This window comes from Paraburkholderia sediminicola (genome assembly GCF_046027825.1).
GTDB classification, from domain to species: domain Bacteria; phylum Pseudomonadota; class Gammaproteobacteria; order Burkholderiales; family Burkholderiaceae; genus Paraburkholderia; species Paraburkholderia sediminicola_D.
Map to the genome: position 1 here is coordinate 1 of NZ_JAQQDU010000024.1, position 57,671 is coordinate 57,671.

Annotated in this window: 43 protein-coding genes and 1 pseudogene (1 of these 44 running past the window's edge); 25 read left to right on the forward strand and 19 right to left on the reverse strand. The window is 62.7% G+C overall.

Features of this window, described 5'->3' with window-relative positions; translation table 11 throughout:
• Positions 1-70: 70 nt before the first annotated feature.
• A complete protein-coding gene (locus PQQ96_RS15370; RefSeq protein WP_408293135.1) occupies positions 71-1,282 on the reverse strand; it encodes an MFS transporter in 1,212 nt (403 codons plus the stop codon).
• A gap of 389 nt (positions 1,283-1,671) precedes the next feature.
• Here PQQ96_RS15370 and xdhA point away from each other — a divergent pair, with 389 nt between their 5' ends.
• From xdhA to xdhC, 3 genes are all read left to right on the forward strand, one after another.
• Entirely contained in the window at positions 1,672-3,201 is a 1,530-nt protein-coding gene (gene xdhA / locus PQQ96_RS15375) for a xanthine dehydrogenase small subunit (protein WP_408293138.1), read from the forward strand.
• Between the two features lie 27 nt (positions 3,202-3,228).
• Positions 3,229-5,595, forward strand: a complete 2,367-nt coding sequence (xdhB, locus tag PQQ96_RS15380) for a xanthine dehydrogenase molybdopterin binding subunit (protein ID WP_408293140.1) — start codon at positions 3,229-3,231, stop codon at positions 5,593-5,595.
• A 176-nt stretch (positions 5,596-5,771) separates the two neighbouring features.
• Positions 5,772-6,338: a xanthine dehydrogenase accessory protein XdhC gene (xdhC, locus tag PQQ96_RS15385; RefSeq protein WP_408293143.1), complete on the forward strand. Its 567-nt coding sequence runs from the start codon at positions 5,772-5,774 to the stop codon at positions 6,336-6,338.
• A 177-nt stretch (positions 6,339-6,515) separates the two neighbouring features.
• Here the strand turns inward: xdhC and PQQ96_RS15390 are convergent, their stop codons facing one another.
• The 3 genes from PQQ96_RS15390 to PQQ96_RS15400 form a co-directional block, all read right to left on the reverse strand.
• Entirely contained in the window at positions 6,516-7,499 is a 984-nt protein-coding gene (locus PQQ96_RS15390; RefSeq protein ID WP_201080323.1) for a LysR substrate-binding domain-containing protein, read from the reverse strand.
• A 234-nt stretch (positions 7,500-7,733) separates the two neighbouring features.
• A complete protein-coding gene (locus tag PQQ96_RS15395; protein ID WP_408293147.1) occupies positions 7,734-8,378 on the reverse strand; it encodes a 2-hydroxychromene-2-carboxylate isomerase in 645 nt (214 codons plus the stop codon).
• Positions 8,379-8,472: 94 nt separating this feature from the next.
• Complete coding sequence (locus PQQ96_RS15400; RefSeq protein ID WP_408293150.1) at positions 8,473-9,906, reverse strand: TAXI family TRAP transporter solute-binding subunit; 1,434 nt, start codon at positions 9,904-9,906, stop codon at positions 8,473-8,475.
• A gap of 682 nt (positions 9,907-10,588) precedes the next feature.
• Between PQQ96_RS15400 and PQQ96_RS15405 the strand changes: the two genes are divergently transcribed.
• Positions 10,589-10,942 (forward strand): BON domain-containing protein, encoded by a 354-nt coding sequence (locus tag PQQ96_RS15405; RefSeq protein WP_408293153.1) that lies wholly within the window; start codon positions 10,589-10,591, stop codon positions 10,940-10,942.
• 327 nt (positions 10,943-11,269) lie between these two features.
• Positions 11,270-11,518, forward strand: coding sequence for a hypothetical protein (locus PQQ96_RS15410; RefSeq protein ID WP_408293156.1), 249 nt, complete (start codon positions 11,270-11,272; stop codon positions 11,516-11,518).
• Between the two features lie 100 nt (positions 11,519-11,618).
• Here the strand turns inward: PQQ96_RS15410 and PQQ96_RS15415 are convergent, their stop codons facing one another.
• Both PQQ96_RS15415 and PQQ96_RS15420 read right to left on the reverse strand, forming a co-directional pair.
• A complete protein-coding gene (locus tag PQQ96_RS15415; protein ID WP_074285303.1) occupies positions 11,619-12,407 on the reverse strand; it encodes a sulfite exporter TauE/SafE family protein in 789 nt (262 codons plus the stop codon).
• 164 nt (positions 12,408-12,571) lie between these two features.
• Positions 12,572-13,498, reverse strand: coding sequence for a LysR substrate-binding domain-containing protein (locus tag PQQ96_RS15420; RefSeq protein ID WP_408293159.1), 927 nt, complete (start codon positions 13,496-13,498; stop codon positions 12,572-12,574).
• 63 nt (positions 13,499-13,561) lie between these two features.
• On the opposite strand from PQQ96_RS15420, the gene PQQ96_RS15425 reads away from it, so the two are divergent.
• A complete protein-coding gene (locus tag PQQ96_RS15425; RefSeq protein WP_408293162.1) occupies positions 13,562-14,464 on the forward strand; it encodes a DMT family transporter in 903 nt (300 codons plus the stop codon).
• Between the two features lie 50 nt (positions 14,465-14,514).
• Here PQQ96_RS15425 and PQQ96_RS15430 read toward each other — a convergent pair whose 3' ends face one another.
• Positions 14,515-15,162: a LysE family translocator gene (locus PQQ96_RS15430; RefSeq protein WP_408293165.1), complete on the reverse strand. Its 648-nt coding sequence runs from the start codon at positions 15,160-15,162 to the stop codon at positions 14,515-14,517.
• A gap of 191 nt (positions 15,163-15,353) precedes the next feature.
• Between PQQ96_RS15430 and PQQ96_RS15435 the strand changes: the two genes are divergently transcribed.
• From PQQ96_RS15435 to PQQ96_RS15450, 4 genes are all read left to right on the forward strand, one after another.
• Complete coding sequence (locus PQQ96_RS15435; protein ID WP_408293168.1) at positions 15,354-16,247, forward strand: LysR family transcriptional regulator; 894 nt, start codon at positions 15,354-15,356, stop codon at positions 16,245-16,247.
• A 198-nt stretch (positions 16,248-16,445) separates the two neighbouring features.
• A complete protein-coding gene (locus PQQ96_RS15440; protein ID WP_408293171.1) occupies positions 16,446-17,423 on the forward strand; it encodes a hydroxymethylglutaryl-CoA lyase in 978 nt (325 codons plus the stop codon).
• Positions 17,420-18,688 carry a CaiB/BaiF CoA transferase family protein gene (locus tag PQQ96_RS15445; protein ID WP_408293174.1) on the forward strand — a complete coding sequence of 423 codons (1,269 nt, stop codon included), beginning with the start codon at positions 17,420-17,422 and terminating at the stop codon, positions 18,686-18,688. The genes PQQ96_RS15440 and PQQ96_RS15445 overlap by 4 nt, the downstream gene beginning before the upstream one ends.
• Positions 18,689-18,970: 282 nt before the next feature.
• Positions 18,971-20,455 carry an MFS transporter gene (locus PQQ96_RS15450; RefSeq protein WP_408293177.1) on the forward strand — a complete coding sequence of 495 codons (1,485 nt, stop codon included), beginning with the start codon at positions 18,971-18,973 and terminating at the stop codon, positions 20,453-20,455.
• Between the two features lie 400 nt (positions 20,456-20,855).
• Here PQQ96_RS15450 and tnpC read toward each other — a convergent pair.
• Together tnpC and PQQ96_RS15460 are read right to left on the reverse strand one after the other, a co-directional pair.
• A pseudogene (gene tnpC, locus PQQ96_RS15455) lies at positions 20,856-22,274 on the reverse strand (IS66 family transposase).
• Between the two features lie 294 nt (positions 22,275-22,568).
• A complete protein-coding gene (locus PQQ96_RS15460; RefSeq protein ID WP_408293180.1) occupies positions 22,569-23,552 on the reverse strand; it encodes a helix-turn-helix domain-containing protein in 984 nt (327 codons plus the stop codon).
• A gap of 327 nt (positions 23,553-23,879) precedes the next feature.
• Between PQQ96_RS15460 and PQQ96_RS15465 the strand changes: the two genes are divergently transcribed.
• Both PQQ96_RS15465 and PQQ96_RS15470 read left to right on the forward strand, forming a co-directional pair.
• Entirely contained in the window at positions 23,880-24,656 is a 777-nt protein-coding gene (locus PQQ96_RS15465) for an SDR family NAD(P)-dependent oxidoreductase (protein WP_408293184.1), read from the forward strand.
• A 76-nt stretch (positions 24,657-24,732) separates the two neighbouring features.
• Positions 24,733-26,271 carry an amino acid permease gene (locus PQQ96_RS15470; RefSeq protein ID WP_408293187.1) on the forward strand — a complete coding sequence of 513 codons (1,539 nt, stop codon included), beginning with the start codon at positions 24,733-24,735 and terminating at the stop codon, positions 26,269-26,271.
• A 101-nt stretch (positions 26,272-26,372) separates the two neighbouring features.
• Here PQQ96_RS15470 and PQQ96_RS15475 read toward each other — a convergent pair whose 3' ends face one another.
• Positions 26,373-28,328: a hypothetical protein gene (locus PQQ96_RS15475; protein WP_408293190.1), complete on the reverse strand. Its 1,956-nt coding sequence runs from the start codon at positions 28,326-28,328 to the stop codon at positions 26,373-26,375.
• 851 nt (positions 28,329-29,179) lie between these two features.
• Between PQQ96_RS15475 and PQQ96_RS15480 the strand changes: the two genes are divergently transcribed.
• Complete coding sequence (locus tag PQQ96_RS15480; RefSeq protein ID WP_408293193.1) at positions 29,180-30,265, forward strand: glycosyltransferase family 4 protein; 1,086 nt, start codon at positions 29,180-29,182, stop codon at positions 30,263-30,265.
• A gap of 25 nt (positions 30,266-30,290) precedes the next feature.
• Here the strand turns inward: PQQ96_RS15480 and PQQ96_RS15485 are convergent, their stop codons facing one another.
• The 5 genes from PQQ96_RS15485 to PQQ96_RS15505 all read right to left on the reverse strand — a co-directional run bounded on the left by PQQ96_RS15485 (position 30,291) and on the right by PQQ96_RS15505 (position 36,626).
• Positions 30,291-32,672: a ricin-type beta-trefoil lectin domain protein gene (locus PQQ96_RS15485; protein WP_408293196.1), complete on the reverse strand. Its 2,382-nt coding sequence runs from the start codon at positions 32,670-32,672 to the stop codon at positions 30,291-30,293.
• A gap of 167 nt (positions 32,673-32,839) precedes the next feature.
• Entirely contained in the window at positions 32,840-33,292 is a 453-nt protein-coding gene (locus tag PQQ96_RS15490; RefSeq protein WP_408293199.1) for a GDP-mannose mannosyl hydrolase, read from the reverse strand.
• Between the two features lie 52 nt (positions 33,293-33,344).
• A complete protein-coding gene (locus tag PQQ96_RS15495; protein WP_408293202.1) occupies positions 33,345-33,494 on the reverse strand; it encodes a hypothetical protein in 150 nt (49 codons plus the stop codon).
• 178 nt (positions 33,495-33,672) lie between these two features.
• The gene (locus PQQ96_RS15500; protein ID WP_408293205.1) at positions 33,673-35,970 is read right to left on the reverse strand and encodes a hypothetical protein; all 2,298 of its coding nucleotides are present in this window, start codon (positions 35,968-35,970) and stop codon (positions 33,673-33,675) included.
• Between the two features lie 452 nt (positions 35,971-36,422).
• Positions 36,423-36,626: a hypothetical protein gene (locus tag PQQ96_RS15505; protein WP_408293208.1), complete on the reverse strand. Its 204-nt coding sequence runs from the start codon at positions 36,624-36,626 to the stop codon at positions 36,423-36,425.
• 143 nt (positions 36,627-36,769) lie between these two features.
• Here PQQ96_RS15505 and PQQ96_RS15510 point away from each other — a divergent pair, with 143 nt between their 5' ends.
• The 9 genes from PQQ96_RS15510 to PQQ96_RS15550 all read left to right on the forward strand — a co-directional run bounded on the left by PQQ96_RS15510 (position 36,770) and on the right by PQQ96_RS15550 (position 49,207).
• Positions 36,770-37,756 (forward strand): helix-turn-helix domain-containing protein, encoded by a 987-nt coding sequence (locus tag PQQ96_RS15510; RefSeq protein WP_408293319.1) that lies wholly within the window; start codon positions 36,770-36,772, stop codon positions 37,754-37,756.
• 104 nt (positions 37,757-37,860) lie between these two features.
• Positions 37,861-39,450, forward strand: a complete 1,590-nt coding sequence (locus tag PQQ96_RS15515) for a sugar phosphate nucleotidyltransferase (RefSeq protein ID WP_408293211.1) — start codon at positions 37,861-37,863, stop codon at positions 39,448-39,450.
• A 57-nt stretch (positions 39,451-39,507) separates the two neighbouring features.
• Complete coding sequence (locus tag PQQ96_RS15520) at positions 39,508-40,893, forward strand: undecaprenyl-phosphate glucose phosphotransferase (protein ID WP_408293214.1); 1,386 nt, start codon at positions 39,508-39,510, stop codon at positions 40,891-40,893.
• A gap of 64 nt (positions 40,894-40,957) precedes the next feature.
• On the forward strand, positions 40,958-42,097 hold the full coding sequence (locus tag PQQ96_RS15525) for a polysaccharide biosynthesis/export family protein (protein WP_408293217.1): 1,140 nt from the start codon (positions 40,958-40,960) through the stop codon (positions 42,095-42,097).
• 49 nt (positions 42,098-42,146) lie between these two features.
• Positions 42,147-44,381: a polysaccharide biosynthesis tyrosine autokinase gene (locus PQQ96_RS15530; RefSeq protein WP_408293220.1), complete on the forward strand. Its 2,235-nt coding sequence runs from the start codon at positions 42,147-42,149 to the stop codon at positions 44,379-44,381.
• 90 nt (positions 44,382-44,471) lie between these two features.
• Positions 44,472-45,590, forward strand: a complete 1,119-nt coding sequence (gene gmd, locus PQQ96_RS15535) for a GDP-mannose 4,6-dehydratase (RefSeq protein ID WP_408293222.1) — start codon at positions 44,472-44,474, stop codon at positions 45,588-45,590.
• A 5-nt stretch (positions 45,591-45,595) separates the two neighbouring features.
• The gene (locus tag PQQ96_RS15540; RefSeq protein ID WP_408293225.1) at positions 45,596-46,552 is read left to right on the forward strand and encodes a GDP-L-fucose synthase family protein; all 957 of its coding nucleotides are present in this window, start codon (positions 45,596-45,598) and stop codon (positions 46,550-46,552) included.
• Positions 46,553-46,671: 119 nt separating this feature from the next.
• Positions 46,672-47,814: a glycosyltransferase family 4 protein gene (locus PQQ96_RS15545; RefSeq protein ID WP_408293228.1), complete on the forward strand. Its 1,143-nt coding sequence runs from the start codon at positions 46,672-46,674 to the stop codon at positions 47,812-47,814.
• 55 nt (positions 47,815-47,869) lie between these two features.
• On the forward strand, positions 47,870-49,207 hold the full coding sequence (locus PQQ96_RS15550; RefSeq protein ID WP_408293230.1) for a glycosyltransferase WbuB: 1,338 nt from the start codon (positions 47,870-47,872) through the stop codon (positions 49,205-49,207).
• A 31-nt stretch (positions 49,208-49,238) separates the two neighbouring features.
• Here PQQ96_RS15550 and PQQ96_RS15555 read toward each other — a convergent pair whose 3' ends face one another.
• On the reverse strand, positions 49,239-49,754 hold the full coding sequence (locus PQQ96_RS15555; RefSeq protein WP_408293233.1) for a hypothetical protein: 516 nt from the start codon (positions 49,752-49,754) through the stop codon (positions 49,239-49,241).
• A 176-nt stretch (positions 49,755-49,930) separates the two neighbouring features.
• Here PQQ96_RS15555 and PQQ96_RS15560 point away from each other — a divergent pair, with 176 nt between their 5' ends.
• Together PQQ96_RS15560 and PQQ96_RS15565 are read left to right on the forward strand one after the other, a co-directional pair.
• Positions 49,931-50,551 carry an LbetaH domain-containing protein gene (locus PQQ96_RS15560; protein WP_408293321.1) on the forward strand — a complete coding sequence of 207 codons (621 nt, stop codon included), beginning with the start codon at positions 49,931-49,933 and terminating at the stop codon, positions 50,549-50,551.
• A 232-nt stretch (positions 50,552-50,783) separates the two neighbouring features.
• Complete coding sequence (locus PQQ96_RS15565; protein ID WP_408293236.1) at positions 50,784-52,526, forward strand: FAD-dependent oxidoreductase; 1,743 nt, start codon at positions 50,784-50,786, stop codon at positions 52,524-52,526.
• A gap of 34 nt (positions 52,527-52,560) precedes the next feature.
• Here PQQ96_RS15565 and PQQ96_RS15570 read toward each other — a convergent pair whose 3' ends face one another.
• Together PQQ96_RS15570 and PQQ96_RS15575 are read right to left on the reverse strand one after the other, a co-directional pair.
• Entirely contained in the window at positions 52,561-53,775 is a 1,215-nt protein-coding gene (locus tag PQQ96_RS15570; protein WP_408293239.1) for a glycosyltransferase, read from the reverse strand.
• The gene (locus tag PQQ96_RS15575; RefSeq protein WP_408293242.1) at positions 53,772-55,277 is read right to left on the reverse strand and encodes an O-antigen ligase family protein; all 1,506 of its coding nucleotides are present in this window, start codon (positions 55,275-55,277) and stop codon (positions 53,772-53,774) included. Before PQQ96_RS15575 ends, PQQ96_RS15570 begins: the two co-directional genes overlap by 4 nt.
• 281 nt (positions 55,278-55,558) lie before the next feature.
• Here PQQ96_RS15575 and PQQ96_RS15580 point away from each other — a divergent pair, with 281 nt between their 5' ends.
• Positions 55,559-56,707, forward strand: a complete 1,149-nt coding sequence (locus tag PQQ96_RS15580; RefSeq protein WP_408293245.1) for an acyltransferase family protein — start codon at positions 55,559-55,561, stop codon at positions 56,705-56,707.
• Positions 56,708-56,818: 111 nt separating this feature from the next.
• On the opposite strand, the gene PQQ96_RS15585 is transcribed toward PQQ96_RS15580, so the two are convergent.
• On the reverse strand, positions 56,819-57,671 hold the 3' portion of the coding sequence (locus PQQ96_RS15585) for a glycosyltransferase (protein ID WP_408293247.1). 338 nt of this gene lie beyond the right edge of the window; the window shows 853 of its 1,191 coding nt (coding positions 339-1,191); its start codon lies beyond the right edge, outside the window; it ends in the stop codon at positions 56,819-56,821.

Sequence of the window (57,671 nt, forward strand, 5' to 3'; positions counted from 1 at the left end):
AACCACTAAGAAAACAAGGAAAGGCCAACACCGTAAGCGCACAGAAAAAAGCGCCGCGCAGGCCAAAAACTCAGGTCGCCGCAGGCGCATTAGGCACTCGCGAATTCCGCAAATACATCATCGTCGACAGCACGACCGCCATCGCAGATGCCACCGCTGCAAACAGAAACACCTGCGCATAGCCGAACTCCCCAGCGATATACCCGGCCAACGGCCCAGTAATCCCCAGCGAGAGATCAAGAAACACAGAATAAGCCGACAAAGCCGCGCCCCGGCTAGCAGGCGGCACAAGCCCAACCGCTTCAACACCAAGAGCCGGGAACACCAAAGCAAACCCAAACCCGGTCAACGCCGCCCCGGCAAGGGCAATATGCGGATCAGGCGCCAGCCACAACATCAACAACCCTGCGCATTCAAACGAAAACGAAGCAATCGCGACCCGGAACCCACCGTAGGCCTTGATCGTATTGGCGAACAACAGGCGCGCGCCAATGAACAGCGTGCCGAAAACAGTCAACGACAAAGCCGCATTAGGCCAATGCCGTGCGGCATAAAACAGGGTGATGAACGTTGCAATCGACCCGAACCCGGCCGAGCCCAGCGCCAACCCAATCCCATGCGGCAGCACCCGCGTCATCACGCTCCGGTACGACATCCGCTCGCCGTGTACGATCGGCACCGGCGCAATGGGCCGCGCCAGATAAAAGCCGAGCGCCGCCAGCAGAATCACCAGAATGCCCAGCGCGGCGAACCCGATTGTGTGCGCAATCGCCACACCGAGCGGCGCGCCGACCGCGAGCGCGCCATACGTTGCGATACCGTTCCACGAAATCACCCGGGCATTGTTGCTCGTGCCCACCCGGCCAATGCCCCACAAAATTGCGCCGGTGCCGCACAGGCTTTCACCGAAGCCGAGCACGAGACGGCTGCACACCAGCAATCCCAGGCTCAACACCGGCCAGCGACCGCACAACACCGCGAGCAGCAACAAAACCCCGCTCGCGCCGCAACCCAGCAAGCCGATCGACACCGTCCGCTTCGGCCCCAGCGTGTCGGCCGAGCGGCCGGCGAGCGGGCGCGATGCCAGCGTCGCCAGGTACTGCACGCTGATCGCCGCGCCGGCCAGGATCGCGCTGTAACCCAGGTCGTCGTGGACGTAGCCAGGCAGCACCGCGAGCGGAATTCCGATCGTCAAATAGCAAAGAAACGTGAAAAAGACGACCGGAATGATCTGCATGGTCGTCGCAAATTCGCTGCGAGGTGTCGCTGAGTCGGTGGACATGGGGAAAACGAGACTTGAAAACGCCGGAAAGGCGTGATTTTCCCATGGAACCGATTCCCTTGCAGGAGTCGCTTAATAATTCAGGCGGTTGAATAAGGGTGCCGGATCCCTATAGTGGTCCGTTTTCACCCTGGGCGAGCGGTCTTTTCATGCGAAGCGGATGAATGAGCCACCACCGTTTGTGGCTGTAATGCCACATTTTTGATAAAAATACGGTAAAACAGCCATATGGACATAAGCCAACTGACCCTCAAACCCATCTCTATATCGTTTCGCGAATATGTCCCGCATGCGATCCCTGCTATGGGTTGTATTTATTGATGATGATAGTTTTCGAACCATCATCGCAGCACGTCCCAACGGACACAGAACATTGAGAGTAACGAGACATGACTGAGCCGATTCGCTTCTACCACCGCAACGCGATCCGTGAGATCAAGGATGCGCCCGTCACCCGCACCGTCCTGCAGTATTTGCGTGAGGATGTGCATTGCACCGGCACCAAGGAAGGCTGCGCCGAGGGCGACTGTGGCGCGTGCACGGTCGTGATCGGCGAGCGCAACGAGGCGGGCGGCGTCGACTTCAAGGCGGTCAACGCCTGCATCCAGTTCGTGCCGACGTTGGACGGCAAAGCGCTCTACACCGTCGAAGATCTGCGTCAGCCGGACGGCTCGCTGCATCCGGTGCAGGAAGCGATGGTCGAGTGCCACGGCTCGCAATGCGGTTTCTGTACGCCGGGCTTCGTGATGTCGATGTGGTCGCTGTACGAAAAGCACGGCCACGAACACAGCTGCGCGAACAGGACCGTGCCGTCGCGCGACGATATCAGCAACGCACTGACCGGCAACCTGTGCCGCTGCACCGGCTATCGTCCGATCGTCGACGCCGCCGTGCGCATGTTCGAAGCCCCCGCGCCGAAAGCGCCGGTCAATATCGAAGCCCTGTCGAAAACACTTGCCACGCTCGAGCGCAAGGACACGTTCCACTATCAGCACGCCGGCCAGCAATTCGCCGCGCCGCGCACGGTTGAGGCGCTTGCCAGGATCAAGGAAGCTGAACCGGCCACCCGTATTCTCGCCGGCAGCACGGACATTGGCCTGTGGGTCACCAAGATGATGCGCGAGCTCGGCAACATCGTCTACGTCGGACAGATCGCCGAATTGCAGAAGCTCGAAACCAACGACGAATGGATCGAGATCGGCGCGGGTGTGAGCGTCGAAAAGGCCTACACGGAAATCGTCAAGCAGTACCCGGAACTGTTCGAGATGCAGCAACGCTTCGCCTCGCTGCCGATTCGTAATGCTGGCACGCTCGGCGGCAATATCGCCAACGGCTCGCCGATCGGCGACTCGATGCCTGGCCTGATCGCTCTCGGCGCGCATGTGATTGTGCGCGGCGGCGACATCGAGCGCGAAATGCCGCTCGAGGACCTGTACCTCGCGTACCAGAAGAAGGACATGGCGGAGCACGAGTTCGTCGTCGGCCTGAAAGTGCCGTCGCGCACCGGCGTACGCAAGAACCTGCAGTTCCGCAGCTACAAGCTGTCGAAGCGTTTCGACTCGGACATCTCGGCCGTGTGCGCCGCGTTCTCCTTCATCGCCGACGGCAACGTGATCCGTGAGCCGCGCATCGCGTTCGGCGGCATGGCTGCCACGTCGAAGCGCGCGACGCACGCTGAAGCCGTGTTGCGCGACGCCGAATGGCACGAAGCGACCGCACAGGCCGCGATGCTCGCGCTCGGCAACGACTACGCGCCGCTTAGCGACATGCGCGCCACCAGCAACTATCGCCTCGAAGCGGCGAAGAACACGTTGTACCGCTTCTGGCTCGAAACGCGTCCGAACAATCCGCTGCCGAAGAGCGCGCTGGATGTTCGTGCAGTTGCCGCTGCCTGCGCCCCGGCCGGCGCGAGCGCCTAAGACGCCAAGAATACGGAGAACACCAGAATGAATCAGCACGCCGAACCGTTCCTCAAAGACCTTCAGGATCTCGACGACTTTACCCAGGTCCACATTTCGCGTCCGCACGAGTCCGCGCATCTGCACGTGAGCGGCCGGGCCACTTACACCGACGATATTCCGACGCTCGCCGGCACGTTGCACGCCGCGCTTGGCCTGTCGCCGAAAGCGCACGCGAAGATTGTGTCGATGTCGCTCGACAAAGTGCGCGCCACGCCCGGCGTGGTTGCGATCTTCACCGCGCAAGATATCCCCGGCGTCAACGACGTCGGCCCGATCATCCACGGCGACGACCCGATTCTCGCCGACGGTATCGTGCAATACGTCGGCCAGCCGATGTTCATCGTGGTCGCGACCTCGCATGAAACCGCGCGTCTGGCTGCGCGCCGCGCCGAAGTCGTCTACGAAGAACTGCCTGCGATTCTCACGGCGCAGCAAGCCCGCGCCGCGAATCAACACGTCTTGCCGCCGATGAAACTCGCGCGCGGCGAAGCCGATACGAAGATCGCCCGTGCGGCGCGCCGCGAAGCCGGTGAGATGCTGCTCGGCGGGCAGGAACAGTTCTATCTGGAAGGTCAGATTTCGTACGCGGTGCCGAAGGACGACGACGGCATGCACGTCTACTGTTCGACGCAACACCCGACCGAAATGCAGCACATGGTCGCGCACGCGTTGGGCGTGGCGTCGCACAACGTGCTGATCGAATGCCGCCGGATGGGCGGGGGCTTTGGCGGCAAGGAATCGCAATCGGGTCTGTTCGCATGCTGCGCGGCGCTGGCTGCATGGAAGCTGCTGTGCCCGGTCAAGCTGCGTCCGGACCGCGACGACGACATGATGGTCACCGGCAAGCGCCACGACTTCCATTACACGTATGAAGTGGGCTACGACGACAAGGGTGTGATCGACGGCGTGACGGTCGACATGACCTCGCGCTGCGGCTTCTCCGCCGACCTGTCCGGTCCGGTGATGACACGTGCGCTGTGCCACTTCGACAACGCGTACTGGTTGTCCGACGTGACGATCGACGGCTTCTGCGGCAAGACCAATACGCAATCGAATACGGCGTTCCGCGGCTTCGGCGGTCCGCAAGGCGCGTTCGCGATCGAGTACATCATGGACAACGTCGCGCGCTCCGTTGGTGAGGACTCGCTCGACGTGCGCCGGCGCAATCTGTACGGCAAGACCGAACGCAACCAGACGCCGTATGGTCAGGTGGTCGAAGACAACGTGATTCACGAACTGATCGACGAACTCGAAGCCACGAGCGAATACCGTGCGCGCCGTGCGGCGATCAACGAGTTCAATGCGAACAACGAAGTGCTGAAGAAAGGCCTGGCGCTGACGCCGGTCAAGTTCGGCATCGCGTTCAACGTGACCCACTTCAACCAGGCCGGCGCGCTCGTGCACATCTACACCGACGGTTCGGTGCTGGTGAACCACGGCGGCACCGAAATGGGCCAGGGCTTGAACACGAAGGTTGCACAGGTCGTGGCGCATGAACTGGGTATCGGCTTTAACCGCATCCGTGTCACGGCGACCGATACGAGCAAGATCGCCAATACGTCGGCGACCGCTGCATCGACCGGTTCGGACCTGAACGGCAAGGCTGCGCAAGACGCCGCGCGGCAGTTGCGCGAACGTCTGTCGGCCTTCGCCGCCGAGCGTTTCGGCGCAGGGCAGGTGGCTGCCCCGGAAGTGCGTTTCGTGCACGACCGCGTGGTGGTCGGCGAGATGATCGTGCCGTTCGAAGAAGTGATCGCGAAGGCCTATGTCGCGCGTGTCCAATTGTGGTCGGACGGCTTCTACGCCACGCCGAAGCTGTATTGGGATCAATCGAAGCTGCAAGGCCGGCCGTTCTACTACTACTCGTACGGCGCGGCCGTGTCGGAAGTGGTGATCGATACGCTGACCGGCGAAATGCGCGTGCTGCGCGCGGACGCTTTGCATGACGTGGGCGCATCGCTGAACCCGGCCCTCGACGTCGGCCAGGTGGAAGGCGCGTTCATCCAGGGCATGGGCTGGCTCACGACCGAAGAACTGTGGTGGAACACGGGCGGCAAGCTGATGACGCACGCGCCGTCCACCTACAAGATTCCGACCGTCAACGATACGCCGCCCGATTTTCGTGTGCGCCTGTTCAAGAACCGCAATGCGGAGGACAGCATCCACCGTTCGAAGGCGACTGGCGAGCCGCCGCTGCTGCTGCCGTTCTCGGTGTTCTTTGCCGTGCGCGATGCGGTGTCGGCCGTCGGTGACCACAAGGTCAACCCGCCGCTGAATGCGCCCGCGACCAGCGAGGAAATCCTCAAGGCAGTCGGCGCAGTGCGGGCAGCCACTGCAGCAGCGCGGCAATAGCCGTCGCGACGAGAGCGTGACGCTGGCGTGAGCGCAGCGCCACGCCGGAAATGGCGAGGAACGGGCGGTCGCCGCCAGGACCTCAGTGCAACCGGCGGCCATCTTTCGCGAGCAGCCGTTAGAAACCGTCGGGCAGAGTAATCGTGCAAGTATCTAAACCAACTGGATTGATCGACATGAACGACTTCTATTCCGTTCAGATCGGCCGGCGCAGCGCTGTGGAGACGCCGCGTCCGGCGCCGATGCACATTGTGCTGTTCGGCGCGGGGCACGTCGGGCATGCGCTCATCACGCTGCTCGGCAGGTTGCCGTGCGTCGTCCAGTGGGTCGATGAACGCGACGAACTGTTCCCCGACGAAACGCCGGCCAACGTGCAGGTGGAAGCGACGGACACGCCTGATGCGATCGTCGACACGGCGCCGCCCGGCGCGTATTTCCTCGTGATGACGCATAACCACGCGCTCGATTTTTCGCTCGCTGCGCGCATCATGCGGCGGCGCGATTTCACCTACTTCGGCATGATCGGGTCGAAGACGAAGCGCGTGAAATTTGAGCGTCGTTTGCTGGAGCGAGGCGTGGATCTGGATCGGCTGGTGGAGATGACGTGCCCGATCGGCGTGACCGGCATTGTGGATAAAGCGCCTGCGGCGATCGCGGTCGCGGTATGTGCTGAGTTGCTGCAGATTCGTGCGCGGGAGGCCGCGGCACAGGTGGTAGCGCAGAAGCTCTGCGCGAGCGTTTGAGCGGGCAGAGCGAGGTGCTTGGGCGTACCGCACGCAATGTGAATCGCTCAGGATCGTGGCGTGCAGCGTAAAACGCTAAAACGTAACCACGCTCAACGTGGCGCGCGTAACTTGAACCGATCAAGGTCACGGCGTTTAGCGTAAAGCGCTCACCCCGCCAAACTTCAAACCAGAACGTCAGCCCGCCGCGGCTGACGTTTCCTTTTTCGGCGGCCGTTTTGCGCGCCGCACCTTCTGCGCGATCAGCTCGTCCGACACTTGCGACATCAACGTACGCAGCCAGCCGACATCGCTCGGCCGGTCCGGCTGCGGATGCCATAGCTGATAGCACTTGATACGGGGAAACGGAATCGGCACCTCGACCACCGCGAGCGGCAGGATGCTCGCGTAATGCGCCGCGAAACGGCGTGTCGTCGTGAAGATCAGATCCGATTGCAGCAGCGTTTGCGGCACGAGGCCGAAATAGGGCAGCGTGGCGACGATGCGCCGGTCGGCGCGAGCCCGCGCAAAGCCGATGTCGACGGCGCCGCCGCGCGCGCCGCTATACGGCGTTGGCGCAAGGTGCGGCGCGGCCAGATACGCTTCGCGTGTGAGCGGCGTGCGGGTCAGCGGATGATCGGCGCGCATCAGGCACACCACCGTATCGGAGAACAGATCGCTGCGCCCGAAACGCGGATCGGGTTTCGGCCAGTTGCCGATCACGAGATCGAGTTCACCTGCGTCGAGTGCAGCGGAATGGTCGAGCATCGGGCTGAGCGAATCGATCTCCAGACGCGCATGCGGCGCCGCCTCGCGAAACTGCGCGATCACGGTGGGCATGAAGAAGTCGTTCAGATAATCCGGCGCGGCCACGCGGAAAGTGCGGCGCGAGCGGCCCGGATCGAAGTCGCCGTGCGGCGTGGCCACGAAATCGACTTCGCGCAGCACACGTTGTGCCGAGGCCAGCAACGATTCGCCGTATTCGGTCGGCACCATGCCTGACTTGCCGCGCACGAGGATCGGGTCGTTCAGCGTCTCGCGCAGTTTGCGCAGCGCGGTGCTGATGGCGGGCTGGGTCTGATTCAGACGCAGTGCCGTTTGTGTGACGCTGCGCTCGACGAGCAGCGTGCGCAGCACGCGCACGAGCCAGATATCGAGGGAGGCGGCGGAGTCGTCGTCCATGGTTCAGGTGAAGCGATGCAAGCAGGTCGGGCCCGGATGAAGCGTCCTACGGAGCCGCCCGCGAGCCAGATCGCGAGAGCGGGGCGCAAAGGTTATAACCTTAGGCCCGTTTGCCGTGTGGCGGCATAGCGGACGCGGTATGGCCGGCATCAGGACGGCCTTTTTGACGCAATCACGGCTGCTGCGACGCGCGCGGCGGGCCTTATTTGCACGAAGCTTACGATATGCCTTCGCTCAGTTATCCGCAAAACCTGAAGGCAGCGAACTGACCCGCTTCACTTCCTTCGAGTCGAGCCAGTTCGGGGTGCGTGCGCAATACAGCACCATGGGCAACGCGTCTTCGCCCCAGAACAACTGATCGTTCAGGTAGAAGGTCGGCACGCCGTAGACACCCAGTGCGATTGCATCCGTGGTGTTGCGCTGCAATTGCGCCTTCACTTCTTCATTCCTGATGAGTTCCGGGCCGTCCGGCATACCGACGCGCTCGCACAATTCGGCGAATGCTGTATCGCTCGACGGATCGCGGCCTTCGCGCCAGATGAAACGGAAAATCTCACGCACGAAGCTGATGTCGCCCTTCGCCGCGGTGGCGAGCAGGAGCGGCTTCATCGAGTCGAACGGATGGGCCGGCGGCATCTTGAACGGAATGCCGAGCTGCTCCGCGCGAAACAGCGCGTGGCGATACAGGAAGGTGCGCTTCGCGGGCACGCTGTAAGCGGTCCGCTGGCCCCAGTGGCGATACAGATCGTTCAGGACGACCGGCGTGAACGCGAAGTCGAAGCCCGGCCATTTGTCGTGTTGCTCGAGCAACAGGTACGTGAACGGCGAGACAAAATCGTAAAACCACAGCGGTTGCCCGGCGTCGATGCCAACGGTCATAAATGTCTCCCGGATTGCCCGTTCCGAACGATGCTGTCTGCTGGATCGTCGGATTTGTAATGATCTTACGCGGTGCGGACGCCGCTTGCATCGGTCAATAGGGTTTCGGGTCCGCGACGGCCGGCACGGGGGACGTCGAATCCGGCTGCGGCCCGTCGCCGGGTTCGTCCGATGCGGCGTGCTGAGCCTCGCGGCTATGGGTCAGCCGCGCGCGCACGAAGCCGATATGCTCGCGCAGCACGTAGAACTGGTCCGCGTAGGCGAGCGGCATTTTCAGGCCGTTCACCGATTCTTCGATCGCATCGAGCCGTTCGATGAGCGAGGCGCGTTCGGCGGGCGAGTGGTCGCTGAGCGCGCTGCGTTCGATCGCGATCAGCGCGCCATACCAGCGATAGATGCGCGATTTCACGCGCCACGCATACAGCGACGGCACGACGCGCAGCGCCGGAATCAGCAGCACGATCAGCGGCACCACGACCACCAGCAGCCGGTCCGCGAGACTCGCCAGCCAGAACGGCAGGACCCGGTAGAGGAAGCTCTTGCCTGACTTGTAGTAACGGGCGGCGTCGTCGCTGATCGGGAAATCGTGGGCGAGCGGCGCGGGGAATTCGCCGGCGCGCTGCAGGATGTTCGCCTTCCCGTGGACCTCGCGTGCCGCTTCGATCAGCAGATCGGACAGTGCCGGATGCAGCGAGTCGCGCGCCACCAGTTCAGCGGTAGGCGCCACCATGTGCATCGGGGCGGACGGCAGATTCTTGCCGAGGTCGAACGCGCCCATCGGTATTTCGAGCTGCGTCAGATACGGAAAACGGCGGGTGTAGGCGTCGGCCTGGGTGAAGTCGTAAAACTGCACATTCGGCGTGCGATTGAGCTTGCCCATCACCGCCGGTTGCGCCGAATCGCCGGCTAGAAACGCCGCGTCGACTTTGCCGGCGACGAGTGCCTGGGCGGCGTCGTCGCCCGACAGCGGTAGGAGTTTGGTCGCGCCACCCGGTTCGATGCCGTTGGCCTTGAGCAGCGCGAGCGCCAGTTCGCGTGTGCCGCTGCCCTCAGCGCCGACCGCGAGGCGCAAACCCTTGAATTCGGAGAGCCGTGCCACCGTCGGCCCGTGATAGAAGATCGCCAGCGGCACATAGGCGACGCTGCCGAGCGACATCAGGCCATCGCGTGCGGTGCCGGGGGCGATGCCGTCCTGCACGAAGGCGACGTCGACGTTGGACTTCGGGTCTGCGAGCCGCTTGAGATTCTGTACCGAGCCTTCCGAGGACAGCACGTTCAGGGTGATACGGTTGCGCGCCAGAATCGCCTTGTACTTTTGCGCCGCGTTCCAGAAGGTGCTGCCTTCAGGGCCGGCGCTGATCGTCAGCGTATTGGGCGGCGCGGGTTGGATCAGGCGCACGGCGACCCAGATCGCCGCGACGGCGATCAGCAGGATGGGTCCGAACGAGACCGCCAGATCGCGCCAGGAGATCGCCACGAAACGGGCGACGAGACGGGGAGGGCGTTTGCGGCCGGTGGCTGGCTTCATCAGGTGACGTGACGGCTACGGTCGAAAGTGAACAGGGTGGTGGCGCTCTGCGGCGCACGAATCGGGGCGCGGCGCTCGCGTCATGCCGGGCGGCCAGCGGCGCGGGACGCACAAGCCACGCGGCAGCGCGCGTCGCGCCGATGGTACCTGAGAATCGCGCAGCGGCGCAGCGTCCCGTCGGGGCGGGCGTCCTCAAACCCGTAACAATTCGTGAACGAAGCGTGACCGGCACGTGAATGGCACGTGAGCGGCCGATGAATCACGCCCGGATCGAAATATGTCCGGCGCATGAATAAAACACGATCCATGCCCCTATGGCAACCAGCAGTCGCCCCGAGGCACGACTAAACCCTTTGCGCTTCTGGCGCGGCTAGATTAAATTGTGGATCGCTGCCGCGAACAGATGTTTGCGCAGCGTGACCCGGCACGACAGACAAGAACCGGGCGCGCTGGCGGACTTCGCGGCTTGCCGGCTCTCGTACCGCATCGCATGCGTGGCATCGTATGCGGCTCACTATGCGGCTAACTTCAGCCGGCCTCTCTCGCCTCTCGCACACTGTGTTGCAGCCATAGTCGGCCGTCGCTGGGTCGCGCATTGTCGCGCCGCAAGCATGGCCGCCGGTAGTCGTAACGAAGCCGCTTGTACATGCGGTCCAATGTGTAGCTAAGGAGAATAGAAACTATGAAATCGGTCGGTTTTCTGAAAACGCTGGGCTCGGTTGTGGCAATGGTGGTGGCGTGCAATGTGTACGCTCAGGCAAGCGATGCGACGGCTACGGGCACGACCGCAGCGCCGGCTGCAAGCGCCAAGGCCGGCAAGAAGGCCAATAGCCAGCTGGGTCGCAAAGTGCGCGCCGCGCTCGCCAAGGCGCAAGGCGTCGACGTGTCGAACATCGCCGTGCGTGCTCGTGGCGGCGCGGTGGTCCTGACGGGCTCGGTGCCTGACCAAGGCCAGATCGACACTGCGGGCGATGTGGCCAAGGGTGTCGCCGGTGTGACGTCGGTGTCGAACAAGCTGACCGTTGTGCAACAGTAAGACGGCTGCAATGAGCAGGCCGCCATCGGCGGCTTGCCATAAGCGCACGAGGCGCCGGCAGGCGCGGAGGGCTGCATAGGAACGGTGCGTGTGATTCGATATCGCGATGCGCCATCGTGATGCATGCCAGCGCGATGGGTTCCAGCGAATAGCCGGAGCCCTTTTTTTTGATTTATTTTTCGTGGCGATGATTTTTGAAACGGTGATGATGGGTCGGGTCAATTCCGGGCTGAATGCCCGCACCGCAACGGCCCGTCTGTGTGCTGTGACACACAATTGACGCGTCGCGAAGCGTACTGTGATGCAAGCGGAACCGGAGTCAACGCCATGCAAACCACGCCTTTGCGTTATACCGATCTGCCGATCAGCGATCGGGCGGCTTTCGAACTGGTGTGCGCGCGGCACGGTTTTGCGCCGGCGCATTTCGACATCAGCGCCTGTCCGGACCCGGGCGATGCCGCGCACGAGCGACTCGTCACCGTGCGGCGCGGCGGCTGGGCGCAGTCGTATCACGACCATCACGGCCAGTGGGTCAGACAATTCGAGACCGATCTGACGTGCAGGTTTTTCAAATAGAGCGGCTTGGGTGGGCTGGCGTGTTTGCCGGCTCTTGAGGCAAGTATCTCAGGCCGGCGCTTCAAGCTGGTTTCCAAGGCCGCCTGTCAGGCTCGCCACTTTACGACAGCACGAGGCGCCCGCCGACCAGCGTGAGCGTAGCGGCGAGCAGGTTGCGCAGCAGCGCGTCCGGTGCGCGCGACGACAGATAGCTGCCGACGGCGATGCCCGGCAATGACCCCACCAGCAGCGACAGCAGCATCGACCAGTCGACCGAGCCCAGCAGCCAATGGCCCGCGCCCGCCAGCAGCGTGAGCGGCACCGCATGCGCGATATCGGAGCCGACGATGCGCGTGGTCGGCAGCAACGGATAGAGCAGCAGCAACACCGTCACGCCGATGGCGCCCGCCCCCACCGAAGTCAGCGACACCAGCACGCCCAGCACCGCGCCCGTCAGCATGGTGAGCGCAAGCGTGCGCCCTTGCCTCGGGGCGCGCTGACGGCGTGCGCCGAGCGCCGCGAGTTGCGGGCGGAATACCAGCGCCACCGCCGTCACCAGCAAGGCGGCGCCGAGCACGATCTGGATCAGCCGGCTCGTGCCCGGCGTGTCCATTCCGTAGCGATGCAGCAGGATCAAGGTAATGGTCGCAGCCGGCACGCTGCCGGCCGCGAGGCGCAGGGTGATCTGCCAGTCGACGGAGCCTTTCAGACCGTGCACCAGCGTGCCGGTCGCCTTGGTGGCGGCCGCGTACAACAGATCGGTGCCGACCGCAGTGGCCGGATGTACGTTGAACAGCAGGACCAGGATCGGCGTCATCAGCGAGCCGCCGCCGACGCCCGTCAGTCCGACCAGAAAGCCGACGAACAGGCCGGAGACGGAGTACAGCAGATCGATGTGGGGAAGAGCCATTGAGCAGACCGCTGACGGTCGGGTGGGTTGGACAGGTTAGGCGGCAACGCCGGCGCGCGCTTGCCTCCGCGTGTCGACGGTGGTCGGCGTTTGTCGGCGATAGGGCGCGGTGGCGCGGCGAAAACGGCTATTGTCGCAAAACTGCGGCGCTTGCGTATGAAGTGCTACGACGGGCCCTGCTGCGCCGCCTGCATCCGGGCGATCAGCGCCAGCACTTCGGGCCGGCTCTCGCCCTTTGCGTGCACGAAGTAGTAAGTCAGCGGGGAGGCGATTTCGTGGCGGCTAACCCGCACGAGACCGCTGCGCCGCAGATACGCGTCGGCGAACGGCACGCGTGCCAGCGCCACGCCGAGTCCCGCTTCGGCGGCGGCTAACACCAGTGTGTAGTCTTCGAAGCGCCGATCCTGCGCGCGCGGTTTCAGCGGAATAGCCAACGCGTCGAACCACGCGCGCCAGCCGGTCACGTCCGAGTCGTGCAATAGCGGCACATCGAGCAGCGCGGCATCGCCATGTTTGTGCCGCTGCTTCGCCAGTTGCGCAGCGAGTGCGGGATGCGCAACCGGATAAAGCGTCTCCGGCAGGAAGGGCTTGACCTCGAGCTGACGCCAGCTGCCGCGCCCGTAGCGAATTGCCAGATCCGCTTCGCCGCCGGCGATGTCCAGATTGCGGTGGTCGATATCGAGCTGGATGCGCAGCGCCGGGGCGGCGCTCTCGAATGCCGCCTGGCGCTCGAAGAACCACAGCTTGGCGAAAGCGGGCACGACGCTCAGTTTGACCAGCTGCGGGCTGCGCGGCGAACGCCACTGGTCCGCCGCACTGTCGATGATGCCGAACGCCTGCTCGATACGCCCCACGAAGCGCTGCCCGTCCGGTGTGAGCCGCACGCCGCGCGCATGACGTTCGAACAAGGTCATGCCGAGCCAGTTTTCGACCGCGGCGACGCGCCGGCTGATCGCGCCATGCGTCAATCCGGCGACCTCGGCGGCGGCGAGAAACGAGCCTTCGCGAGCGACCGTGCAGACGGTTTCGAGGCTGCCGAGCGGCGGCCGCGCCGACGAGGCGGGTGACTTTGGCGAGGAGGTGTGAGCCATATTCACATCACGATGTTCATTTGTGCGCTAGCTTAGCAGCTCGCCGCGCGGCACCATTTGCGAATGAACACGCTCACTTCATCCCCATCGCCCCGTTCGGCGCGTCAGCCGCTACTGGCGGCAGGCGCGGTCGCCTTCACCATCGTCTCCTGGGCGTCCGCCTTTCCATTCATTCGCATCGGTTTGCAGGGTTTGCCGCCTTTGCAATTGGCGGCGGCGCGTTTTGCCACCGCGGCGCTGCTGGTGATCGCGTGGCTCGCCTACCGGCGCCCGCGGTTACCGACACGGCGCGACAGTATGCGTTTTGTCCTGTGCGGTTTCCTCGGCATCGCGCTTTACAACGCGCTGCTCAATACCGGCGAGAAAACGGTGGCGCCAGGCGCGGCGAGTTTCATCGTCAATACGCTGCCGATCTTCACGGCGTTGCTGGCAGCCGCGTTTCTCGGCGAGCGATTCAATCGTTGGGGATGGCTAGGTTCGCTTGTCAGCCTCGCCGGCATCGCGGTGATTGCACGGGGTCAGCCCGGCGGGCTGACGCTTGGCGCGGGCAGTACGCTGATTCTCGGCGCGGCGCTGTGTTCGGCGAGCTACTTCGTGCTGCAGCGACGCCTGATCCCGGTCTACGGGGCGCTGACCTGTACCGCCTACACGTTGCTGGCAGGAGCGGTGTTGCTGACGCCGTGGCTACCGGGCGCGTTGAGTTCGCTTGGCAGTGCGCCGCACGGCACGTTGCAGGCGGTAATAGTGCTCGGCGTGTTTCCTGCTGCGCTTGGCTATGCGACATGGACCTTCGCGCTGGGCTACTTTGGCGCCGCGCGGGCGGCCAACTTCCTGTATCTGACGCCTGCCGTGGCGACGGCGTTATCCGCCGTGCTGACTGGCGAGCGCCCGGGTCTCGCGACGCTATGCGGTGGATTGCTGGCGATTGCCGGTGTGGTGTTTGTGGCGTTGCGCGGTCGCTCGTGAGTCCGAAGGTGCGGCTGTGAGCGCCGCTTGCGCGGCGCCGTTAAACCCCTTCAAAGCGCGCGGCGAATCTCGACGATACCGAACGCGGCCAGCGTGATCCCGACGAACCGGTCGATCGCCACGCGCAGCTTGCTGCCGATCGCGTGACGCGCGAGCGACACCACGGTCACGAGGAAACACCACCACGCGATCGAGCCGCAAAACACGCCGCCGACGGTGGTCAGCGCGATGCTCGATGAAAACGCCCCACGCGGCGCGAGCGTTGTGAATAGTGCGGCGAACATGATGACGGTTTGCGGATTCGTCAACGTGAGCAGCAATGAACTCGCATACGCGCGCAGCGCGCCGGCGCGGCCCACCTGCGCGAGCTTGCCGTTGCTGTCGCCGTTGCCGTTGGCCGCATCGGCGGGTGCTTTTTGCAGCAAGGTACGCACGCCGAGATAAAGCAGAAACAGACCGGCTAGCAGATGCAAGGGCCGGTCGTAGGCGAGCATGAACTGCGAAATGCCGACCAGGCCAAGCGCCGCGATCAGGCCATAAACCGCATCGCCGGTCGCAATGCCGAAGCCGATTGCGAGCCCCGCGCGCGGACCGCCGGTCAGCGTGCGGCGAATGCATAGCATGCCCATCGGGCCGACCGGTGCGGCGATCGCGAGGCCGACACCCGCGGAGGTGAGGAAGAGACTGGCGGTGGACATGGGCAAGCCTTTGTAGGTTGTTCTGTTTGGTGATTGGGCGCGGCAGCGGAATCTTCGCGTGCGACGCGCCCCCAAGCATAGCCAGACCGAAAATTCCGGGCAAGCCTGCCGTGGATACCCTGGGATGGACTTGGCCGCCGCCGTCCTCGGGCATAATTTTCCCACTTCACCTACCCAGGGTACGCGCGTTCATGTGGCAAATCGATCAGGTGACGTTGCGCTTGTTCATCGCCGTCTGCGAGGAAGGCACGATTGCGCGTGCGGCTGAACGCGAGTTCATCGCGCCGTCCGCGGTCAGCAAGCGGCTCGCCGATCTCGAAACGCTGGTCGACGTCGCGCTGCTCTCGCGCAGCCAGCGCGGCGTGCGCGCGACCGCTGCCGGCGAGGCGCTGCTCAGGCATGCACGTCTCATCATGCGCGGCCACGAACGTTTGCAGGCGGAGCTCAGCGAATACGCGGCCGGCGCACGCGGTCATGTGCGGGTGCTGGCGAACGTGTCGTCGATGGTCGAGTTTCTGCCTGAGGCGCTGGCCGTGTTTCTAAAGGCCAATCCGCAGGTTCGTGTCGATGTCGAGGAGCGCGTCAGTACCGAGATCGTGCGCGGTCTGGAAGAGGGCGTGGCCGATCTCGGCATCTGCCGCGATGCGGTGCCGATGGGCAGTCTCGACGTGCTGCAGTATCGCTCCGATCACCTCGCGCTGATTGTGCCGCGCGATCATCCACTGGCCGGTGAGGCTGCAGTCGGCTTCGAGCAGACCCTGGCATTCGATCATCTCGGACTCGCATCGAACGCGTCGATGAATGCGCTGATGCAGCGTGTTGCGGTGGAAAAAGGCCGCGAGCTCAACTATCGAACCTACGTCTCGACCTTCGACGCCGCGTATCGCTTTATCCAGGCGGGCCTTGCCGTCGCGATCCTGCCTGGCGAAGCGCTGCCCCGGCATGCCGCCGACGAATACGGCATCGTTGCCGTGCCCTTGCGCGAAGCGTGGGCAGAGCGGCGTTTCGTGATCTGCATGCGCGACCGCAATGCACTGACGCTGACGGCGTCGCACTTACTCGACCACCTGCTGCGCTCGGTTTGAGCGTCTTCTGAAAAGCCCTTAAGGGTTTCCCCTTTGCGACGGCGCACGCCCGTCCCGCTTGCCTGAGCCGCCATCGCCAGCGGCGATGGAGTGCGTCGTCAACGCAGACTTTGCCGCGCGGTCGCCGACAGGCACGCTGTCACTCAGTTGCTTCATTCCCCGCATTCCACACAAGATTCAAAACCGGGATTCAAGACCATGAGTGACACCCAGGAGCGCGTCGTCGTGACCGAAGTCGGCATGCGCGACGGCCTGCAAAGCATCGCTTGCACGATGCCCACCGAGTCCAAGCGGCGCTGGATCGACGCCGCCTATGCCGCCGGCGTTCGGCATATGGAAGTCGCCTCGTTCGTACCGGCGAAGCTGCTGCCGCAAATGGCCGATGCCGACGAAGTGATCGCCCACGCACTCACCTATGACGATCTGATCGTGACGGCGTTGGTGCCGAACCTGAAGGGCGCACAACGCGCGCTCGAGTCCGGCGTGCATCGGATCGTCGCGCCGATTTCGGTGAGCACGGCGCATAGCCTCGCCAATGTTCGCAAGACGCCTGCCGAGATGATCGAGGCATTTGCCGCGATGCGCGAGCTGATCGATAGCGCGGCTAGCGCAAACACGCGGCGGGTCGAATTGATCGCCGGATTGTCGACGGTGTTCGGCTGCACGCTGCAAGGTGCGGTGCCTTACGCCGATATCGCTGCGATTTCGCGCGCCGCGTTGCGGGCCGGCGCCGATGTGATTGCGCTCGGCGACACCACCGGGGAGGCGACGCCGCGCCAGGTCGGCGAAATCATCGAGCTGGAGCGTGACGTCGCGGGCAGCAAGCTGCGCTCGCTGCATTTCCATGACACGCGCGGCCTCGGTCTCGCGAATACGCTGATTGCGCTGCAGCACGGTATCCGCGAATTCGACGCGTCGCTGGCCGGCCTCGGCGGCTGCCCGCATGCGCCGGGTGCGACCGGCAACGTGAACACCGAAGACCTCGTGTTCATGCTCGATAGCATGGGCTACGACACCGGCATCGACCTTGCCAGACTCATCGCATCGCGTGACATCCTCGCCGAGGCGTTGCCCGGCGAACCGCTGTACGGTTATCTGGCGCGTGCCGGTTTACCGAAGCAGTTCCGTGCCGCTGCTCAACGTTTTGACCCGTCCGAATCACAGGTGTTGTCATGAATCCGATTTCTTCTCCGTCCGCTTCCTCCGCGTCTTCTGCGCCTGCCTTTGCGTCTTCGTCTTCGGGGGAGCAGCGGGGCACGTTGCCGCTTGCCGGCATTCGCGTGGTCGAGTTGTCGCACATGGTGATGGGGCCAACCTGCGGGATGATTCTTGGCGACCTTGGCGCTGAAGTCATCAAGGTCGAGCCGCCGCGCGGCGACGGCACGCGTCGTTTGCTCGGCACGGGTGCGGGTTTTTTTCGCACCTTCAATCGCAACAAGAAGAGCGTCGCGCTCGACCTCGATAGCGAAGCGGGACTGGCCGCGTTGCACAAGCTGGTCGATACCGCCGACGTATTCGTCGAGAACTTCAAACCGGGCCGTATGGCGAGCCTGGGGCTCGATTACGCGTCGTTGCGCGAACGCAATCCCAAGCTGATCTACGTCTCGCACAAGGGCTTTCTGAACGGCCCGTACGAGCACCGTCTCGCGCTCGACGAAGTCGTGCAGATGATGGCCGGCCTCGCCTACATGACCGGACCGGTAGGCCGGCCGTTGCGTGCGGGCAGTTCGGTCAACGACATCATGGGTGGCATGTTCGGCGCGATCGGCGTGCTTGCCGCGTTGCACGAACGGCATACGAGCGGACGCGGCAAGGAAGTGCAGAGCGCGTTGTTCGAAAACTGCGTGCTGCTCTCCGCGCAACACATGCAGCAGTTCGCCGCGACCGGCGTGCCCGCTGCACCGATGCCCGAACGCATCAGCGCATGGGCCGTCTACGACGTGTTCCGGCTTGCCAACGACGAGCAGATGTTTATCGCCGCAACCGGCGATGGACAGTGGCGCGCGCTGTGCGAGATTCTCGGCCGCGCCGACCTGCTGGCCGACCCGCGCCTTGCGACCAACAACGACCGCGTACTGGCGCGCGAATGGTTGCTTAAGACGCTCGGCGAAACCTTGAGTCGCTTCGAAGGCGCGGCGCTCGTGCCCTTGTTCGAACGCGATCACATTCCGTTTGCGTCGATCACGAAACCCGAAGACCTGTTCGACGATCCGCATCTGAACGAGAGCGGCGGTCTTGCGCGATTGACGCTCGATGACGGAAGCGAAACCGCGATGCCCTTGCTGCCGATTTCGATGGACGGCGCGCGTCTGCAACCGCGCCAGCCGATCGCAAAAATCGGTGAGCACACCGCCGACGTGCTGCGTGGGTTGGGTTATGACGACGCGCAGATTGCGGCGTTGGGCGGCGGCGCGGCGAAGGCGCCGCGAGAGGCTGCGTGAGCGGAGCGGCGCGTTCGATGGGTCGAACGTCGTCAATCAATCTCATCCGGCGTTAGACCGGAATTCAGCAACCATTTTGCATGGGACCGGAGTAAGTGCTTTGCGTGGGACCAAAGTAAGCGCTAAAGCGCCAACTCTGGCCGGCAGCTAAAGCGCCAACTCCGATCGAGAGCTTTGCATGGGACCGGAGTAAGTGCTTTGCGTGGGACCAAAGTAAGCGCTAAAGCGCCAGCTCTGGCCGACAGCTAAAGCGCTAACTCCGATCGACAACGGAGACAGGCGATGAAATCGTCAAATCAAGCGGTATATGCAACAGCGGTCGGCGATGCCGGCGCGTTGGGTGGAGTGCCCTCAGACGCTGGCGCATCGACGGGCGGTCTCGCTGACGAGATCGCGCTGGAAGGCGCGCGTATTTCCGCGCGGCTCGATCGCTTGCCCGCCACGCGCTCGATCTGGCAACTCGTGATGCTTCTGAGCCTCGGCCTCTTCTTCGAACTGTACGACCTGATGTTCTCCGGCTATATCGCGCCGGGCCTCGTGCGCAGCGGCATTCTCACCGCGACGACGCACGGTTTGTTCGGCACCAGCGGCGTGGCGAGTTTCATCGCGGCGTTATTCGCGGGCCTGTTCATCGGCACGGCGGCATGCGGTTTTCTTGCCGACCGTTTCGGCCGGCGCGCGATCTTCACGTGGTCGCTGCTGTGGTACACGGCGGCGAACATCATCATGGCGTTCCAGGACACGGCGCTTGGGCTCAATCTCTGGCGCTTCATCGCGGGGATCGGCATCGGCGTAGAGATCGTGACGATTGGCACGTACATCTCCGAACTCGTGCCGAAGCATGTGCGCGGCCGCGCGTCCGCCTTTTCGCAGGCAGTCGGTTTCTGTGCGGTACCGATCGTCGCGTTTCTATCGTATTTGCTGGTGCCGCACCGTTACTTCGGTCTCGACGGTTGGCGCCTGGTTGTGCTGACCGGCGTCGTGGGCGCCATCGTGGTGTGGTGGATTCGTCTGCGTTTGCCGGAGAGCCCGCGTTGGCTCGCACAGAAAGGCCGCATCGAGGAAGCCGACGCGGTGATGAGGCGACTCGAAGCGCGCGTCGAACGGGAGTACGGACGGTCCTTGCCGGAGCCGGCGTTGCCTGAACCGGTGCGCGCGCGTGCCGCGTTTCGCGATCTGCTGGTGCCGCCGTATCGCAAGCGCACGCTGATGCTGATCATTTTCCACGTGTTCCAGACGATGGGCTATTACGGCTTCGCGAACTGGATTCCGACGTTGTTGATCAAGCAGGGCATTACGGTCACGACGAGTTTGATGTATGCGAGCATCATTGCGATTGCGGCGCCCCTTGGACCGTTGCTGGGGATGCTGATTGCCGACCGCTTCGAGCGCAAGACGGTGATCATCTGCATGGCGGCGGTGAATGTGGTGTGCGGGCTGCTGTTCAGCCAGGCGCGGGAGACGGTGTTGCTCGTGAGTCTTGGGGTGTGCCTGGTGCTGGCGGGCAACATTATTTCCTACAGCTATCACGCATATCAGGCCGAGCTGTTTCCGACCAGTATTCGGGCGAGGGCAGTGGGGTTTGTTTATTCGTGGAGCCGGATTTCGGCGATGTTTTCCGCGTTTGTGATTGCGGGATGTTTGAATCGCTTTGGCGTGAACGGGGTGTTTGTGTTTATTTCAGGCGCGATGGTGATCGTCATGCTGGCCATCGGGACGCTTGGGCCGAAGACGCGGGATGTCGCGTTGGAGGACATTTCGAGGTAGTGCTTTGCGGGTGGGTGATGCCCGCCTGGCGGGGCGGGCTTGCTCGTTTAGTGTTTCTTTTGTGTCGCCGATGCGCTCGGTGTTACGCGGATCGGCGGCGCGCCTGAAGGTGAAGTGGCCGGTTTTAGTTTCTTCTCCTGTTTCGGTTTCTTCGCTTCGCGGTTACTGCGCACTTGACCTTTTGCCATGATGGACCCCCCAGTTGGCGTTGTTGCTCCGCAAGGGAGCAGTTGAGTAGTGTGCGCTGATTTTGGGGTTTATGGGGGTGTTTTTGTTTTTTTGCCTTCGCGGCGCTTGTTTCTGTGTGCCTGCGGCGTTGGCCTTTCCTTGAATTGATATTGGATTATTAGCGTCGCCCCTGTGCGGGGCAGGCACCTACTTTTCTTTGCCTGCTGCGTAACTATTCAGCAGCCGGAAGCGGCGAAACGACGAGTCCGGCAAAGCTCAAGGCCAGCGCGTCAATCAGCGAACGGTTCTGTTTGCGCAAGGTGGCCAGATAGGAGCGGATCGTGCAGAACGCTTCCATGCCTGATACCGCACGGAAACACCCCGAGATTTTCTGTTTGAGTTTGGGCATGCGGATATCGCGTTCGGCCTGGTTGTTGTCGAACGGTACCCGGTGATCGGCAATGAAGCGCCACACCTCGGACGCCTGCAACTGCAGGCGTCGAACCAGATTGTAGGTAAAGCTTTGTCTGATCCTGCCGCGCAATTCCACGCGTGTGGGCGCGCGAGCCTGGGTTGGATTGAGTTTGCGTGCTTCGGCGATCAGTGCCCGGCTGCGTCGCCTGTAATAGCGCTGCCGCGATTGACCCAGTGACAGGTTGCCTGAGGCCACACTGAGGTCGACCTCGCGTTTGGCCTGGCCCAGCAGATCGATCATCTGCTGGGCCCAGGGTTGTTGCGTTGACTCCGCGACGAACACCAGTTCACGCAGATGGTGAGCGTTGCACAGCGTATGTTCACACTCGTAGCTCGCGTACGGCCTTCAGCCGTCATGCACCGCGACGCCCTTAAAACCGGGAAGGATGCCGAAGCTGTCGAGCGCCTCGCTACCACGCTTGCTGTGTGCGCCATACCAGCTCAATGCGCGCGTCGAGGCGACATGCAGCCAGTGAGGCATACGACCTAGGCGCATGGAACTCTCATCGAAATGCACCACGGGCTGCTCGCGTAGCGCATCGCTGATCTGTTTAACCGCGGGAGCCAACAGGCGGGCAGCCTCATCGATGCTCTGCTGCACCGTGCCCGTACTCACGCGCAGACCGAACAGATCTCCCAATGCCTGAACCGTACGCGCCACGGGCAACTGCTGGTACTGCGTCAGATAGACGGCCGCCGCCCGGATCTGGGGACCGTACTGCACCGCCTGGCTCACGCTTTCGGGAAATACCCCCGAATGGCGCTTGCCGCAGGCGCACTGCGCGACCTGGACGCGATGCTCGGTCACCTCGAAACGCGTGGGCGGGAGATCAATCACCTGACGGCCTTCGGGTAAGACGGTGATGCGGGCGGATTCGATCTGCTGGCCGCATGCATCGCACACCGGCGCCACCGGATGAATCTTGATGTGATCGGGTTGCGCCACCCGTTTGAGCGTCTTGCCCTTGTGCCCCGGCTGCGCCCCCGGTTTGGCTCCGCTTGTGCCGCGCAACGACTTCGGCTTGCGCTTCGGACCATCGCTTGACGGTGGCTTGCTGGAGTTATGACTGTCTTTCTCGAGCTTTGCCTCAAGCTCGTTCAGACGCCTCACCAGATCAACGATGAGTGCGTCTTTCTGCTCTGGTGTCAGGTCCTTGATGTCAGGCATCTTCGTCATGTCCTTAACTATGCGCAGCCTGGCAGCAGTTTGCAAGCGCTGAATAGTTACGCCGCCGCAAAGAAAAGTAGGTGCCTGCCCCGCACAGGGGCGACGCTAATAGACCACTAAGAAATCAAGGAAAGGCCAACGCCGCAGGCGTACAGACCAAAGCGCCGCGAAGGCAAACAGATCAAGGAAAGGCCAACGCCGCAGGCGTACAGAAGACTAAGCGCCGAGCAGGCAACCAGATCAAGAAAAGACCAACGCCGAAGGCAAACAGACAAACCGCCGGGCAGGCAAACAACCCAACCCTTAAACCCCGCGGCCCCTGCCGCGCCTCCACGTCTCCGACGGCAACTCCCCAAACTGCCCGCGATACTCGTTCGAGAAATTCCCAAAATGCCAGAACCCCCACCGCGTAGCGACTTCGGTCACCGAAGCAGACCCTCGCAATTCACGCCGCACGTGATCGAGCCGAACGGCACGGATATAAGCTGAAGGATTCACCCCGAGGGTATCCTCAAACGCATACTGCAAAGTTCGCCGGCTCGCGTGAAACCGCGCACACAACTCGGCCACGGACAGCGGGCAATCCGGCGACTCTTCCACCACATCGCGAACCCCTCGCACGAGCTGCCAGTTCCGCGCGATACGCGCCTCAACACTCCCGTGCGGGTCCACATCCCGCACTCCCTCCAATGCATCAGCAAGACCGAATATCACCGACTTCTCGAACGACGCCGCCACGCCGGCATCATCAAGCAAAGCCGGCGTCGCAGCCACAGCATCGAGCAAATGCTTCAGTACCTCGCGAAAGCCCTGCAATCTCACAGGATCGACATTCAATACACCAGGCTTCGCGCCCAGCAACGGCGTCATCTCATCGAGCTGCGAGCGCAGCAGACGATCGCCGATCGCATCCGGCTCGATCTCCAGATTCACCACGACATGCTTGTCCGGCGATAAAAACTCAAACCCGCCATCGCCGGAAAACACATGCAGTCCGTCACGATGACTCGTCTGTCCACACAGCAGCGCGTGCCCTTCGAGTTGAAATGGAATGCCCACCGCCAGCCTGGATCGCGCCACCTGGCCGCGTTGATAAACCGTGCGGTTCAGGCGTTCCACCAACACCCGCACACCGCCCGCAAAAAACGAACTCACCGAGCCGTCGAAGGCGCCGCGCGAAATCTGGCAATAGCTCTGGTTCCACGCGTCGAGCAACATCGCCTGCTCGTCGATGTTCCGGCAACAGCGAATCTCGACGGCGCTGCTTGTCTGATTGACCGGCTGCATAGCTTCTCCCGATTCTGGTGGCGCTCCCCGAAAGCCTCGTGCCGATCAGTGTATGCGAAAAAAAACTTGCATCGCAGTGTTGGTGCGACCCATCCAGGGCACACACACGCGGATGCCTGCCCGTGTCCGCACGGATCACGAACCTGGCGGGTGCCCGATACAGCAAGCATTCAGACATGTGCGTAATGCATTTGTCAGGAAGCCGGACTTTTACGGGATTTTTACTTTTTGCCAATTTTGGATAGTCGCCGATTTTTGCCGCCCCTACTTTGTGAACAAGGCAAGGCAGTCCAACGCATGCATCGAACACTAGAACGGGAGTCACGCATGAGCAGATCGGCAGGCAGGCTGGAGGGCAAGATCGCAATCGTGTCAGGCGGCGCAACCGGCGCGGGCGGCGCGGCGTCGCTGCTGTTTGCGCAGGAAGGCGCACAGGTCGCCGTGGTCGATATCAATACCGATGCAGGCGAGGAAGTCGTGACGCGAATTCGCGCGGCAGGCGGCACAGCCGAACTGTTTGCCGCCGATGTATCGAAGCGCGAAGCCGTGGACACCGCGGTGGCGAACGTCATGGCGCGCTTCGGGCGCATTGACGTGCTGTTCAATCACGCCGGCAGCATCGTCGTAAAGCCGTTCGTCGAAACCACGGATGAAGACTACGACTGGCTCATGAACGTCAACGTGAAAAGCATGTTCATGATGACGCGCGCGGTGCTGCCGCACATGCTCGCCGCGGGCGGCGGTTCGATCGTGTGCACGGCGTCGATTTCGTCGGTGGCGGCCACGCCGCTCGAAGTGCTGTATTGCACGACCAAAGGTGCGTGCGCCATGTTCGCGCGTTCGATTGCCGTCGAGTATCGCGACCGTGGCATTCGCTGCAATGCCGTGTGCCCGGGTTTCATCGATACGCCGCATGGGCGCCGCGAGATCAGTGCGCTCGCGAAGTATGGCTTCGATGCGAGCGAGGCGGCGCTGTCGGTGCAGCAGGGCCGTCTGTGCGCACCGGAAGAAGTCGCGCGCGCCGCACTCTTTCTCGCCAGCGACGACGCCAGTTTCGTCAACGGCGCACATCTGTACGTCGACAACTGCTTTACGGCTGCGTGAGCCGGTCCTTCGTCGCGCGGTCACGCCTCTGCATCGCTTAGCCGCTTCGTCATAACCCTGTTCAAAGGATCGCGTCATGGACACCAACACGGCCGTGCCGTCGGCGGATGCCGCCGACAACGACGTCAAGCTGTTGCACAAGATGGGCTATGCGCAGGAACTGTCCCGGCGCATGGGGGCGTTCTCGAACTTCGCGGTGTCGTTCTCGCTGATCTGCATTCTGTCGGGCGGCATCACGTCGTTCCAGATGGGTCTGTCGGCAGCGGGCGGGGCGTCGATCGGACTCGGCTGGCCGCTCGGTTCGTTATTCGCGCTAGTGGTTGCGGCGGCGATGGCGCAGATCGCGTCGTCGTATCCGACGGCCGGCGGTCTCTATCACTGGAGTTCGATTCTCGGCGGCAAAATGTGGGGCTGGCTCACCGCGTGGCTGAATCTGCTCGGTCTCGTGTTCGTCGTCGCCGCGATCAATTACGGCACGTACGATCCGTTCTTTCGCACGCTGATCGCGCCGATGTTCGGCGTGAATCCCGATTCGCTCGGCTGGTGGCAGCAAACGCTCTTTCTGACGGTAATCACCGCTTCGCAAGCGTTCCTGAATCATCGCGGGATTCGCATCACCAGCAAGATCACGGACCTGTCGGGTTATCTGATCTTTGTGGTGACGATCATGCTGGTGGTTTCCCTGCTGGTGTATTCGCCGGTCAAGATCGATCTGTCGCGGCTCTATACGTTCACCAACTTCACGGGTGTCGACGGCGGCGCGTGGCCCAAGCAGACCATCGCCATGGCGTTTCTATCAGGTCTGCTGCTGACCGCCTATACGATCACGGGCTTCGATGCTTCCGCGCATACCTCGGAAGAAACGCATCAGGCGGCGCGCAATGTGCCGCGCGGCATTGTCGGCTCCGTGTTCTGGTCGACCACGTTCGGCTACGTGATGGTGTGCGCATTCGTGCTGGTGATGCCGGATATCGGCGCGGGCGTGAAGCAGGGCACGGGGTTCTTCGAAGCGATTCTGGCGCCGATTCCGGGGCCGCTGCGCATTCTGATCGAATTGCTGATGTTCTTCATCAACTACGTATGCGGTCTCGCAGCTGTCACGTCGACCTCGCGCATGATGTTCGCCTTTGCCCGTGACGGCGGCCTGCCTGGCTCGAAGTGGCTGCGCAAAGTGAATGCGGCACACCGCACGCCGGGCGAGGCGATCTGGACCTCGGCGGTGCTGGCGATCGTAGTGACGTTGTACGGCGATGCGTTCACCGTGCTGAGCGCGGGTAGTGCGGTGTTCCTGTTCATCTCCTACGCGATGCCGATTGCATCCGGCATTTTCGCCGAGGGGCGCACGTGGAAGGAAAAAGGGCCGTTCCAGTTGGGCATGCTGTCGAAGCCGTTCGCGGTGGCGGCTGTGTTCGGCGCACTTGTGCTGGCCTATGTCGGCATGCAGCCGCCTAATCAGAAAGTGGTGTACGTACTGGTCGGTTTGCTCGCGGTACTGCTGGCGATCTGGTACGGCGCGGGCGTGCGCAAGAGTTTCGCGGGGCCGCCGATCGGCAAGGTGTCGAAGGAGCGGGAGCGTGAATTGAGCGGGATGGAGGGGCAGTTGGGGGAGAGCTGAGCAAGCTGGCTCGTGCGCTTCATGCCTCAAAAAAACAACGTCAACCGGCCGGGAGGCCGGTTGACGTTTTGACATCTACCGCATGACGTGGCGTTCGCGGATTAGATACCGGTGTATCCCGCCGGAACCGTCGAGTTGGCCTGGGCCACCGACGCGTTGTTCGACACCACATACACCGGCGATTCGGTCAGGTTGAGCGTGAGCGTACCGTTGGTGTAGTTCGCGCTCGACGCATTGCCCATCATGTCGATCACCTTCACTGTGCCGCTCGTGCCAGGCGCATCCACGGTGAGGCTATACGGCACGCTGTAGCTCGAGCTGAAGCCGACGCTCGCGTCCCACACGCTATTGTTGTGGGTCCACAAAGCGGTGATCACCGCACCGTTGCCAACCTGCTGGAACGCGTAGGCGTAGACGCCGGTCGGCGTGCCGTTCACCGCGCCGAGCGTGTGGGTGCCATCGAGCGTGTGCGTCATCGCGCTGATCGCCATCGCGACCGGCTTCGGACTGATGTTCGTCGCGCCGAATGCACCTTGCGCGTCGTTCAGATCGAAGAACGTGCCGTAGCCGACTTCACCTGGGTAGTCCGCGCCATAAAACACGTATGTCTGATCCGCCCCTTCACCCAGCGTGATGATGTGCATGCGCGCCGCGACGGCCGCTTGTGCGTACAACACGTTCGAGGTCGGATAGTTCGGACCATATGAGGTTCCGAGGTCGTAGCTGATGCCGGCTTCCGTCGAGAACAGCTTCATGCCCGGACGGTAATCGGTGGCCATTTCCGCGCGCAGACCGCGCATCTGGCCGCGCAGCGAACCGGAAGCCGTGGACGGATCGGCATCGTAGCGCTCAGGCGGATGAGACGGGGACGTGCCCGCGTCGTAGTAACCGTGCGTGGAGACGGCGTCGATGTATTTGCCGAAGCCGAGCGACGCGATGCGCTGCAGACGCGTCGTGGTCAGGCTCGGGAACGCATCGGTCGGGCCCATCACCACCGCGTTTGGATCGGTCGAATGGATACCTTGATAGACGGACTGATAGAGCGCGACGAAATTGGCGTCCGTGTCAGTCCAGAACTCGTTGGGCTCCCACGTCACCTGATAGTAGTTGGCCGACTGCTGCGGGAAATAGGTCGTGCGGATTGTGTTGGATTCCGTACCGACGCGGCTCATATAGCTTTGATAATACGAAAGACTGGTCGGCACGCTGGTGTCGTCCTGGAACGCGCCGGTGCTGCTCGCCCATGCGGGAATCCCGTCGAGGCGGATCAGGCGCATCACGTTGCCGGTCGTGTAGAACGGATCGAGATTGTTGGCCGCCGGATTAAACGTGTTCGGTCCGTTCGGTTCCATCGTTGAGAGCTGACGGTCGTCGATGGTCGACGAGATACCGAGATCGGCAAGCAGCGGGCCGTTGTCGTTTGCGCCTTGCATGCCGAAGCGGTGCTGCTCCTGATGCGCATAGGTGACGGCAGGCACGACCTGGGCGAGGTTCGGCAGCACGCCGAAAGTCGCGATGCCGACCGGACGCGTGCCGGCTTGCGGCAACTGTCCGCCGTTCTGCGCGAGCGTGCCCGTCGCGGCGAAATAGCCGGCGAGCGTCGAAGTGCAGCTGAGCGTGATGGTCGAGGAACCGTTCGGTACGGGGGTGCTGCCGCTCGCTGCGACCCTGCCGAGGGTGTCCGTGACGGTCCAGTTCAGGGTGTCCGCGGATGAAACGTTGGTGGTGAAGGCGAGCGGGAAGGTGGCGCCGGAAGCGAAGATGCGCGTGCCGTCTGCGCTGGGCGTGTCGGCTGACAGGGCGGCGCTGCCGGAGCCTGCCGAGATGGCCGGCGAGCTACAGCTGAGTGCCGCGACGGTGTTGCCCGCGCCGTTCACGGTTGCGGTGCCGCCGGTGCTGGTGTTTCCTGCCGCGGACAGGTTGGACGAGCCGGATGGGCTGGCGCTTCCGTTTAGCTGGGCGGCTGCGTTGCTGCTGGAGCCGTTACTGCCGCCGCCACCGCCGCAGCCCGCTAGTGCCAGGGAAAGTGTTGAGAGTAGGAGTAGTTGCGATTTCATCAATCTCTAACCAATGCGTGAGCTGAACATTCGTTCGCCTCTTCGCGCGAAGCGCGTCGGGAGACGGAGCGAACATCGGGGTTCAATGGCAAGCCGGCCGATGACCGGGACTTCGACACTTGCCGTCCTGGGCGCGCAACGGTTCGGTTGCGCGAAGGTGATGCCTTCCCGGGTTGTGGGCCCCAAACGCATTTCTCTGCAGAGAAATTCATGTCGTACAAATCCGTGCCGCTCGTCATGGCGGATTTGGCGGAATTGGACGGCCAGGGAAGATGCGACGAAAACAATCAGCGTCTTGAAGAACCGTGCAATTCACATCGCAGTTCTTGAGTTCATGGCGCCGTTCGACGAACTTTTTACTGTCCTGTAAGCAAGACGGGCCCTGATGGGAAGAATCGACCGCAACAATACGCATTAGTATGCTTAAAAGAAGTAACGAGTCGTTACGTATGAACAATAATGCAGTACTAATTGCATCGATCACACCAAAGAATATGTATGGCGAGACTAGTCTTTATCCGCCAAACTGAATTGGGGTCGAAAAGATTTGTAATGGATGCCTAACTAGTCGAATTGGTGCAATCCGCAGAGAAATGGGCGATAGCGCTCATTCCATAGCTGATGGAGCCTTGGAGTTGGCGGGAAAATGCTTGACCTTCGGTGTAAGGTTTCCTCGCGATAGTAGCTTCGCGGCGGAACTGTCGCTGTTTTATGAAAGACGAGGGCGCGTCCCCGAAAGGGGGGCGCCAGATAAACATTGATGGGGTGCCGATGTGTGTTGGGGCCGGTAGTAGCTGGTCGGCATGTCCGTCCGCCGCGCAAAAAAGGGCGGTTATCCAGAGAGATAAATCGTGAGAATTCTTCAGTTGATTCACACACCGCGGCTATCCGGGGCAGAGGTACTCGTAAAAGGGCTCGCGATTCATCATCAACGCGGCGGCCACGAGGTCTGTATTACATCGTTGCTGCCACAGCAGGATGATTTCGCCAACATTCACGCGGAGCTTCAGGCCGCCGGCGTCACCTGCCTGTTCCCGAGCATCCACCACGGCAAGGTGGGCAAACTGCTGCACCTGTATCGCGTGGTGCGTCAGTTCCGTCCCGACTTCATCGTGGCGCACGCCACGCTCGCCGCACTCTATGTGCGTCTTCTGCCTGTGCACACGCCGATTGCCTGGGTGATGCACTCTGGCGTCAACGACTTCGAGAACGGCGCGCTCAAGCAGGCCGAGCGCCTGCTGTCACGGCGGGCGAGAGCGATCATCGGCGTGTCGCAGCAAAATATCGACGACTACCTGCGCGAGATCGGCGAACATCCGGCCATGGTGGTGATCCCGAATGGCGTGGACGCGTCGCTGTTCGCGGAAGATAACGGGACGTCGGCACCGGACGTCGCCGTGCCTGCCAAGCAGATTGTCCAGCTAGGCCGCTATATAGAAGGCAAGCGCCAGGTGGACACGATCCGCGCGTTCGAGCGCGTCGTGCAGAGCGAACCCGAGGCGTCCTTGCTGCTATGCGGAGTCGTCGAGGAGATTCCCTATCATGAGGCGGTGCTGTCGCTCGTTCATCAACTCGGGTTGGACAGCCGCGTGACGGTGTGCGGGCCGCGCTCGGATGTCGCCGCGATCCTTCGCTCCTCGCGTGTCTTTGCCATGCCTTCGCGCTTTGAAGCGCAGAGCATCGGTTTTCTGGAAGCGCTCGCCTCGGGTATTCCTGTCGTCGCGAGCCGGATCCCGTCGTTCGGTTTTGCCAGTGCATTTGCCGGCGTCAATCTTGTCGATACGACCGATCCGGAAGTCTATGGCCGCGCATTGCTCAAGGCGCTCGACATGCCGCGTGCGAACCGGCAACTGGCGGGCTACACGTTGCATGACACGGCAGATCGCTACATGACGATCGCGCGGCAGTTCGTCCAGCCGTTGCGAGTGTCGGCCTGAACTGCCTCGGATCGATCGGCTCGCGCTACTGCGCCAGCCGATCGATCCGCACCGTCTCCGAGAACAGCCCCGGCAGTTCACCGAGATCCTGGGCTGGGCCCAAGGCGAAACCGTTTCCTACCGGATAGCGCGTCAGCGCCGGCGCGCCGCCGGTGAAATAGAAATCGCCGAGTGTCACGTCGGTTCTTCGATAAAGCACGAGCGCCGCATTGCCCTTGTCGCGTACGAAGACCGGGAAGACATCCGACCACGACATGCCCTGCAAGGTCGCTGCCCGGACAGGCACACTCGCCGCATCTGTCGTGTCGAGGGTGGCAATGTCGATCAGCGCGTCGTCGTTCGTGCCGTCGAGACGCGGCGTGAGCAGAATCAGCGTGTTGCTCGCTGTGCCATGCACGGCGCCGACCGTGACCTTGACGAAGTCCGGTAGAACATTCGTCGGCAGTACCCTGCGCTCACCGATTGTCATGCGCGTGCCGTCGTTGGCGATGGGCGTGAGCGCAAACCGTCCGTCCGCACCGTCCAGCCCGACCAGTGACGCACGCGCTGCACCAGCCTGCACCGGCAGAAGATTGACGTTCTGGCGCAGGGTTCTTGCCTGGGCCATCAACGTCGGCGCCGAGCCGGTGGAGCCCGTGGACGACACCGTCCAGAGGTCGAGCCCGCTATCGGCGCGCTTCTGCGCGATCAGCACGCCGGCTCGTCCTGTTCCGCTGAAATCCGCCGCCACATACTGCTGGGTCAGTTCGGGCCTGAACGCACTGCTGGTCTGAAGCCAGAGGCGGGGGGCGTCGAAGCGCTCGCCGGTACTACGAAGCAACCAGAACGCGGTGCCGCCCTGGCGCGCGGTGATGACCATCAAGTCCGCTTTGCCGTTGCCATCGAAGTCGCCGAGCAGGAAGCGGGCGCTGTCGAAGCACAGCGTGTCAGCCGTGCAACTCGGCGCCGCGGCGCGCGGATCGAATGGGACGGTGCTGGCGTACCACAGGGCGGGGCGTGACGCTTTCGCAAGCGACGCCGCATACACGTTGAATCCGGGTCCGTCGTGCTGGCGCTGCACGTAGACGGCGGAAGTCTCGCCTGTGCCGGTGATGTCGCCCGCCATTGCGGTGGCGAGGCGCAGGTCGGTGGCCTGGGTATGTTGCGTGGTTGCCCAACGGTAGCGCGTGGTCAGCGAGGTGCAGCCGCGCATGGTGAGCCTGCCGTCGTTTTCACCGAGGCAATGCCGCAGTGGCGTATAGACGAGACCGAAGTCCCACGGTGTCCAGCGCTGCGCCATGTCCCATTGATCGCAGGCCTCGGAGATCAGATAGCCGTCGCGTTCGGCGACGCATTGCGAAGTCGCGACGCTGACGAGCGCAGCGTTCTGCGTATTGCCGGGATAGACGGTCAGTGGATCCCAGCGCCATTGTTGCGCGGATGAACCCGTGCACGCGGCGAGTGTCGGCGCCTGGCCGCTGCCCGCGGAGGTCAGACAGCGGTTCGCTGCGGCATTGAAGAGTTGAATGGGACGCGCCTGAAAATCCGTGACGCGGTGATCGCTGCGATCGGCAAAGGCATAGCGGCGCGCGACCCAATTTCCGTTCCACTGGAACTCACCGAATACCTCTGGCGATTCGTTGCCGTCGACGGAAAAATAGCTGGCGACAATGTCGCGCTTGCGCTGAACCTCGGCCGCCGGCACGTTGCCCGGCCAGTCGCCGGTTGGATAGGTGATGTGGTACACGATCGGCACGCTTTTGTCCAGCGTCTGGGCGACGTGGCGTGTGATGCGCGCGGAGTAGATGTGATCGGGATGCTCAAGAAACGGTACGGTGTCCGGATTGAGCGTGTAGATTTGCGACGCCTCGGCGAGTATCGTTTTCAGTGTGGCCGACAGCGAGGCCCGATCGTATTGCACACGCACGGTACCGTCGGCGTTCATCGGATAGGTGGAGAGCGTGGCGTGCTGTTCCCACAAAAGGCCAAGCGGTACGCGGCCGCCACGCACGGCGCCGCCGGGCAGCCGGAATTCGAGCAGACGGACCTGCGGTTTCGCCTTCAGCACCATTTGATGCACGAGCTTCCCGGCGATCGGAATATTCGTTTCGATCCATTCGTCGGGCACCCCCGCCATGCGCGCATAAGCGAGCCGCGAAGCCCGCTCGCGAGTCTGCACGTAGGTGAAATCCGCACCGTTGGCGCCGCCGATCAGATGCACCGTGGTGATGCACCAGCCTGCGTCGAGCCGTTCGCTGATGGCGGGGTCCACGAAGAGGAGATCGTCATCGAGGTGGGCGACGACCGTGACCAGGGTGCCGGCGCTGCAATTGGACGCGCGGGCCGAGCCGGGCAGGAAAGCGAAGAAAAGTAGCGCTAGAAAAGCAATCGATGAATCGCGAACGAGTCTGGATGCCGATGATCGCATGTTGATTCGAGCCCTGGAGGTGAGCTCGATCATACTGTATCGACGTGGGCCGCCACGTTGGCGAACTCACAGTGGGCATCACTTTGCGCACAGGCAGAGGGGGCATGCCGACGCCGTGGGAGGCGCTAATGCTGACAGTAGCGCCGACAGTAACCTTGACGCTGACGCTAGCGGAAATAAGCCTTGGTGTTCTCGTGAACATCAGCGTGCGCGAGCAGCGCCGAAGGCGCGAGCCAGAGATATTCGCTGTGCTGGTCGAGCCGGCCGACGGAGACGGTGCTGGTGAACTGCAGCGCATAGGCGAGCACGATGTAGTGCGTCGACACGTCAGGTTCGGCGGCGAAGTTGTCCTGATAGTGGTGCTCGAAAACGCCTTCGAAGCGTGCAGCCGAGCGTGCCAGTTTCGCGATGCCCAATTCGGCGTCGGCAATGCGTGCGAACGCTGCGTCGAGCGTTTCGTCTTTAAGAATGCGCCCGCCAGGCACAAACCATGTGCCGCGCGCAGGGCGATTGCGACGATGGCCGATCAGCACGCGGCCATCGGCGTCGCTGACGATCAGATCGATCGCGACCAGCGGCGTCAGACGCACCACGTCCAGGAAATCGATCTCGGTCAGCATGTCATCTCCCGTGGGGCGTGCACCGTTTGAGTGCGCGGTGATCCTGAATGCGCTAATAGTCGGGAGGGTGTCCATCGTTCCGGGTGAGGCGATTTGAGACATTCGCCAGCAGCAGGGCGACCAGCACCGCGCCGACCGTCGCGAAGATAAACGCCCCGGCCATCGCGGCTAGCACCATCATGGTCCATGCGAGGCCGCTCATCTCTTGGCTCCAGCGCGTTGATGTACATGCGAACCAGCACCCGTTTGGATTCTACGTGCGCGAAAAACGGCTTGCCCTGTCACATCACGCCGAAGTATCGGTACATCGCGACAGCGAGTGGAGTCTGTCGAAATGCCGACGGCGGCCACGACACGCACACCGCACAGATGCGGCCCATCTAGCGAGGAACGTAACCTTCCGGGGTCATGACCACGTCCTTGAACACGCCGGCGTTGTCGGAGACCACATAGATGGGCGTCGGCGACAGCTTGAGGCTCGCGACACCGTCGCGATACGGCAGGGTCGACGCGTTACCCATCATGTCGAATGCCGTCACTTCGCCCGACGTGCCTGGCGCGTCGACCCGCAGACGATAGTCCGCACTCTGGGTCGCGCTAAAGCCGGTTTTGGCGTTCCATGCGTCGTTGTCATGCGTCCACAGCGCGGTCACGATTTTGCCGCCGCCGAGCCGGCGGAATGCGTACGCGTAAACGCCTTTTGGCAAATTCCTCAGCGGCCCGAGCGTATCCGTTCCGTCGATGATCCGCGTCATTGCCGCCACCGCGAGCGCGGCAGGTTTGGGGCTGATGCGGGTCGGGCCGTAGGCGCCATCCGGATGATCGAGTTCGAAGAAAATTCCGTAGCCTGGCGCGGCGTCCGGCATGTCTGCGAGGTAGAACACATAGGTCATGTCCGCGCCTTCGCCGAGCAGGATGAGGTGCGTGCGCGCCACCACCGCGGCTTGTGCATACAGCACATTCGCGCTCGGGTAGTTCTTGCCATACGCTTGACCGATGTCGTAGCTGATACCGGTTTCGGTGACGAACAACGGCGCGCCGGGCTTCAGGTATTGATGCAGCTCATGGCGCAGCGCGCGCATCGCGGCGGGCAGCGCGCCTTGCACGGTGCCAAGATTGCCAGGGTCGGCGACGCGCTCGGGCGGATGCGACGGCGTCGTGCCGATGTCGTAATACCCGTGAACGGTCATGCCGTCCATATAGCGGCCGATCCCGAGCGGGCCGAGACGGCGCATCTTCTCGACATTGACCTGCACCGAGGCGTACGTCACCCCCATGACCACGGCGTGCGGGTCCGTCTGATGAATGCCCTCCCAGACCGCCTTGTACATCGCGACGAAATTCGCGTCTGTATCGCGCCATGGCAGGCCGCCATCGGCGTCCGGCTCCCACGTCACCTGATAGTAGTTGTCGCGCTGTTTGGGGAAGTAGGTCAGCCGCGTGCGGTTGGACTCGGTGCCGACTTTGGCCATGTAGTCCCGCATCTGCGCGAGCGAGGTCGGCGCGTAGCTGTGCGTCTCTTTGCCGGTCGGGCTTGCCCACTGAGGAATGCCGTCGAGCTGGATCAGGCGCATGATGTCGCCGCGCCGGAAGTAGGGGATCAACTGCTTGCTCGCGGGATCGAAGGTGCCCGCGTTTTTCGGCTCTTCCATATACCAGTTGCGGTTGTCGTTCGCCCACGAAAGCCCGAGCGCCGTATAGACCGGCCGATAGCCGTCGCCGTCGCAGCAATGCTGCCCGGGCGCAAGGTAGGCGGTACCCTGTCCGCCGAATCGATGCAGGTCTTCATAGGGGAAGCGTACGGTCGGTAACGCAGCGGAGGTGTCAGGCAGTACGCCGAAGGTGGCGATGCCCGCAGGACGTGTGCCGCGCGATTCGAGCTGGCCGTGCGCGCGTTCCAGAGACGCGGAGACGGCGAAGTAGCCGGCAACGGTCGACGCGCAACTGAGCGTCGATAGCGTGGCGCCCGCCGCAACGGGGAAGCGGCCGCTGGCGCGTACGGCATTCCAGCTATCGCGGATCTGCCAGTTGAGCGTGTCGCTTTGCGTCGGACGTGTGATGAAGACGAGCGCGAACGGTTTGTCCGCGGCGAACAGGCGCGTGCCGTCGCTCGGCGTATCCGCTTCCAGCAGATCGCCGTCTGCGGCCGCGCGTACCTGTGAGGTGGGCGCGGTGCAGCGCAGGCCCTGTCCGGGCGGCGCCTTCAATGCAGTGGGGGCGGTGGCTGTCGATTCCGGTGCGGCGGCTGGCGCGTTGCTCTGGTTCGTCGCAGCCGCCCTCGCTGCCGTGCCCGCATCGGCCGCAGTAACCGCAACCGCGCAACGCTTCTCCACACCGGGCGCCGGATCGCCGAACACACCGTTATTGCAATCGGCGCTGTTCGAAAACGTCTTCACTACATGCTGCGCGACTGTGCCGTACAGCACGTCACGCGTGCCGGTGAACCGGCAGGTGCCGTACTCCGTCGCGCAGGGTGTCCACTTTCTGCCGTCGACCGTTAGATCGGCGGGGCCCGTGCTGTCCGGACCGGCTGCCGCTGCTGTTGTGCTGCAGGGGGCGGCGGCGAGGCCTAGCAGGATAAACGCCGCTGCCGAGGCAGCAACGCGCAGCGCTAACCCCTGAGTGGCGAAGGCGCCGGCGAGTGGTCGCGGCGCGCGATATTCACGTACATTCGACATGTGTTCCCCGTGTCGTCCGACGTATAGGTTCCGGCGACAAGGCGTCGCTGAATTGCTAGTTGACCAGGCCAGACCCGCCTCAGGCTACCTCGCATCGTAATGTGTTGCGGAAACCGCATAGGCTATTTCCGCAATTGAATGGCGGAATCGTACCGGCTCTCATCCGACAGAATCCGTCATTGGCGCGCCTATTGCCGGGCGGGCTAAAGTTGTCTTATTGCCGTGTTTCACGTTTGAAACATTAATCGTCCTGTTTATATTCTCCAGATCCAATAACAACGAATTAAATAATTTTGTCGCTCAAAAAGTGCTTATATTGGAGCCTGTTTTACATGTCTCTGCCGACCGAATATATCGTCAGAAGAAAGCCCTTTGGGCATCTGGTAAAAGCAGCGGCTGGTAGGTGCAGGGCGGCTGCGCTCATTCTGGCGACGTGATGGGAAGAAGTCACTTCAAATCTGCGGAATGGCGGGTGGATCAAATTGCAACTCAAGCATTTCGAGTAGCGATTGTATGTGTGCCAGCGCACGAAAAAATGCATTAACTGGCATTAAGATTCGCAGAACGTAAATCCATTCATATGCAGAATCGGCAATTAATTCGTTGAAAAAACCGTAGTGGCGGGATTGTTCTGAAAATGATTGGCCGGCCACCATATCAAAACGCCAACATGTCTGCAGTTTCGGTCATGGCGGCTAAATGCTTGATTGCGGATGGCTATGATGCACTGCACAGAGCATCCCTCTGTGTAGGCGTTCAAGGTTGAAAAATCGATCCGTTTTCTGGTGAGAGGATGACTATGACCTGCGCGAGTCTCGAGTCTGCAATGCTGCGCTGGGTGCATGCACCGAACAAGGGTATGCGTCGCATCGCAATACTGATGTTCAACGACTGCTCCCTGCAGGGCGCGGGCGTGGTTGCCGAGGTGTTCCAGGCAGCGAACGAGCTGGCATCGTCCGGCTCGGGCGGCTGGTTGTATGACGTTTCCTTCCTGTCGGCCGACGGCGGCATGGTGACCTCGTCGTCCGCACTGCGGGTCTGGACTGACGGACTTGACGCGCGGCATTACGGCGGCTTCGACGCGCTGTATGTCGCCGGTGGTAAAGGTGCGTTCGCCGCAGCCGGCGACGAGCGGCTGATCGCCTGGTTACGGCGCGTTCGCCGCAATACCGGCATGATCCGGCCGATCGCGGAAGGGCGCGCGTTGCTCGAGGCGGCCTATGTGCCGGACAGTAAGGAAAGCGGCGATTTTCGCCAGCAGCAGCCGATGCCGTCGCGCCAGGCCGAGCAGAACGGCGATGCGGGCGACAGGCTCGAATCGATGAGAAGCGCGCTTGCCATGATCAAGCGCGACCTTGGCGGCGCGGCTGCCCGCACGGTGGCTGAGCGCCTGCTCGCCGACTCGTGCTCGAACCTCGCACCGCTGCTTGGCGAAGACGGTGGGTTGAGTCCTGGCGACAAAGTGCGCGCGGCGGCACGCTGGCTGCAAGAGAATTGTCAGCAGTCCATTTCGATTGCCGATGCGGCCCAGTTTGCCGCGATGAGCGAGCGCAACTTCCTGCGCCGCTTCAAGATGGAAATGGGTATCACGCCCTCGAGTTTCCTGTTGCATGAGCGCCTTGCGGTGACCTGCAGCCTGCTGACCGAGTCGGAATTGCCGGTGGACAAGATTGCCCGGCGTACCGGCATGGGTAACGGTGACCGCCTTGCGAAGGTCTTCCGCAAGCGGATGAGAATTTCTCCTACTGAGTTCCGGATTCAAAGCCGCCGCATGGTCGGCGAATAGCGTACGCGACCGCGAGCCGGCTGACCGCGCCCACCACGCAGTCGTTTCACGCAGTGCTTCGGTAAATATTTCGTTGATCTCACAGAATTATAAGGAATGCGAATATGTTGACTCAGGGAGCTGTGAGCGCTACGTCGGTGAACCCGGGCGGCGCTGGTGCCGGGACTGCTGGCGCGCATTGCGCGCGCATCGTTCCGGTCATTCTTGCCGGCGGTTCCGGCACGCGGTTGTGGCCGCTTTCGCGTGAAAACTATCCGAAGCAACTGATCGACGTCGTCGGCTCCGACTCGCTGCTGCAGGCAACCGCACGGCGTATGGACGGATTTCCCGCCGGCTGGAACGTGGACGTGTCGCCGGTCATCGTGTGCGGCGAAGAACACCGGTTTGTGATTACCGAACAACTTCTTGCAAACGGCATGGCCGCGCGTCTGATCGTCGAGCCTGCCCGGCGCGATACGGCGCCGGCGTTGACGCTCGCGGCGTCGCTCGCGTGCGCGGATGGCGACGACGCGATTCTCATCGTCATGCCGGCCGACCACTCGATTGCGGATGTGCCCGCGCTGCAAGCCGCGCTGGAATGTGCTGCCAGGTATGCGGAACGGGGCGCAATCGCCACGCTGGGTGTGCCGCCCACGCGCCCGGATACGGGATTTGGCTATATCCGCATCGGCGCGCCATTGGCGGATGGGGGCAACGCGATCGACGGCTTCGTCGAAAAGCCGGCTGAGGAAATCGCCGCGCAGTACGTCGCCGCGGGCACTTACTGGTGGAACGCGGGGATCTTTGTCGTGCGGGCGCGCGTGTGGCTCGACACGTTAAAACGCCTGCAGCCCGAGATGCACGCGGCCTGCGAGCGTGCATTCGTGGAGGGCCGCACCGAAGGTGCGTATTTCCGTCCGCTGGTGGACGCTTTCCTGAGTTCGCCCGCCGACTCGATCGACTACGCAGTGATGGAGCGTCTGACGGACGTGAGCGACGCAGGCCCCGTGGACGCCACGGACGAGGCGGCTGCGACCCATGGCACTGATCCGCAACGGGCCGGCGCGAATCCGTCCGGCGTGGTCGTGCGACTCGATGCCGGCTGGTCGGATCTCGGCTCCTGGGACGCCGTCTGGGCTGCGATGGAGAAGGACGCCAACGGCAACGCCGGGCGCGGCCGCGTGGCGTTCGAAGGGGCGGTGTCGAGCTACGCGCACTCCGAAGGCCGGCTCGTCGCCTGTGTCGGCACGACCAATGTGGTGGTCGTAGAAACGGCAGACGCCGTGCTGGTGGTCGACCGTTCGCACGTGCAGGACGTCAAGGGTCTCGTGTCACGCATCAAGGCGCAGCACGCACCCGAGGCCGATGCGCATCGCAAGGTGCGCCGCCCATGGGGCTTCTACGATTCCATCGACCACGGCGAACGCTTCCAGGTGAAGCGCATCGTCGTCACGCCGGGCGCGAAGCTGTCGCTGCAATTGCATCACCACCGGGCCGAACACTGGGTCGTCGTGCGCGGCACGGCGCTCGTCACGCGCGGCGAAGAGCAGTTCCTGCTGAGCGAAAACGAATCGACCTACATCCCGCTCGGCACCCGTCACCGGCTCGAGAATCCCGGCAAAGTGCCGCTCGAAATCATTGAAATCCAGTCAGGCACCTATCTCGGTGAAGACGACATTGTGAGGTTCAACGACAACTACGGCCGCTGCCCCTAACAGCGCGTCCGGATTCATTTGCGGAAAAGAACGACCGGTAAGAACGAGGTAAGCAAAATGCGCAAGTTTCAGGATTTGCTCGCGCGAGTTTTCGATGTCGCGTTGGTGCTCGCGGGTGCGGCGGTGGCGTCGCAGATCCGCTTTGATTACCTCGCTCAATCCGGGTTCTATTGGGCGCTGGTGATGTTTTCCGCTGCTTTCGCGCTGGCCATCTTTCCAGCCTTCGGCGTGTATGAGTCATGGCGCGGCCGCTCCAAACTCGCGCTGGCCGGTCAGGTGTCGCTCGCATGGTTGATGGTGCAGGGCAGTGCGCTTGTGCTGATGTATTCGTTGCACCGCATCGACTTCGTGTCGCGGCTGTGGTTCTCGTACTGGACCGCGGTGACGGGCGGCCTGCTGATCGCTTACCGGCTGATCACGCATGTCGTGCTGGCGCGCGCGCGCAGCGCTGGCTTGAACCTGCATCAGGTCGCGATTGTCGGCAGCGGCTCGCAATGCGACGCGCTCATTCGCCGGATCGAATCGGAGCCCGGCACAGGCTTTCGCGCCACGGCTGTCTACAACACGCGCCCGGATGTGTCTGCTGTTTCAAGCATGCGGGTGCCTGTCTGCGAGACGGTGGATGCGCTTGCCGACTACATTCGCACCAACGATGTGCACGAGCTTTGGCTCATGTTGTCGCTCGCCGAAGAGCCCCTGATCTGCAAGCTGATCAGCGAGTTTCGCGACGATCTGGTGAATATCCGTTTCATGCCGGACGTGCGCAGCATTGCGTTGTTCGACGGCAGCGGCGTGATCGATCTGCTCGGCGTGCCGGCGATCAATCTCGTGGCGTCGCCGCTGTCGGCCAGTTCGATGCTGAAGAAGGAAATCTTCGACCGCCTGTTCGCCGCGACGGCGTTGATCGGCCTCGCGCCGATCCTGCTCGCTATTGCGATTGCCGTGAAGCTCTCGTCGCGTGGCCCGGTGCTCTTCAAGCAGAAGCGTAAAGGCGCGGACGGCCGCGTTTTCACGATCTACAAATTCCGCTCGATGCGTGTGCATACCGAGCCAAAAGGCACGCTCAGGCAAGCGACGCGCGACGATCCGCGCGTCACGCGAGTCGGCGCATTTCTACGCCGCACGAGCTTTGACGAACTGCCGCAATTCTTCAACGTGTTGCGTGGCGACATGTCGGTCGTCGGACCGCGTCCCCATGCGCTCGAGCACGACGACCTCTATCAGAAAGTGGTCGCCGGCTACATCAATCGCTATCGGATCAAGCCGGGCATTACAGGCTGGGCGCAGATCAACGGCTTTCGTGGCGAAACCGACCGCATCGAGAAGATGGAGCGTCGCGTCGAACATGACCTGTACTACCTGGGGCATTGGTCGTTCGCGCTCGATATGCGGATTATCGGCGCGACGATTGTCGCCGCACTGGTGCGTCGAAACGCTTACTAAGTAGTTAACAAGCACGCTGGGCGCTACCTCCCCCGAGGATGCCCTGGCGCAAGGAGGAAACACCATGAGCTCGCTTGGTTTACGCACGGGAAGTCTCGTGATTTTCACAGCTACAGCACTGCTTTCCGGATGCGGGGAAGTACCGGGTCAAAGGATGATTACGCCAGCCGCGCTTCAGGACACCGGCGGGGATTACAGCACGGAAGCGTCGCAGCAACAGCAGATACCGATTACCGATATCAACCTCGCGCTGCTGCGCAAGATGAACCAGGCGCAGACATCCTCACAGCTCCCACAAGAGACGCTCGCGCTGTTCGGCAAACCGACTGCGTACAAGGTCGGCCCCGGCGACGTGCTGCAGATCGTCGTGTGGGATCACCCGGAACTCGCCGCTGCCCTTGGCCAGCCCGCGCAGAACACGAAAACGACCGATGCCGCGCCCGGTTTTCTGATCGACGAAAACGGCGACATCCAGTTCCCGTACGCAGGCACGGTGCATGTGGCAGGCAGAGACGTCGCATCGATCCAGAAGGAGCTGCATAAGCGCCTGAGCAACGTGTATCAGAAGCCTGAGGTGACAGTGCGGGTGGCCTCGTTCCGGAACGCGCAGGTTTATGTCGACGGCGAAGTACGGACCCCCGGCGCGCAGTCGGTCACCGACATCCCGCTGTCGCTGACGAGCGTGATCGGCCAGGGTGGCGGCTTTACCGCGAATGCGGATCGCAGCCGGGTGGAATTGATCCGTAATGGCGTCACCTATCAGCTCAACGTGTCCGACCTGATCAAGCGCGGCCGCAATCCGTCGGACATCTACCTTCAGGCCGGCGACATGGTGCGGGTGGCTTCGCGCGAAGACAGCGGCGTGTATGTGATGGGCGAGGTCAACAAGCCGGCGACCATCGTGCCGATGCCTAACGGTTCGATGACGCTTTCGCAGGCCCTTTCCGACAGCGGCAGCTTCGATTCGAACACGGCGGCGGCAAGACAGTTGTTCGTGATCCGCAATTCGACAAGCGACTCGCCGCAGGTCTACCACCTCGATGCAACCTCGCCGGTGTCCATGCTGCTCGCCAATCAGTTCGAGCTCCAGCCGAAGGACGTCGTGTATGTCGGTCAGGGCGGGCTGGTCCGCTTCAACCGTGTGTTGAACCTGCTGCTGCCGGCGATCAATGCGGCTGTGACGGGCGCCGTTCTTGCGAAATAACAACCGTGCAACTTGACCTTGAACCGCCGGGCTTTGTTGGGTGAACAAAATGGCAATTAACTTCGAAAATCGCTATACCGACGTGTCCGGACCGGACGAGCTGCATCTGTCGGACTATCTGCGCACGATCGTCAGGGGCTGGCGCACGATCGTGATGGTGACGCTGATCGCACTCGCGCTGGGGTGCGCGTATGCGTTCCTCGCGCCGCCGACGTATCGCGCGGATGTCCTGTTCCACGTCGAGGACAAGACGGCGAACGCCAACGCGAACGGCAAGGATTCCTTGCCGCCGCTCACAGGCATGTTCGACACCAAACCCTCGACGGCGGCGGAGATCGAGTTGCTGAAGTCACGGCTCGTGACCGAGGAAACGGTCAAGACCCTGCACCTTGACATTTCGGCTGCACCGCGCACCTTGCCGCTCATTGGCGGGATGATCGCGGGATTGGTGAACGGCCAATGGTTTTTCAAGTTGCCGTCGTTCATCAACCTGTCGGGTTACGCATGGGGTAACGAGAGCATTGCCGTGTCGCGCTTTGACACCTCGAAGGACTACTACGACACGACCTTCACGCTGATTGCAGGTGAAGGCGGTTCGTACGTGCTGCGCGACAAGAACGGTATCGCGATTCTCTCCGGGCATGTCGGCGAGACCGTGGAAACCGACACCGCCGACGGCCCGATCGCGTTGCACGTCGATAAGCTGACCGGTGCACCGGGCTCGCGTTTTGACCTGCAGCGCGCCTCGACGCTCGGGACGGTGGACCGCCTGCAAAAGGCACTCGTGGTCGCCGAGACCACGCTGCAGTCCGGCGTGATCCGCACGAGCCTCGAAGGCGGCGACCCCGCGCTGACCGCGGCGATCGTCAACAGTATGGCGCGCGAATTCGTGCGTCAGGATGTGGAGAGCCGTTCGAGCGAAGCGGAGCACATGCTGGCCTTCCTCGATCAGCAACTACCCGGCTTGCGCAAGGAACTCGACGACGCCGAGCAACGCTATAACAAGTTCCGCAACCAGCACGGCACGGTCGATCTCGGTGAAGAAAGCCGTCTGTTGCTGCAGCAGGTGGTCGACAACAAGACCAAGCTGCTCGATCTGCAGCAGCAACGCGCGGAGATGTTGCAGCGCTTCACGCCAAATCACCCGGCGGTGGCCGCCCTTGACGCGCAGATTGCAGCGTTGGAGGGTGCGGCGAACAGCATGAACCGCAGCGTGGCGGTGATGCCGGATACCGAGCAGACCGCGTTGCGCCTGCTGCGCGACGTGCATGTCGACACGGAGCTCTATACCAATCTGTTGAACAGCGCGCAGCAACTCCGGGTGGCGAAGGCCGGCCAGGTGGGCAACGTGCGGGTGGTGGACTTCGCCGAAACGCCTGACGAGCCGGTGCGGCCGAAGCGCGTGCTGGCGATTCTGATCTCGCTTGGCGGCGGCGTGCTGATCGGCATCATGCTGACCTTCTTCAAGCGCGCGATGTACGGCGGCGTGGAACGTCCGGACGAGCTCGAAGCGGTGCTCGGCGTGCCGGTGTTCGCGATCGTGCCGCGCAGCCAGACCCAGTTGCGTTTGCAGGAAAACGTCATGCTGCGCCGTCGCGGGCTTCATGTGCTCGCGCAACAGGCGCCGGAAGACATCGCCGTGGAAGGCGTGCGCAATCTGCGGACCTCGTTGCAGTTGTCGCTCGATCACGCCGAGAACAACGTCGTGATGATCACGGGTTCGCGGCCCGACACCGGCAAGTCGTTCCTGTCGGTGAATCTGGCCGCGCTGGTGGCGTCGGCAAACAAGCGGGTGCTGATTATCGACGGCGACATGCGGCGCGGCGACGTCCATTCGCATTTCGGCATCGGCCATCAGCCGGGGCTCTCGGACGTGCTGAGCGGCGGCGATCTCACGGCGATGATCCAGCGCGACGTGCTGCCCGGGCTCGACGTGCTCGCCAAGGGCACGCTGCCTTCGCATCCGTCTGAATTGCTGATGAGCAAGCGCTTCGAAACGATGCTCGACGAACTGAAATCGCACTACGACATCGTGATCGTCGACACGCCGCCAGTGCTCGCCGTGACCGACTCGACGGTGATCGGCAAGTACGCCGGCACGACGCTGCTGGTGGTGCGCCACGGCCGCCATCCGCTGAACGAGATTGCCGAGACGGCCAAGCGCCTCTTCAACGGCGGCGTATCGCTCAGAGGTGTGTTGCTCACCGACGTGCCTCAGGAAGGGGCATTCCTCGGTTCCGGCTATCAAGGCGGTTATTACGGTTACGACAGCATCGCCGGTTAAGGGTCGATGCAGCGGCGGCCCCATGACGGGGCCGGCCACTCGGCCGTGCTATGGCACGGCCATCGCAAAGTTCAACGAGGAGAGGTCTCCATGAAACGTAAGGTCGCGTTGATCACCGGTATCACTGGACAGGACGGGTCGTATCTGGCCGAGCTGCTGCTCAGCAAGGATTACGACGTACATGGCATCAAACGCAGGTCATCGCTGTTCAATACAGACCGGATCGATCATCTTTATCGCGACCCGCATGACCCCGACCAGCGACTCTTTCTGCATCACGCCGACCTGACCGACTCGACCAGCATCCTGCGCGTGATCCAGCGTGTCGAGCCCGACGAGATCTACAACCTCGCGGCGCAGAGCCACGTGGCGGTGTCGTTCGAAGAACCGGAATACACGGCCAATGCGGACGGCCTCGGCGCCTTGCGGATTCTCGAAGCGATCCGCATTCTCGGGTTGCAACACAAGACGCGCTTTTATCAGGCCTCCACCTCGGAGCTGTACGGCCTCGTGCAACAGGTGCCGCAGTCCGAGACCACGCCGTTCTACCCGCGCAGCCCGTATGCGGTCGCCAAGCTGTTTGCCTACTGGACCACGGTCAATTACCGCGAAGCATACGGGCTCTATGCCTGCAACGGGATTCTGTTCAATCACGAATCGCCGGTGCGTGGCGAGACCTTCGTCACGCGCAAGATCACGCGCGCCGTGGCGCGCATCGCAGTGGGCATGCAGAAGACCTTGTATCTTGGCAATCTGTCGGCGTTGCGCGATTGGGGCCACGCGCGTGATTACGTGGAGATGCAATGGCGCATGCTGCAACAGGAGCAGCCGGAGGACTACGTCATCGCCACCGGCGTGCAGTACAGCGTGCGTGAGTTCGTTCAGCACGCCGCCGCTGAGTTGGGCGTCACGGTGCGTTTCGAAGGTACCGGCGTGGATGAAGTCGGCATTGTCGAGAAGGTGGAAGGGCGCGAGATCAGGATGTCGCCCGGGGATGTGATCGTGCGCGTCGATCCGCGCTACTTCCGGCCCGCCGAGGTCGAGACGCTGCTGGGCGATCCGTCGAAGGCCCATGCGCAACTCGGCTGGAAGCCGACTACGCCGTTCAGCGCGCTCGTCAAGGAAATGGTGCGGGCGGACTATCAGATTGCAAGACGTGACGCGCTTGTCACGCTGGCCGGTTTCACGGCACTGGAACATCACGAGTAACGGCGATGAACAAACACGCACGCATCTTCGTCGCGGGCCACCGTGGCATGGTCGGCTCCGCGCTGGTCCGGCGGCTCTATGCCGAGGGTTGCCACAACGTTGTCACGCGTTCGAGAGCGGAGCTCGACCTCACGGATCAGGCTGCCGTGAACCGCTTCTTCGAGCAGGAAAAGATCGATGTGGTGCTGCTCGCGGCCGCGCGCGTGGGCGGCATTCTCGCCAACGCGTCGCAGCCGGTGGAATTCATCTATGAAAATCTGGTGATCGAAACCAACGTGATTCACGCCGCGTATCGTGCTCAGGTCGAGCGGCTGGTGTTCTTCGGTTCGTCGTGCATTTATCCGAAGCAATGTCCGCAGCCGATCCGCGAGGAGTATCTGTTGAGCTCGCCGCTCGAACCGACCAACGACGCCTACGCGATTGCGAAGATCGCCGGTCTCAAGCTGTGCGAGGCGTACAACCGTGAGTACAACACGCAGTACGTCTCGTTGATGCCGACCAATCTGTATGGCCCTAACGACAACTACGACCTGAATAGCAGCCATGTTTTGCCGGCGCTGCTGAGGAAGACGCATGAAGCGAAAGTGAACGGTTCCGCGACCTTGACGGTGTGGGGTTCGGGTACACCGCGCCGGGAGTTTCTGCACGTCGACGATCTTGCCGCGGCGACGCTCTTCGTGCTCGAGCACAACGTGACAGAAGGCCTGTTCAACGTCGGGGTGGGTGAAGACCTGTCGATTCGCGAGCTGGCCGAATGCATCTGCAAGGTGGCCGGCTTCGAGGGCGAACTCGTTTTCGACGCATCCAAACCCGACGGCACGCCACGCAAGCTGCTCGACGTATCGCGGCTCGCGCAAATGGGTTGGCAAGCGACCATTGGCCTTGAAGAGGGCATCGCGTCCACGTATCGGGAATTCGTTGAATTACACGCTGGCTCGACACCTGCCGCCATGCAGGCCTAGGCGCGCACTGAAGGCCGTTGAGCGCGATTCCGGAATTGAGATTGAGGGGAAGCGTGGGGCGTTTCGCGTGAGTCGCGTGCAACGCACACAGGGACGATTTTTCGAGGAGTGGCATAAAAATGACTGCGTCAGTCACGATCTTCCACAACGTCGTATGGTCGCGCCACAAGGGTGTCGTGTTCTCCGCTTTGCATAACATTTCGTCATCCGGCGCGATTCGCTACTCGATGGTGCAGATCGCGGACACCGAGCACGATCGTGTCGGCTTTTCAGATGTCGATTATTCGTACCATCGCTATCCGATGCAAAAGTTGTTCGACGGTTGCTACGAGGATGTGCCGACGCTGAAGATGATCGCGCGACTCACCTGGGAAGTGCTGCGGACCAAGTCGGATCTGATCGTGCTGCCAGGTTACCACCGTCCGGAATACTGGGCGATGCTGGCGGCGTGCATCGTGACCGGCAAGCGGCGTGCGGTGTTCTGCGATTCGACCGCGCGTGACCGGCCCAAGAAACTGCTGACGTCAATTCCGAAGCGCGTGTTCTTCTCGCTCTGCGACGGCTATTTCGGTTTCGGCGAGCGCAGCCGCGAGTATCTGCTGTCACTCGGGGCGAAGGGCGACAAGATTTTCGTGCCGTGTCAGGCCGCTGCATTGCCCGGCTCGTTCTCGCCGGAGCGCGCGCTGGTCGAGCGGAGCGCCGCGCGCGCCGGCAATCCGCCGGTGTTTCTCTATGTCGGCCGTCTCTCGGAAGAGAAGGGCATCGGCACGCTGATCGAGGCGTTCGCCGGTCTGCGGCGGCGTATTCCAGCGGCGAAGCTGCGCATTGTCGGCACCGGGCCGATGGCGGAGCGACTGCACGCGGAAGTGGCCAAGCTCGAACTGGGCGACGCCGTCGCCTTCGCCGGCAGTTTGCAGGACGAGCCGCTCACCCGCGAATACTACGGCGCAACCTGCATGGTGCTGCCGAGCTACAGCGAGCCGTGGGGACTCGTCGTCAACGAGGCGCTCGCGCATGGCTGCCCCGCGGTGGTCAGCGAGAGTTGCGGCTGTGTGCCGGAACTGGTGATCGACGGCGTGAGCGGCTATGCCTTCACGGCGGGCGACGTCGCCGGACTGCAGCGCACGATGCTCAAGGCGATGGAGGCGTTCGCCGACGCCGGCGGCACGGCGCGCCGTTGCATGGATGTGATTCGCCGCTTCGATCCCCCTTCCGCCGCGGCCAATATCGCTCGTGGCTGCGCATTGATGCTGAGCGACTGAAACGTCTCACGGCCCCGTTGCGCATGCGAAGCGCTAACCCGTTCTGGCAGCCACAATGAAGATCCTCATCTACGGCCTCAACTACGCGCCTGAACTGACGGGAGTGGGCAAATACACGGCGGAGATGGCTGTGCTGCTGGCCAGCCACGGTCACGAGGTTCGTGTGGTGTGCGCGCCACCCTATTACCCTGATTGGCGCGTTGCCGCGGACTACGTGTCCTGGCGGTATCAGCGCGAGGTACGCGACGGCGTGACGATCTGGCGCGCGCCGCTGTGGGTGCCGGCGCGTCCTAGCGGGCTGAAGCGGATGGTGCATCTGGCGAGCTTCGCGGCGAGTTCGTTGCCGCTGCTCGCCCGGCAGATGTTTTGGCGCCCCGATGCGGCGATGGTGATCGCGCCGACCCTGATGTGCGCGCCGGCCGCGCTGGCGCTCGCGGGTATCACGCGCGCCAGCACCTGGCTGCATATTCAGGATTTCGAGGTCGATGCGGCTTTCGATCTGGGTCTTCTGAAAAGCTCGCGCGCAGCCCGCGTGGCGCGCTGGATCGAAAGCACGCTGCTGCGGCGCTTCGATACCGTGTCGTCGATTACGCCGCAGATGAGTGCGCGCGCGGTGGTCAAGGGTGTCGAGCCATCGCGGGTCGTGTCCCTGCCCAATTGGGTCGATGTGTCGACCATCTTTCCGCTTGCGCGCGCGAGCGACTACCGGCGGGTGCTGGGCATTCCGGTTGACCAGAAAGTGGTGCTGTACTCGGGCAACATGGGCGCGAAACAGGGCATCGAAACGCTTGCCGATGCGGCGGCGTTGCTTGCCGCGCGTGCGGACGTCACCTTCGTTTTCTGTGGCAGTGGCGCTGCGAAAGAGGGTTTGCTCGAGCGCTGCGCGGGATTGACGAACTGCGTTTTTATTCCGCTGCAACCGGTGGAGCGCCTGAACGAACTGCTCAATCTCGCCGACATTCACGTGCTGCCGCAACGTGGCGATGCGGCGGATCTGGTGATGCCTTCGAAGCTCACCGGCATGTTCGCCAGCGGGCGCGCGGTGGTGGCCATGGCGCGGCGCGGCACGGGTCTCTATGACGCGGTGTCGCCGCGCGGCGTGGTCGTGCCGCCGGACAACGTCAAGGCTTTGGTGGCGGCGATCACCGTACTGGCGAGCGATCGCGAACGCCGCGCGGCGCTCGGCAAGGCTGCACGCAACTATGCGGAGCGCGCGCTATCGCCGGAGTCGACGATTCGTACCTTCGAAGAGCGGCTCGCGACGCTGGTTCGTGGGTCAGGCGGCAAGCATGCGCAAGTGGAGCCGTCGTATTTTGGTGGCCCGAGATCCCCAACCGCTGTGGCCGGGCGGCGGCGCAAGCCGGCTACAACGGAGGAAGCCGCGCCGGATTGATCCGGCACGCGGCCATCTCATGAATGGGATATCACCACGGGGATTTGTAGACGGCGTGCTTGCCCTGATCGTACGGATCGGCGTAAGTGGCTTTCGCTGCGCCCTCGGGCATCAAGCCGTCGGCCGCGTTCGGACCGCCCGGCTGGCCGGCCACGCGCACCTTACCCTTGGCGGCGGCCTGCGGCTGGTTGCGCTGGCCCTTACGCACTGCCGGCTGACCGCCTTGCCCGCCCAACACTGTCATGCGTTGTTCGTCGAGCAGCGCGGCCTGCTGGGCGTCGGCGGTATTGCCTTGCTGCGCGTCCGGCGAACCGTAATCGCGCGGCGCGCCGAGCAACTGGGCTTCGCTGTTGCGATGCGCGGCGCCGGGGTTAGCGGGTGCCGCTGGGGTGGGGGTGCCGTAGCTGGTCGCAGCCGTAGCGGCAAGGGCTGGCGCAGCGGGCGCGGGTGCTGCGTTTTGCGCGAGCGCCGGCGCGGTGCAGGTGCCGATGTAGGTTGCGATGGCGAGCAGCAGCGGGGTGGTGATACGCGGAAACGTGATGGTCATCGTATGCCCCAGGAAGATGCGGTCTCAATAGAGCTATCGTGCGCCAACCGGCACGTGTGCAGCCGCCAAAACGCTTGCCTGTACGGCCATGAATCCAGGTTCAGTAAGGACTGGTAACATAATGTAAGCATGATGCACGGGCATGTCGATTCCCGTTCGTGGTGTGGAGAAAGATGATGGGTAACGTTGCCGACGATCCGCAGATCGGGCGCATGCCGGAAGTCAACGGTGTTCGCGAGGATGGCCGTGTCATCGATCTGAGCCTGGCAGGAAAGGGAAACTATTGCGCGAAGCGCGGTGCCCTGATCGAGCTCATCTGGTTTGTCGTTGAAGCCTGCGTGATCAACAACAAGCTGCTGCCGCTTTCCTCGGTCCGGGTTGCGCTGTTACGTCTGTTCGGCGCGAAGATTGGCACCGGTTGCCGCTTCGTGCATCCATTGCGGGTGAAGTCGCCGTGGAATCTGGAAGTGGGCGATAACAGCTGGTTCGGCGTCAACGTCTGGATCTACAACCAGGCGCTGATCCGCATCGGCTCGAATGTCTGTATTTCCCAGGGCACATTCCTGAGTGCCGGCTCTCACGATATGAGCACCACGATGGATCTGCGCGTGGCGCCGATCGTCATCGAGGATGGCGTCTGGATCACGTCGAAATGTGTTGTGCAGATGGGTGTGACGATCGGCCGGTCGGCCGTGGTGACGCCCTTGTCCGTCGTGCATCGTTCACTCGATCCCGAGGGCGTGTATGGCGGCAATCCCTGTCGTTTTATCCGGAAACGGTTCGATTCCGTGACCTGAAGCACAGATAGAGAACCGCAGCGTTTATACGCTGAGGAGGCCAAGTCGTTGACAAGCCGGAATGCCGGTGGACGCAACGGGATTGTTGTCGATCAGCTCCGTTGATCGGCGCCCGCGGCGATGCCGATGCTGTGTCCGGCAACGACATGTGCGTGGTTTGCTTGCCAGCCCCGGTTGGATGAGTAGCCGGATTGACGCACTTAGAGATGCGTAAAAAAGATGGGGAGTAGGGATGTTCATCGATACTCGTACTGTTGAACACAACACAGTCATTGAAACGACGGTCTGCATTATCGGCGGCGGTGTCGCCGGCATTACGCTTGCACGGGAAATGTCGAAGGCGGGGGTCGACACCTGTGTGCTCGAAAGCGGGGGCTTCGGGCCTGACGATGAAACCCGCGACCTCTATCGCGGCGAGAACGCCGGACTGCCCTATACGTTCGCGGACGGCTCGCGTAGCCGCTACTTCGGCGGCAGCAGCAATTGTTGGGGCGGCTGGTGCCGCCCGCTCGATCCGTGGGACTTCGAGAAGCGTGACTGGATCCCGCACAGCGGCTGGCCGTTCGGCCTCGACGAACTGGCGCCGTACTATGCGCGTACCCATGAACTGCTGAAGCTCGGCCCGCAGAATTTCGACCCCGCCTACTGGGAGCGTGAAATCGGGCGCCATGACGTGCGCCGCATTCCGCTCGCGACGGGCGATATGCGCGATACCGTCGCGCAGTTCAGCCCTCCGGTGCGTTTCGGCAAGGCCTATCGCGACGAGCTGTCGCGCTCGTCGCGGGTGCGCGTGTTTCTGTACGCGAATGTCCTGAATATCGACGCGGACGCTCAGGGCACGTCCATTTCGCGGCTTCAGGTGGCGACCTTCAGTGGACGCAGGATGACGGTGACCGCCAGGATCTTCGTGCTGGCCACAGGCGGCATCGAGAACGCGCGCCTGCTGCTGGCCTCGAACAACGCGCACGCGGCGGGCCTCGGCAACGCCCACGATCTGGTGGGCCGCTACTTCATGGATCACCCGCGGATGATGTGCGGAAAAGTGCGTTTTCGTCCGGGCAACGCTCGCAACAAGCTGTACGACATCAAGTACCACTATCAGAATGCCGCCGTGTCGGCGCACGGCACCAAGATATCCTCACAGTTCGCGCCGAAGCAGGAGTTGATGGAGCGCGAGAAGCTGCTGAATTCGCGCGTGTGGCTCTATTCGCGCTGGTACGGTGAAGGAACCGCGGGGTCCGAAGCGCTGATCCACTGCAAGGAAGCGCTGCTGCAGAAGGACCAGCCGGGCCGCAGCCTGAAGACCGATGTCGCGACGATGATCGCGCACCCGTTGCACACCGTGGGCTATGGTTTGACGCGGCTCCTGCAATGGCCGCTGCTGATCACCGACGTGACGTTGCAGGCCATCGTCGAAGCGGTGCCCGACCCCGAAAGCCGGGTTACGTTATCGGCCGATAAGCGCGACCGGTTCGGCATGCCGCGCGTGAAGGTGGAGTGGCGTTTGGGCGAACAGGTGCAGCGGACCTTCGACAGGACGTTCGCGTTGCTCGCGCAGGAGTTGCAGATGGCCGGCATTGCGGACGTCGAACTCGATGCGCCGCTCGAAGGCCGGCGTTGGCCGGCGAAGCTGGAGGGCACGTGGCACCACATGGGCACCACACGTATGCACGATTCGCCGCGTGAAGGCGTGGTCGATCGCGATTGCAAGGTGCACGGGATGAGCAATCTCTACGTGGCAGGCAGCTCGGTGTTTCCCACCGTCGGAGCCAATTTTCCGACCATCACGATCGCCGCGCTCGCGCTACGCCTCGCGGGTCATCTGGTGCGGCAACTCGAGGTGCCGGATATCGTCGGCAACGCACGGGGCGACGCCGCCAACAGTTCGCTGATGTCGACGCAGGCGCAGCAGCCGCAAGCCGGCACCCTGCCGATCGCAGCCTCGACCTTGACGCCGTTGATGAAGGAGCAATGAAGACAACCGGTGACTTGCGCCTGGCGGCGCACGGTCACCGGCCCGGTTGAGTGGCTTCGCGCAGCGTGGGGAGCATGTTCTCACGCGTTTCGCCGGGGCTGCCTTTCGTTTCGAGTAGAGCGGTCAACGCGCTGACCATAGTTTCGATCCGGAAGCGTGCTTCGAAAGTGCGGGTCGCCTGAGCGCGCATGGCGGCGCGCGCGGTGTCGTCGAGTTCGAGCCAGCGCACGAGATTCCTTTCTGTACCACTGACCGTGTCGGCGGCAACCATTCCTGCGCCGTCGGCTTCGATTTCGCGCCACACGTTGACCTTGTCGGAGATTAGCGCCGGCAGGCCGCAGCCGAGCGCTTCCGCAACCGCTACGCCGAAGTTCTCCTGATGCGAGGGCAGAACGAATACGTCGCTGGCATGAAACACGCCCCACTTGAGATCACCCTGCAGCATGCCTGGCAGACTGAGGCGGTGCGCGATACCGGCCGCCTCGGCCTGGGCGCGCAGATTGGCCACCCAGCCACTCTCGTCGGGACCCGCGATCACGAGATGCAGCGTCGGATCGCGGCTGGCGACACGCGCGAATGCATCGATCAGCAGATCGCAGCCTTTTTTCACATGCACGCGGCCGAGAAACAACACGATGCGTTTGCCGCGCAAGCCGGGCACGGCTTGCAGGAAGGCTTCGCGCAAAGGCGCGGCTTCAAGCGGCGGCACGGTCGTGCCGTATGGCACGACCTGCTCATTTGCCCGGTACAGCCAGAACGATTGACGCGCGCGGGTGCGCTCTTCCTCCGTCGTATAGATGACGACGCGTGCGTCGCGCAACACCCGGTATTCGGCCCACGGCCAGTACAGCCATTTCTTCAGATGCTTGAGCGGGTAAGCCTGTTTGAACCATGGGTCGAGCATGCCGTGCACGTACACGTAGTAGGGCACGTCGCTTTGGTGCAGCGCTTTCCATGCCGCGAAGCCGTGGTACTGCCACAAGCCGTGCACGATGACCGCGTCGAACCGGTTCGCGTTGGCGGTGAGCCACGGCGCGAGTTGCGCGCTGTAGCTGTAGCGGCTGTTGACGGGGCCGAACGCGTGGACCGGAAACGGAAAGGCCGCGAGGTAGGCGTCGCCGGGGGCATCGCAGGTGGCCACTTCAATCTCGTGCCCGGCATCCTGCATCGCCACGCCGCTGCGGCGCACGCCTTCAACCGGGCCGCCGGCGCGGGGATCGATACTGGCTAGCAGATGGAGGATTTTCATCGGACGAGTTTCGGTCGATTGGGGTTGTGCGTCGATGCGGTGTGCGACACGAGGGCGCCGAATGACCTGGAGCCGGGCGTAGCGGTTGCCGCTCCGGTTGACGTGCGCGACATGCCGAGGGCGCTTGCGAGATCCGCGCGGCCCATGCCCGGCTGGATTCTGCCCGGCAATTCAGGCATCGCGGCCGCGCGCACATGCGGTGGCTTAGGCGTGCGCTTCACCCGTGCCGGCAGCGCGCGCTGCAAGCGCGCGTGCGTGGCGATCATCAGGCCGAGGGCGACGCCGAATATCAGCCCTGAGAAACGCGGCCCGAGCGGATTGCCGCCGATCGATGTGGCCGGCAGCGCGGCAAACAGCATGATGGCGCGTCCTAGCACCGGCAGCATGGGCGCGTCGGGAACCACCGAGCGCCAGTAGCGATACGAGGAGAAGCAGATCGCCAGTGCGGCCAGGGTCGCCAAGGGCATGGCGATGCCGAACAGTAGCCCGCCCGCGAAGAGTTGATAGACCCAGAAGTTGTGGCCCGCGGCCCATTCATTGATCGCGTAGAAGTCCTTCTCGCTGATCTGGCCGGCGAGGTCCGGCAGGTAGGCGGGGGAATAGCGATAGTAGTGACCGTAGCCTGCGCCGAACAGCAGCGTTTCGGGCTCCGCCGTCACCTGGTCATACTGATCGCGCATCTCGGCAAGACGGGTGATGGTGGTCGGGTCCTTGCCGGTGACAGTTTCCTCCGACGCGAAAATGCGCTCCGTCCAGTGCTCGGCGACGCTCGGAAAGCTCAACGCCGCGATGCCGGCCACGCCGGCCAGCACGGCGCCGGCGATCAGGGTGCGGGCCGCCGCGCGCCAGATATGCTGCAGCGACGGGGCGGACAGCCCCATGGCGATCAGGAACAGCAGGATGGTGCCGAGGAGCAAACTGCGCGTGACGCTCAGCAACTCGACAATCACGCTGACGGCGAATACGGCAATGGTGAAAAAGGAAAAGCGCCTGGCGACGATGAATTCGTGCAGCAGCACGCCTTGCAGTCCGAGCAACGTCACGGAGATGATGCGATAGCGCACGTCCTCGAGATCGCCACCGGTCGCCATGCCATACAGGAAGGTGAACACGAGACTGACTACGTTGGCGAAGAATATGGCTCGTTCGAACTGCGAGATTCTGTACTCGCTCCACGGACGGCAGGCCACGAGATAGCCCACCAGAAACAGGACGAACGGCAGCAGAACGCGCAGATAATTGCCGGTGTCGTTATCCTGAACGAACTGGGCGACGATGCTGCCGAACACGCACAGCAGCATGCTGAAGGTAACGATCGAGCGTAACCGCGAGCGGTCGTGAAAGCGTGGCGCAATCAGCACAAGGGCGAGCCCCGCGGCGATTGCCGGTATCACGAGCGCGGATTGCGCGAAGTGGCCTACGTTGGCGTCAGTCGCCTTGTAGTCGAATGCAAGCGGTAACAGAAAAAACCATATCCAGAGCGTCGCATACTGATGGCGCATTGCTGATTCCTCCCCGTGCTGTCGATCCGCCGTCGTCCATAGCAGACGGTCTCGCATCGGGTCATTGTGCGGGAAACTCCTCGCTTAGCCCTCGCGCGTATCCGGTTTCGTCGCCCATTGCCTGGGTTCTGGCGACAGTGGCAAGGGCGGTCCCTGCAAGACGCGCGCACACTCCCTTATGTTGTCGGTCAATGCCTTGATGTTGGCGCGCACGCACGCGTGCCGGCACCGAAGATGCAAAAAGGGACATGCGCCCGCGAATGGTGACAGGGGAGAACAACATGAAATTATTTGGCGGGGCGGGACCCGCAACGGGCAAGCGAGCCATCGAGCTGGATTTCGTGCGCGGCATCGCGATTATCATGGTGATGGGCTTTCATTTTCACGCTGTTCATACCGACAACTTCCTGATTCATATCATCGAGTACCCCCTGAAGAGCTTCGGGCGCGAAGGCGTCAATCTGTTCTTTACGCTCAGCGGCTTTCTGGTTGGCGGCCTGCTGCTTCGGCAGTACGCCGAAACAGGCAACGTCGACGCAAAGCGCTTTATCATCCGGCGGATTTTCCGCATCTGGCCGGCGTATTACATCCTGATCGCCTTTCATGTGCTGGCCGGGCGCCATCCGTGGAATACCTTTCTGTTCCAGAACCTGACCCACCTGCAGAACTATCTGGGCACCTCGATTACCCAGACCTGGAGTCTCGCGGTCGAAGAACACTTTTATCTCGTCTTACCGGCGCTGTTGCTGATATTCGCGCGCTGGCGCCTCGGCGCATGGACGATTGTCGGCGTGCTCACCGGGATTTGCGCGGTGGTGCTCACCGCGCGCTGCTTCGCGGTAGCGGGCGGCAACCTGGAAGGGGCATTCGCGTACACGCAATACCGCATCGACAGTTTGCTGGTCGGCGTGATTCTCTCCGCGATCTACTGGATGAAACCAGGCGTCTATCATCAACTCGCGAAGCGCAAATGGCTGCTGGTCGCTTGCATCGTGGGGCTATGCGCGTGGCTCGCCTTTGCGACGCCGCACTTCGCGCTCGACGAAAGCATTGGTTATACGATTCAGGCGATCGGTTTCGCCGCGCTGATTGTGTTCGTGCTGGAGTATTCGGGATCGCTCCGTTCGTCGTGGGTGTATCGCGGGGTTGCCTGGATCGGCCTCTATTCGTACGGCATTTATCTGTGGCATTCGCTTGCTCTCGCCCCTGGCGACATGCTGATTCGCAAAGCGACCGCTATGGGTCTTGCGCCGAGCGTGATCTGGATTGTGGCGCTCACCGCGCAGTTCGCTTTCGCGATTGCAATCGGCTATGTCACGACCCGCGCGATCGAGTATCCGTTCCTGCGCATGCGCAATGCGATGTTCCCTGAAAAGCGCAGCAGTTCGGTGCGGGAAGAAGTACCTGTCGCGGGCGGGCAGTTGTCCTGAGCACCTTCAATCGTGCGGCCGGCCCCGCCGCGGCCGGCTGTGGGTTGGCGCGTAGCGCCAGCCTTTGAGGTTCTGCCTGAGTGGGGGTGTGTTGAATGGCGTGTTGCCGGATCAGGCCATCTGCTGAAGCAAGGTCTGCTTGAATTGCCGGAGCGTATGCCGTGAGAGAAGATCTTCGCGCTCCGCCGGCACGGTTTGCGGCGCATGCGGCCACGAGGTCATCGTCTCGGTGATCGCGCGGCCGATCGAGGCGGAGCTCAGGTCGCTCAGGATCGGTCCCAGTTCGCAGCGCCGGCTGAACCAGCCGATCAGTCCGTCTTCCGTTGCAATCACCGGCTTGCCGAAGCGGTATGCCTGCACGAGCACGCCGCTCATGCCATAGTGTCCCTTATAGCCTAGCCAGACTGCGTCGCAGGCGGAGAACAGATCGCGCTCGACGTCGTTCGCAATGAACGAGTCCAGGATTAGCGGCGCGGGCGCGAGGCTGCGCACATGATTACGCATGAAATGGCGCGTGCCCGCGTCCTGCTCACCTGCGACGATCAGCGTGGGCGCATGCTCCAGACGGGTCAACGCGTGGACCAGTTCGTAGATGCCTTTGCGTTCGGTGATCGAACCGTACACCAGCAGATAACGTTGCGTGGGATCCAGCCCGAGGCGCTCGCGGGCCAGCACTGGATTTTCCGCTTGCTCGTCGGGAAACGGGTCGGCGACATAGGCGACGGCCGCGCTGTGCTTCGAGGCGTGGTGCGCCGACCACTCGGGCAAGGTGGGGTCGATCGTCAGCAATGTGCGAAGTCCGACGGTCCGTATCGCGCGCTTGAAAAGCAGTGTCTTGATCGCATTCACGACCGGTCGATCCGGCGACTTGATGCCGACCTTGTGATGATGGAAGGTCGAGCGCATCGTGATACCGATCCACGGCGTCTTGCCGAACGGCGAGCCGAGAAACGGTAGCGCGTAG

Coding starts and splice junctions, on each gene's coding strand:
- PQQ96_RS15370 (WP_408293135.1), bottom strand. CDS start 1,282: ATGTCCACCGACTCAGCGACACCTCGCAGCGAATTTGCGACGACCATG.
- xdhA (WP_408293138.1), top strand. CDS start 1,672: ATGACTGAGCCGATTCGCTTCTACCACCGCAACGCGATCCGTGAGATC.
- xdhB (WP_408293140.1), top strand. CDS start 3,229: ATGAATCAGCACGCCGAACCGTTCCTCAAAGACCTTCAGGATCTCGAC.
- xdhC (WP_408293143.1), top strand. CDS start 5,772: ATGAACGACTTCTATTCCGTTCAGATCGGCCGGCGCAGCGCTGTGGAG.
- PQQ96_RS15390 (WP_201080323.1), bottom strand. CDS start 7,499: ATGGACGACGACTCCGCCGCCTCCCTCGATATCTGGCTCGTGCGCGTG.
- PQQ96_RS15395 (WP_408293147.1), bottom strand. CDS start 8,378: ATGACCGTTGGCATCGACGCCGGGCAACCGCTGTGGTTTTACGATTTT.
- PQQ96_RS15400 (WP_408293150.1), bottom strand. CDS start 9,906: ATGAAGCCAGCCACCGGCCGCAAACGCCCTCCCCGTCTCGTCGCCCGT.
- PQQ96_RS15405 (WP_408293153.1), top strand. CDS start 10,589: ATGAAATCGGTCGGTTTTCTGAAAACGCTGGGCTCGGTTGTGGCAATG.
- PQQ96_RS15410 (WP_408293156.1), top strand. CDS start 11,270: ATGCAAACCACGCCTTTGCGTTATACCGATCTGCCGATCAGCGATCGG.
- PQQ96_RS15415 (WP_074285303.1), bottom strand. CDS start 12,407: ATGGCTCTTCCCCACATCGATCTGCTGTACTCCGTCTCCGGCCTGTTC.
- PQQ96_RS15420 (WP_408293159.1), bottom strand. CDS start 13,498: ATGGCTCACACCTCCTCGCCAAAGTCACCCGCCTCGTCGGCGCGGCCG.
- PQQ96_RS15425 (WP_408293162.1), top strand. CDS start 13,562: ATGAACACGCTCACTTCATCCCCATCGCCCCGTTCGGCGCGTCAGCCG.
- PQQ96_RS15430 (WP_408293165.1), bottom strand. CDS start 15,162: ATGTCCACCGCCAGTCTCTTCCTCACCTCCGCGGGTGTCGGCCTCGCG.
- PQQ96_RS15435 (WP_408293168.1), top strand. CDS start 15,354: ATGTGGCAAATCGATCAGGTGACGTTGCGCTTGTTCATCGCCGTCTGC.
- PQQ96_RS15440 (WP_408293171.1), top strand. CDS start 16,446: ATGAGTGACACCCAGGAGCGCGTCGTCGTGACCGAAGTCGGCATGCGC.
- PQQ96_RS15445 (WP_408293174.1), top strand. CDS start 17,420: ATGAATCCGATTTCTTCTCCGTCCGCTTCCTCCGCGTCTTCTGCGCCT.
- PQQ96_RS15450 (WP_408293177.1), top strand. CDS start 18,971: ATGAAATCGTCAAATCAAGCGGTATATGCAACAGCGGTCGGCGATGCC.
- PQQ96_RS15460 (WP_408293180.1), bottom strand. CDS start 23,552: ATGCAGCCGGTCAATCAGACAAGCAGCGCCGTCGAGATTCGCTGTTGC.
- PQQ96_RS15465 (WP_408293184.1), top strand. CDS start 23,880: ATGAGCAGATCGGCAGGCAGGCTGGAGGGCAAGATCGCAATCGTGTCA.
- PQQ96_RS15470 (WP_408293187.1), top strand. CDS start 24,733: ATGGACACCAACACGGCCGTGCCGTCGGCGGATGCCGCCGACAACGAC.
- PQQ96_RS15475 (WP_408293190.1), bottom strand. CDS start 28,328: ATGAAATCGCAACTACTCCTACTCTCAACACTTTCCCTGGCACTAGCG.
- PQQ96_RS15485 (WP_408293196.1), bottom strand. CDS start 32,672: ATGCGATCATCGGCATCCAGACTCGTTCGCGATTCATCGATTGCTTTT.
- PQQ96_RS15490 (WP_408293199.1), bottom strand. CDS start 33,292: ATGCTGACCGAGATCGATTTCCTGGACGTGGTGCGTCTGACGCCGCTG.
- PQQ96_RS15495 (WP_408293202.1), bottom strand. CDS start 33,494: ATGAGCGGCCTCGCATGGACCATGATGGTGCTAGCCGCGATGGCCGGG.
- PQQ96_RS15500 (WP_408293205.1), bottom strand. CDS start 35,970: ATGTCGAATGTACGTGAATATCGCGCGCCGCGACCACTCGCCGGCGCC.
- PQQ96_RS15505 (WP_408293208.1), bottom strand. CDS start 36,626: ATGGTGGCCGGCCAATCATTTTCAGAACAATCCCGCCACTACGGTTTT.
- PQQ96_RS15510 (WP_408293319.1), top strand. CDS start 36,770: ATGACCTGCGCGAGTCTCGAGTCTGCAATGCTGCGCTGGGTGCATGCA.
- PQQ96_RS15515 (WP_408293211.1), top strand. CDS start 37,861: ATGTTGACTCAGGGAGCTGTGAGCGCTACGTCGGTGAACCCGGGCGGC.
- PQQ96_RS15520 (WP_408293214.1), top strand. CDS start 39,508: ATGCGCAAGTTTCAGGATTTGCTCGCGCGAGTTTTCGATGTCGCGTTG.
- PQQ96_RS15525 (WP_408293217.1), top strand. CDS start 40,958: ATGAGCTCGCTTGGTTTACGCACGGGAAGTCTCGTGATTTTCACAGCT.
- PQQ96_RS15530 (WP_408293220.1), top strand. CDS start 42,147: ATGGCAATTAACTTCGAAAATCGCTATACCGACGTGTCCGGACCGGAC.
- gmd (WP_408293222.1), top strand. CDS start 44,472: ATGAAACGTAAGGTCGCGTTGATCACCGGTATCACTGGACAGGACGGG.
- PQQ96_RS15540 (WP_408293225.1), top strand. CDS start 45,596: ATGAACAAACACGCACGCATCTTCGTCGCGGGCCACCGTGGCATGGTC.
- PQQ96_RS15545 (WP_408293228.1), top strand. CDS start 46,672: ATGACTGCGTCAGTCACGATCTTCCACAACGTCGTATGGTCGCGCCAC.
- PQQ96_RS15550 (WP_408293230.1), top strand. CDS start 47,870: ATGAAGATCCTCATCTACGGCCTCAACTACGCGCCTGAACTGACGGGA.
- PQQ96_RS15555 (WP_408293233.1), bottom strand. CDS start 49,754: ATGACCATCACGTTTCCGCGTATCACCACCCCGCTGCTGCTCGCCATC.
- PQQ96_RS15560 (WP_408293321.1), top strand. CDS start 49,931: ATGGGTAACGTTGCCGACGATCCGCAGATCGGGCGCATGCCGGAAGTC.
- PQQ96_RS15565 (WP_408293236.1), top strand. CDS start 50,784: ATGTTCATCGATACTCGTACTGTTGAACACAACACAGTCATTGAAACG.
- PQQ96_RS15570 (WP_408293239.1), bottom strand. CDS start 53,775: ATGAAAATCCTCCATCTGCTAGCCAGTATCGATCCCCGCGCCGGCGGC.
- PQQ96_RS15575 (WP_408293242.1), bottom strand. CDS start 55,277: ATGCGCCATCAGTATGCGACGCTCTGGATATGGTTTTTTCTGTTACCG.
- PQQ96_RS15580 (WP_408293245.1), top strand. CDS start 55,559: ATGAAATTATTTGGCGGGGCGGGACCCGCAACGGGCAAGCGAGCCATC.